Origin of the sequence: Fictibacillus phosphorivorans, assembly GCF_001619875.1 — a bacterium.
Taxonomy (GTDB): domain Bacteria; phylum Bacillota; class Bacilli; order Bacillales; family Fictibacillaceae; genus Fictibacillus; species Fictibacillus phosphorivorans_B.
Window position 1 is genome coordinate 519,044 of record NZ_LRFC01000038.1, and the last position, 57,671, is coordinate 576,714.

The 57,671-nt window shown below is 42.8% G+C and carries 43 protein-coding genes (1 of these 43 cut by a window edge); 33 read left to right on the top strand and 10 right to left on the bottom strand.

Annotated elements, in window-relative coordinates; translation table 11 throughout:
* Nucleotides 1-87 precede the first annotated feature (87 nt).
* The gene (locus AWM68_RS18500; protein ID WP_066245194.1) at nt 88-993 is read right to left on the bottom strand and encodes a C39 family peptidase; all 906 of its coding nucleotides are present in this window, start codon (nt 991-993) and stop codon (nt 88-90) included.
* Between the two features lie 266 nt (nt 994-1,259).
* On the opposite strand from AWM68_RS18500, the gene AWM68_RS18505 reads away from it, so the two are divergent.
* The 3 genes from AWM68_RS18505 to AWM68_RS18515 all read left to right on the top strand — a co-directional run bounded on the left by AWM68_RS18505 (nt 1,260) and on the right by AWM68_RS18515 (nt 6,056).
* Nucleotides 1,260-2,027 (top strand): LamB/YcsF family protein, encoded by a 768-nt coding sequence (locus AWM68_RS18505; RefSeq protein ID WP_066245197.1) that lies wholly within the window; start codon nt 1,260-1,262, stop codon nt 2,025-2,027.
* A gap of 401 nt (nt 2,028-2,428) precedes the next feature.
* Complete coding sequence (locus AWM68_RS18510) at nt 2,429-5,188, top strand: CHASE3 domain-containing protein (RefSeq protein WP_066245199.1); 2,760 nt, start codon at nt 2,429-2,431, stop codon at nt 5,186-5,188.
* Nucleotides 5,189-5,201: 13 nt separating this feature from the next.
* A complete protein-coding gene (locus AWM68_RS18515; RefSeq protein WP_066245201.1) occupies nt 5,202-6,056 on the top strand; it encodes a CheR family methyltransferase in 855 nt (284 codons plus the stop codon).
* Nucleotides 6,057-6,099: 43 nt separating this feature from the next.
* Here AWM68_RS18515 and AWM68_RS18520 read toward each other — a convergent pair whose 3' ends face one another.
* Nucleotides 6,100-7,230, bottom strand: coding sequence for a SpoIIE family protein phosphatase (locus AWM68_RS18520; RefSeq protein WP_066245202.1), 1,131 nt, complete (start codon nt 7,228-7,230; stop codon nt 6,100-6,102).
* 472 nt (nt 7,231-7,702) lie between these two features.
* Here AWM68_RS18520 and AWM68_RS18525 point away from each other — a divergent pair, with 472 nt between their 5' ends.
* The 4 genes from AWM68_RS18525 (at nt 7,703) to AWM68_RS18540 (ending at nt 12,311) form a co-directional block, all read left to right on the top strand.
* Nucleotides 7,703-8,473: a DeoR/GlpR family DNA-binding transcription regulator gene (locus AWM68_RS18525; protein ID WP_066245205.1), complete on the top strand. Its 771-nt coding sequence runs from the start codon at nt 7,703-7,705 to the stop codon at nt 8,471-8,473.
* Entirely contained in the window at nt 8,470-9,777 is a 1,308-nt protein-coding gene (locus AWM68_RS18530) for a four-carbon acid sugar kinase family protein (RefSeq protein WP_066245206.1), read from the top strand. Before AWM68_RS18525 ends, AWM68_RS18530 begins: the two co-directional genes overlap by 4 nt.
* Nucleotides 9,778-9,811: 34 nt before the next feature.
* A complete protein-coding gene (gene pdxA, locus AWM68_RS18535) occupies nt 9,812-10,846 on the top strand; it encodes a 4-hydroxythreonine-4-phosphate dehydrogenase PdxA (protein WP_066245208.1) in 1,035 nt (344 codons plus the stop codon).
* 91 nt (nt 10,847-10,937) lie between these two features.
* Nucleotides 10,938-12,311 (top strand): GntP family permease, encoded by a 1,374-nt coding sequence (locus tag AWM68_RS18540; RefSeq protein ID WP_066245211.1) that lies wholly within the window; start codon nt 10,938-10,940, stop codon nt 12,309-12,311.
* A gap of 260 nt (nt 12,312-12,571) precedes the next feature.
* Here AWM68_RS18540 and AWM68_RS18545 read toward each other — a convergent pair whose 3' ends face one another.
* Nucleotides 12,572-14,137, bottom strand: coding sequence for an ATP-binding protein (locus AWM68_RS18545; RefSeq protein ID WP_066245213.1), 1,566 nt, complete (start codon nt 14,135-14,137; stop codon nt 12,572-12,574).
* Between the two features lie 138 nt (nt 14,138-14,275).
* Here AWM68_RS18545 and AWM68_RS18550 point away from each other — a divergent pair, with 138 nt between their 5' ends.
* Nucleotides 14,276-14,791, top strand: coding sequence for a DUF3189 family protein (locus AWM68_RS18550; RefSeq protein WP_066245215.1), 516 nt, complete (start codon nt 14,276-14,278; stop codon nt 14,789-14,791).
* A 38-nt stretch (nt 14,792-14,829) separates the two neighbouring features.
* Here the strand turns inward: AWM68_RS18550 and AWM68_RS18555 are convergent, their stop codons facing one another.
* Entirely contained in the window at nt 14,830-15,282 is a 453-nt protein-coding gene (locus AWM68_RS18555) for a hypothetical protein (protein ID WP_066245218.1), read from the bottom strand.
* Between the two features lie 163 nt (nt 15,283-15,445).
* Nucleotides 15,446-16,849, bottom strand: a complete 1,404-nt coding sequence (locus tag AWM68_RS18560) for an MDR family MFS transporter (RefSeq protein WP_066245219.1) — start codon at nt 16,847-16,849, stop codon at nt 15,446-15,448.
* A 591-nt stretch (nt 16,850-17,440) separates the two neighbouring features.
* Between AWM68_RS18560 and AWM68_RS18565 the strand changes: the two genes are divergently transcribed.
* On the top strand, nt 17,441-18,253 hold the full coding sequence (locus AWM68_RS18565) for a YihY/virulence factor BrkB family protein (protein ID WP_066245221.1): 813 nt from the start codon (nt 17,441-17,443) through the stop codon (nt 18,251-18,253).
* A gap of 330 nt (nt 18,254-18,583) precedes the next feature.
* On the opposite strand, the gene AWM68_RS18570 is transcribed toward AWM68_RS18565, so the two are convergent.
* Genes AWM68_RS18570 through pxpB form a run of 4 tightly spaced genes read right to left on the bottom strand, consistent with a single transcriptional unit; the run spans nt 18,584 to nt 22,317 of the window.
* Nucleotides 18,584-19,375, bottom strand: coding sequence for a putative hydro-lyase (locus tag AWM68_RS18570; RefSeq protein WP_066245223.1), 792 nt, complete (start codon nt 19,373-19,375; stop codon nt 18,584-18,586).
* 24 nt (nt 19,376-19,399) lie between these two features.
* Nucleotides 19,400-20,590, bottom strand: coding sequence for an NRAMP family divalent metal transporter (locus AWM68_RS18575; RefSeq protein WP_066245225.1), 1,191 nt, complete (start codon nt 20,588-20,590; stop codon nt 19,400-19,402).
* A 15-nt stretch (nt 20,591-20,605) separates the two neighbouring features.
* On the bottom strand, nt 20,606-21,619 hold the full coding sequence (locus AWM68_RS18580; protein ID WP_066245226.1) for a biotin-dependent carboxyltransferase family protein: 1,014 nt from the start codon (nt 21,617-21,619) through the stop codon (nt 20,606-20,608).
* On the bottom strand, nt 21,616-22,317 hold the full coding sequence (pxpB, locus tag AWM68_RS18585; RefSeq protein WP_066245228.1) for a 5-oxoprolinase subunit PxpB: 702 nt from the start codon (nt 22,315-22,317) through the stop codon (nt 21,616-21,618). The genes AWM68_RS18580 and pxpB overlap by 4 nt, the downstream gene beginning before the upstream one ends.
* A gap of 216 nt (nt 22,318-22,533) precedes the next feature.
* Here pxpB and manA point away from each other — a divergent pair, with 216 nt between their 5' ends.
* Both manA and AWM68_RS18595 read left to right on the top strand, forming a co-directional pair.
* The gene (manA, locus tag AWM68_RS18590; RefSeq protein WP_066245230.1) at nt 22,534-23,499 is read left to right on the top strand and encodes a mannose-6-phosphate isomerase, class I; all 966 of its coding nucleotides are present in this window, start codon (nt 22,534-22,536) and stop codon (nt 23,497-23,499) included.
* A gap of 55 nt (nt 23,500-23,554) precedes the next feature.
* Complete coding sequence (locus AWM68_RS18595; protein WP_156488457.1) at nt 23,555-23,857, top strand: hypothetical protein; 303 nt, start codon at nt 23,555-23,557, stop codon at nt 23,855-23,857.
* A 10-nt stretch (nt 23,858-23,867) separates the two neighbouring features.
* Here the strand turns inward: AWM68_RS18595 and AWM68_RS18600 are convergent, their stop codons facing one another.
* Nucleotides 23,868-24,836: a nuclease-related domain-containing protein gene (locus AWM68_RS18600; RefSeq protein WP_066245233.1), complete on the bottom strand. Its 969-nt coding sequence runs from the start codon at nt 24,834-24,836 to the stop codon at nt 23,868-23,870.
* 401 nt (nt 24,837-25,237) lie between these two features.
* On the opposite strand from AWM68_RS18600, the gene AWM68_RS18605 reads away from it, so the two are divergent.
* The 22 genes from AWM68_RS18605 to AWM68_RS18710 form a co-directional block, all read left to right on the top strand.
* The gene (locus AWM68_RS18605; RefSeq protein WP_066245235.1) at nt 25,238-25,918 is read left to right on the top strand and encodes an N-acetylmannosamine-6-phosphate 2-epimerase; all 681 of its coding nucleotides are present in this window, start codon (nt 25,238-25,240) and stop codon (nt 25,916-25,918) included.
* A 15-nt stretch (nt 25,919-25,933) separates the two neighbouring features.
* Nucleotides 25,934-26,731, top strand: a complete 798-nt coding sequence (locus AWM68_RS18610; RefSeq protein ID WP_066245239.1) for a MurR/RpiR family transcriptional regulator — start codon at nt 25,934-25,936, stop codon at nt 26,729-26,731.
* 20 nt (nt 26,732-26,751) lie between these two features.
* The gene (gene nagA, locus AWM68_RS18615) at nt 26,752-27,936 is read left to right on the top strand and encodes an N-acetylglucosamine-6-phosphate deacetylase (protein WP_066245241.1); all 1,185 of its coding nucleotides are present in this window, start codon (nt 26,752-26,754) and stop codon (nt 27,934-27,936) included.
* A complete protein-coding gene (gene nagB / locus AWM68_RS18620) occupies nt 27,933-28,670 on the top strand; it encodes a glucosamine-6-phosphate deaminase (protein WP_066245243.1) in 738 nt (245 codons plus the stop codon). Before nagA ends, nagB begins: the two co-directional genes overlap by 4 nt.
* Nucleotides 28,671-28,862: 192 nt before the next feature.
* Nucleotides 28,863-31,232 (top strand): glycoside hydrolase family 10 protein, encoded by a 2,370-nt coding sequence (locus AWM68_RS18625; protein WP_066245244.1) that lies wholly within the window; start codon nt 28,863-28,865, stop codon nt 31,230-31,232.
* A 220-nt stretch (nt 31,233-31,452) separates the two neighbouring features.
* Nucleotides 31,453-31,680, top strand: a complete 228-nt coding sequence (locus tag AWM68_RS18630; protein ID WP_066245246.1) for a hypothetical protein — start codon at nt 31,453-31,455, stop codon at nt 31,678-31,680.
* A gap of 347 nt (nt 31,681-32,027) precedes the next feature.
* Nucleotides 32,028-33,356, top strand: a complete 1,329-nt coding sequence (locus tag AWM68_RS18635) for an ABC transporter substrate-binding protein (RefSeq protein WP_066245247.1) — start codon at nt 32,028-32,030, stop codon at nt 33,354-33,356.
* A 67-nt stretch (nt 33,357-33,423) separates the two neighbouring features.
* Nucleotides 33,424-34,365, top strand: coding sequence for a carbohydrate ABC transporter permease (locus AWM68_RS18640; protein WP_066245248.1), 942 nt, complete (start codon nt 33,424-33,426; stop codon nt 34,363-34,365).
* Nucleotides 34,366-34,382: 17 nt separating this feature from the next.
* Nucleotides 34,383-35,204 (top strand): carbohydrate ABC transporter permease, encoded by an 822-nt coding sequence (locus AWM68_RS18645; protein WP_066245249.1) that lies wholly within the window; start codon nt 34,383-34,385, stop codon nt 35,202-35,204.
* 27 nt (nt 35,205-35,231) lie between these two features.
* Nucleotides 35,232-36,587: an FAD-dependent oxidoreductase gene (locus tag AWM68_RS18650; protein WP_066245251.1), complete on the top strand. Its 1,356-nt coding sequence runs from the start codon at nt 35,232-35,234 to the stop codon at nt 36,585-36,587.
* Nucleotides 36,588-39,137, top strand: a complete 2,550-nt coding sequence (locus AWM68_RS18655) for a glycoside hydrolase family 38 C-terminal domain-containing protein (protein ID WP_066245254.1) — start codon at nt 36,588-36,590, stop codon at nt 39,135-39,137.
* Nucleotides 39,138-39,182: 45 nt separating this feature from the next.
* Entirely contained in the window at nt 39,183-40,868 is a 1,686-nt protein-coding gene (locus AWM68_RS21150) for an ROK family protein (protein ID WP_082820782.1), read from the top strand.
* Nucleotides 40,869-41,281: 413 nt separating this feature from the next.
* Entirely contained in the window at nt 41,282-42,262 is a 981-nt protein-coding gene (locus tag AWM68_RS18665; protein WP_066245256.1) for an acetylxylan esterase, read from the top strand.
* Entirely contained in the window at nt 42,259-43,791 is a 1,533-nt protein-coding gene (locus AWM68_RS18670) for a DUF4127 family protein (RefSeq protein WP_066245257.1), read from the top strand. Before AWM68_RS18665 ends, AWM68_RS18670 begins: the two co-directional genes overlap by 4 nt.
* The gene (locus AWM68_RS18675; RefSeq protein ID WP_066245259.1) at nt 43,788-44,654 is read left to right on the top strand and encodes an ROK family protein; all 867 of its coding nucleotides are present in this window, start codon (nt 43,788-43,790) and stop codon (nt 44,652-44,654) included. The genes AWM68_RS18670 and AWM68_RS18675 overlap by 4 nt, the downstream gene beginning before the upstream one ends.
* Before the next feature lie 641 nt (nt 44,655-45,295).
* Complete coding sequence (locus AWM68_RS18680; RefSeq protein ID WP_066245261.1) at nt 45,296-47,686, top strand: beta-galactosidase; 2,391 nt, start codon at nt 45,296-45,298, stop codon at nt 47,684-47,686.
* A gap of 364 nt (nt 47,687-48,050) precedes the next feature.
* Nucleotides 48,051-49,421 (top strand): ABC transporter substrate-binding protein, encoded by a 1,371-nt coding sequence (locus AWM68_RS18685; protein WP_066245262.1) that lies wholly within the window; start codon nt 48,051-48,053, stop codon nt 49,419-49,421.
* A gap of 30 nt (nt 49,422-49,451) precedes the next feature.
* A complete protein-coding gene (locus AWM68_RS18690) occupies nt 49,452-52,409 on the top strand; it encodes an extracellular solute-binding protein (RefSeq protein WP_066245266.1) in 2,958 nt (985 codons plus the stop codon).
* Nucleotides 52,390-53,286, top strand: coding sequence for a carbohydrate ABC transporter permease (locus AWM68_RS18695; protein WP_156488458.1), 897 nt, complete (start codon nt 52,390-52,392; stop codon nt 53,284-53,286). Before AWM68_RS18690 ends, AWM68_RS18695 begins: the two co-directional genes overlap by 20 nt.
* A gap of 19 nt (nt 53,287-53,305) precedes the next feature.
* Complete coding sequence (locus tag AWM68_RS18700; RefSeq protein ID WP_066245270.1) at nt 53,306-54,184, top strand: carbohydrate ABC transporter permease; 879 nt, start codon at nt 53,306-53,308, stop codon at nt 54,182-54,184.
* A gap of 20 nt (nt 54,185-54,204) precedes the next feature.
* Nucleotides 54,205-56,220, top strand: coding sequence for a YIP1 family protein (locus AWM68_RS18705; RefSeq protein WP_066245272.1), 2,016 nt, complete (start codon nt 54,205-54,207; stop codon nt 56,218-56,220).
* On the top strand, nt 56,213-57,671 hold the 5' portion of the coding sequence (locus AWM68_RS18710) for a DUF5696 domain-containing protein (RefSeq protein WP_066245274.1). The gene runs 821 nt beyond the window's last position; the window shows 1,459 of its 2,280 coding nt (coding positions 1-1,459); its start codon is at nt 56,213-56,215; the stop codon falls past the right edge of the window. Before AWM68_RS18705 ends, AWM68_RS18710 begins: the two co-directional genes overlap by 8 nt.

The window sequence follows — 57,671 nt, forward strand, 5'->3', positions numbered from 1 at the left end:
GTGGAACAAAGAAAGAACACGTAACCTAAATAGGTCTCAAAAAATGAAGAGGCATGAAATCATCATGCCTCTTTCTTATACCCTTATCTAGTTGTAGCTGATCGCCTGTTTGCCCATCTGTTCCCAGGCAGCGACGAAGTTTGTTCGATTGATTTTGCGGTTTTTCTCGTTTGTCAAAGGATCATTGAAGTATATGTATTGGCTGTCATAGCCAGTAACAAGTACCGAGTGCTCCCTATAAGTGATTTTAACAGGCCCTTGATTTGTGTAAAAGTATTGAAATTGAGTAGATGGAAGTTTTGTGAACCACGAGTTTGCGATTATCCAAACAGGTTTCTTTTTGTCTAGTTGATTCGTAACACTTGTGAAAGGCTTTCCGGTTAGGTTCACAACACGACTTCCTAGATATTTCCTAGTTAGCGCCTCAATTGGTTTATGATATACCCCATAACCAGGTTTGCTCTTGTCGTACATATCACCTACAAATCCTATGTTTGGATTTCCAAAATAAACTTTGTCATCTACTTTACGGTAAGGTGTGGGATCTTTTGCTACTTGTTTAGCAAGTGTCATTTTATCTGCTTTTATACCAGCATAATTAAGAAGCATAGCAAGACTCGTAACTTCACATCCCCTTGGAAGTTCAGGGAGTTGAGAAATTAGTGGTGCACTTAATAGAACTTTCTGGGGCAGGGATGTTTTCACGACCCAGCTCGCAATCCAGCCTTTTCGTTGATCAGGCAGTGTAATGCGATACCAGAGTTCATTCTTGGAGTTAGTAAACTGCTCAAAAGCTACCAGCTTTGTTCCGTTCTTTAGCTGGGCGACTACTTTATAGTCAGTGCTTGCACCTGAACGAATATTTGCGACATCGACATTTACATAAATCGTTTTGTTCACTATCGTTGCAGCTGAAACATTCATTCCTGAGAAATAAGAGATAATACCAAATAGCATGCAAATAATCAGACTACCCTTAACTATTCCCCTCATTCATAAACCTCCGTCATTTATTTTATGCACTCTTAAACCTTATAAAACGACAGGATTTTCAGCAATGGGCATTCATCTTTATTTTTTTAACATAATAACCATAACTCGGAAAAAACACGGGATATACGACCTGTACCATATTATGTATATGTTACGAAATCCCCTTGGGCACCAGTGTTCCAATAGCTAATCAATTTACAAGCTTTATAAGTTGTCGTACAGTTGGGGTAAATTAAACATGTGTTTAAAAAGTGGGAGGTTTTTTCATGAGTGTAATCGATATCAATTGCGACATGGGTGAGAGTTTTGGCGCTTATCGACTGGGAACGGATGAGGAAATTTTAAAATATGTGACATCTGCTAATATTGCATGCGGTTTTCACGCGGGTGATCCTGCAACGATGAGGAAAACGGTCAAAATGGCATTGCAGCATGAAGTCGGAATCGGTGTTCATCCCGGTTTGCCTGACCTTGCTGGATTCGGCCGCCGCAATATCGACATCTCCCCTCAAGAAGCGTATGAGATGGTCGTTTATCAGATCGGTTCGTTGTGGGGATTCGTAAAAGCTGAAGGAGGAGCGATTCAGCACGTGAAACCGCATGGTGCGCTTTATAACATGGCGGCCGTGAATCAGGAGCTGTCTGAAGCGATTGCAGAAGCGGTTTATAAAGTGAACCCTGAGTTGATTTTGTTCGGACTTGCCGGGAGTGAATTGGTGAAGGCGGGCGAGCGTGCGGGGCTTCGCACAGCTTCAGAAGTTTTCGCCGACCGCACTTATCAAGAAAATCGTACGTTAACTTCCCGAAAGCTTCCTAATGCTGTGATCACAGATGACGATGCAGCGGTCGCACAAGTCATCCGGATGGCGAAAGAGGGAAAAGTGATGACTCAGCAAGAAGTTGATGTTGAAATTAAAGCAGATACCGTGTGTATTCACGGCGATGGAGCACATGCGCTAAGTTTTGCTGAAAAGATCAGGAAAACACTCGAGGAATCAGGGATTTCTGTTCGGAAAATTGGAGAAAGTCTATAAAGTAGTCTTTTGACTGGGCTTAAAGGTGTGTTTCTAGGCACAACTTTAGGTCTTTTTTTATGGTTTGAGCGAAACGAGGTGCCTTGTGAGCGAAAATGATACATTTGTGAGCGAAAAACAAAGGTGTTTGAGCGAAAACGCCCTTCGATTGAGCGAAACTTACCACTCATTGAGCGAACGTGTAACAAATATAAAAACACGTACCGTAAACAAGCATCACCTATGACCAAATCATAAAACTGGGTTGCTGACAAAGTGAAGGCAAGAAGAAAAAGCTAAGTGGAGATCTAGTTTTTATATTCCCAGCACATTCCAAACGTCTTCTAACTACCTAAATCCGACATAAAGCATTATAATTAGTGATAAAAACATATATTGTAAAAAGGCAGGAATACATGGGGATGAATAATTTTAGGTTCGGGATCCGCCAGAAAATCATTACTGGCTATATTGTGATTATTATTTGTTTAATGGCTGCTATTTTTGCAGTGACCCATCAGCTGAATTCGATGAAAAGTGAGCGAAACTTCATCATTCAGCATGATATTGCGGTCAGAGATCTAACGAGTCAGATTGAAAAAGATCTGCTCAAGATGGAAACGAACAAAAGGGGCTATCTCATAACAGGAGATGAAAGCTATCTGCAGCTTTATAACGAAGCCCGCTCTCAATGGACAAATGATTTTAGTGAGCTGAACGACCTGCTTTCTGATAATTCTAATCAGCAAAAAGAAATAGCTGCTATAAATGAGAACATCAAAGAATGGATTGCGGTTGCTGGTAATCCGCCTATTAAGATGAAGCAGCAAAACGACACAGAAGGTATTTCGGAATTTTTTAAACAAGATCCTGGAAAAGAAAAGACAGAGGAAGTTCTTCAGCAGTTTGATTCATTCCGCAACAAGGAAAAAGCACTTACTGAACAGCGTGCAGACAGCTTGAACAACCAGAATAGATACTTGGAGTTTGGTCTTTATGGTTTGCTCGCGTTCGTCATTATCACATCAATCGTTCTTGCCTGGGTGATTTCGGGTTCTATTATAAAAACAATTAGCGAGGTAGTGGCGACAATTCGCGCGATGACAACTGGCGGAAATCTGAGCAGCCGAATTCGTGTGAAGTCGAACGATGAGATTCGTGATCTCGGAGATGCGACGAACGAACTGCTGAATTCTTTTGAAGAGCGCGACTGGCTGCAAAGAAGTGTGACAGAAGTTGTGAGCAAGAATCAAGGAATCTCTTCTTTAGAGAGCTTAGCGGAAATCTTTCTTTCTGCGACGGCTCAAATTACAGAATCCTCTTATGGTGCTTTTTATATAAAAGAGGGCAAAAAAGAGAACATTCGCTTTGTTAAAAAAGGGGCTTTTGCAGATTCTGCTGCTGGTGATGTTGGTCGTAACAGCTTTAAACTTGGACAAGGTTTGATCGGACAGTGTGCATTAGAAAAACGTGTTCAAGTGATCAACAGAATCGATGCTGATTACACGCTCATTTCTTCTGGCCTCGGAGAGACAAAACCAACTAGCATCCTGATTGCTCCGATCGTTCATGAAGACGAAATCGTTGCAGTGATCGAGCTTGCGAGCCTCAAGGAGTACCGCGAGCAGCACATTGCTTTTATTGAGAAAGTATTAGAAACGTTCGGTCTGACGATCAACCGTGTGATCGATCGTATGGAAATTGCACGCTTATTGACTGAATCACAGGCGATGACAGAAGAACTTCAAGCGCAATCCGAAGAACTTCAAACACAGTCTGAAGAGCTGCAGATGCAATCCGAAGAACTGCAGATGATCAATGAACAGCTGGAATCCCGTTCACAAGACGCGGAAGAAAAGTCAAAAGCGTTAGAGATCGCGAAGAAAGAGCTAGAAGAAAAGGCCGTACAGCTTGAATCCGGCTCGAAGTACAAATCAGAGTTCCTGGCTAACATGTCACATGAGCTGCGCACACCACTGAACAGCATTCTGATCTTATCGGAGATGCTAGCTGAAAACAGCTCCAAATCCCTTTCAGAAGAAGAACTCGAGTTTGCGAAAGTGATTCATTCATCAGGTCAAGATCTGTTGAATCTTATTAATGACATTTTAGATCTATCCAAAGTGGAAGCAGGGAAACTGGAGATTATGCTGAGTGAAGTAAATCTAAGCGAGTTCCCGTCTAACTTGGAAAGAAACTTTACACATATTGCAGATCAAAAGGGCTTAAACTTTACGATTAATGTGGCGCCAAACGTACCAACCCTTCTGCAGACGGACGAGAAACGATTCCAGCAGATTGTGAAAAATCTGTTATCGAATGCGTTTAAGTTCACGGAAAAAGGTTCCGTTTCGGTCAGCGTGAAAAAAGTGCAGACAGATGTAATCTATAAAGGTGTTGATTATTGGCTCGAAGTCGCCATAAAAGATACTGGAATCGGCATCCCGAAAGAGAAGCATGAACTGATTTTCCAAGCGTTTCAGCAAGGGGATGGTGCGACGATCCGCAAATACGGCGGTACGGGTCTTGGACTGTCAATCAGCAGTGAGTTTGCGAAGCTTTTAGGCGGCAGACTTCAGCTTCAAAGTGAAGAAGGAAAAGGAAGTACGTTTAAACTTCTGATTCCGAGTATTTCTGATGAAACGGTTTCCGTTCAAACGTTCCTCGGTGCCTCAGCCGAGGTAGCAACAGCACTTGAGCAATCCGGCGAAGTTTCAGTTGTTGCAGAAACACCGATCACTGCAAAAATGGTGACTGCTGAACCGGAGGCAGAAAAGCCATCAATCTCAACTGATGAAGAGAACGTATTCTACGGTAAGACAGTCCTCATCACAGATGACGATAATCGTAATATCTTTGCACTGAAAACCGCCCTTGAACAAAAAGGGATGAACATCCTGATTGCGAACAACGGGATGGAATGTCTTGATGTATTAGATTCCAACAAAAAGATTGACCTCATTCTGATGGATATTATGATGCCTGAGATGGATGGGTATGAAACGATGCAGCGTATACGCGGAAATGGTGGGTATAGTGACCTTCCAATTATTGCGCTTACGGCAAAAGCCATGAAGAACGACCGTGAAAAGTGTCTTGAAGCAGGGGCTTCTGATTATATCAGCAAGCCATTGAAACTGGAGCAGCTCTTTTCCGTTATGCATGTTTGGATGACAAAGTGAGGATAGACCTTCGATGAAAGATTTCATTTGGAACAACGATGACAATCAGGAAAGTAATATGACAGAAGCGATTGAGATGGATTTGTTGCTAGACGGGTTGTACCGCGTATCTGGTTTTGATTTTCGCCAGTATATGCGCTCCTCAATTCATCGGCGCGTTCATAATCGCATGCAGATCGAACAGATCCCAACGATAACCGCTGTATTGGAAAAAGTGATGCATGATCCGTCCTTTATGACGAAGCTGCTTAATGATCTATCCATTAACGTAACAGAGATGTACCGCAATCCAGAATTCTTTCGAGCATTCCGCGAAAAGGTGGTTCCCGAGTTACGGGAGCTGCCCGAAATTCGCATTTGGCACGCAGGATGTGCGACAGGGGAAGAAGTGTATTCGGTGGCGATCCTGATGGAAGAAGAAGGACTCAGCCATAAGACGAAATTTTACGCGACTGACATGAATGAACCTGTGCTGAACAAGGCGCGTTCAGGCATTCTGCCGCTTAGTAAAATGAAGACGTACACGAAGAATTATATGGCTGCGGGAGGTAAAGAGGCCTTTTCTGAGTACTACACAACAGACGGCCACTTTGCTTACTTGAACACTTCGCTATTAAGGCAGATCAGCTTTGCTCAGCATAACCTTGTGACAGATCAATCTTTTAACGAATTTCATGTGATTTTTTGCCGTAACGTATTGATTTATTTTACAGCAGCTCTGCAAAACCAAGTGCATGAACTGTTTTATGACAGCCTTAGTCCTAATGGGTTTCTCGGTCTTGGTGATAAAGAATCGATTCAGTTTGCGGACTGTGCAGAAAAATATGCTGATTTTGCAGAACAAGTGAAGATTTATCGGAAAAAATAAAAGCAGGATGAAGGAATGTAAGAAATCTCTTCTTCCTGCTTTTTTAGTTCGCTTGAATCATCATAATACACATATCATCGCTCTGCTCGTTTTGCTGCTCTTCTGGTATCACAAGGTGGATCGGTGAGCGGATGTTGCTCCACTTTTCTGAAGCGACGTATTTTAACTTTTCGAGCATCAACTCTTCGTCATCCCCCGCTTCTAGAACGCCATCTGTAAAGAGCAGCATCTGAATGGTGTCCTCGTATTGAATGACTGACTTTTTTACCTTAATCTGTTCAAAAAAGCCAACCGCATAACAGCACCTTTCGATTGGGTGAAGCGCATTGTCAACAAGTGCATATCCTTCAGGGTGCCCGGCGTTCACATATTCGACCGTCTTTTTCTCCGTATCAATCAAAAGATAGATGCCTGTGAAATAGTAGTTATAATCGTTCTTCGGATTGTGAAGCAGAGTCATATAACGGTTTAGTTCTTTGATGACGAGTTCAGGATCTCTTAGTTCTTTAATCGTATCCCTCATTACAGAAGAGATGAACATGCAGACAAGGGAGGATGAAATGCCGTGTCCCATCATGTCGAGAAGGATGATGCCATAACGGTGCTCATCGAACTTATGCCAATAATACATATCTCCAGCGAGCTTGAATGAAGGAAGATGAGATACATTAATCGTGATGTTGTCCTCTTTTATCGGCGGGTTTAAAAGTCCTTTTTGAACTTGCATGGCGAGATCGAGCTCATTTTGAATCTTTTGCTCCTGCTCGGCATGCCAGTCTTTTTCGTACTTTAAGCGAAGGGCCACTCGTATTCTCGCGAGCAATTCTACTTTATTGATTGGCTTTGTCACATAATCCATTCCACCACAGTCGAGCGCTTCTGCCAGTTTGCTAGAATCTTCAAGAGCAGTAATGAAAATGATCGGAATGTCCTTAAAGCGTTCGTCCTGCTGCAGACGATGGCACGCCTCGATTCCGTCAATCTCTGGCATCATGATATCGAGAAGAATGAGGTCGACCTGCTTTTTATTCAGCTGATTTTCGTTCTGCTCCAAATAATCAAACAGCTGATGAGCCGATGATAGAGAGGTACAGTCTTCATATCCTGCGTTTTTTAATATTTTTTCAATTACAAATAGATTTACGCTATTGTCATCAACGATCAGAATGGACATTCTTAAATTCTTCCCCTTATGTACCATGTATTGTGTGTTTTTATAAGATCATTCAATTCTATACAACTAGTATACAAGTAAATGTTAAAAGCGACTATTATTAGATACATTAAGTTTAAAAACGGTGCGTGCTAGATGATTATGTAGTGATGGCATGATGAGATTTTTTGTAGTGTGTTTTTGAGCGGGAACTTTCATAATTCTGTCCACCTCAAACAGACACAAACAATAATTACGAGGTAAAGCAAATGATATCCGTAGATAACCTCAATAATTACGTACATAGACCAGATAATTACGCATATAAAAGAATTTATCCGATTTTCGGCACATTTCGACATAAATGAAAAAGTCATTCGCCAACATCAAAAACAATTTTGTTCATTTTAAACAAAATTCATTGACATATTTGTTCGTTTGTAACATTATATAAAGTATAAAGTGTTTGAAATTAACAAAGGTGATGAAGAAGATGCCTAAAGAACGCAGAGAACAAATTCTCAAACAATTAAATACGAACGGAAAAATAGATATTGAAGACCTAGTAAGTGAACTGAATGTTTCGGCAATGACGATTCGTCGTGATCTTGCTTACCTCGAAGAAAACAACCAGATCATCAGAACCCATGGCGGTGCGATTCTAAACAAACCGCTAGTGATAGAATCTTCATTCCGAACAAAGGAAGGCAAGTTCAACGATCGCAAAAAAATGATCGCGAAAAAAGCTGTTGAGTTTATTCAAGATCATGCAACAATTCTTTTAGATTCAGGAACGACAACGCTTGAGATCGCGAAATTACTAAAAGACAAAAAGACGATCACTGTTGTTACAAATGACATCAAAATTGCGGCCGAGCTTACGGATACTGACGTGAAAGTCATCGTTACCGGCGGAGAGCTTCAAAATAATGTTGGTACTTTATTCGGTCCACTTACTGAACAGATGTTAAGAAACATTCATGTAGATCTATTCTTCTTAGGAGCACATGCCATTGATTTTAAAGCGGGTGTTACGGCACCAACTTTTGAAAAGGCTTCCATTAAGAAACTCATGATAGAAGCATCTGAGAAAACATGGCTAGTTGCAGACTCTAGCAAGTTTGAACAAAAATCCCTTACAAAAGTATGCGATCTCACACAGATTCACGGTGTGATCACAGATTCGAGCTTGTCAGCACAAACAGAAGAAAAGCTGAATGAATATTTGGATGTTGTAACGGTTGAAGGTGGTGAGCAGGAATGAAAGTTGGCGTTATTGCGGATGATCTGACAGGTGCTAATGCAACGGGAGTAAAGCTTATTAAACAAGGATTTGAAGCAGCGACAATGGTCTATTACGATCAGGAACCTGCTTCAGGAAGCTACAATGCCGTTTGTATCGACACGGACAGCAGGTATGCACGAAAAGAAGTTTCTGAAATGAGAATTAAAACTGCATTAAACAATCTTCAGCGCTGGGGAGCAGACGTTATCTGCAAAAGGATAGACAGTACGGTAAGAGGAAACATCGGTATTGAGATTGATAACGTTTTGCAAGAACTGGGGAATCAGGCGATAGCGATAGTTGTAGCTTCGTTTCCAGAATCAGGCCGCATCACATCAGGCGGATACTTACTCGTAAATGGTGTACCCGTGCAAGCGACAGATGTGGCCAAAGACCCGGTTACACCACTGACCGAATCGTATGTTCCTTCTATTATAAGGAAACAAAGTGAATATCCTGTTGCTCATATCGGTCTCGAAACCGTATTGCAAGGGAAAGAGACTATTTTACAAGATTTAAAGAAAAGCATACAAGAAGGCAATCGCATTCTCGTATTAGATGCAGTGACAGATGAAGAGATCGAAGACATTGCACATGCGATGGCACTGATCGAGGACTTCCGACTTGTTCCTGTTGATCCAGGTCCACTAACCGCTTATTACGCAAAAGCATACACGAGCCAGCACACACAAAGCAAAAAGATTATTGTTACGGTTGGCAGCGTAACGTCATTAAGTGCTCAACAATTGACTTACCTGATCGATAAAACGAATGCCAATCCAGTCTATGTGGATGCAGAAAAATTAGCGAGTCTATCCGACAGCTGGGAAACAGAGATCGAGCGTGTGGTGAAGGTGGCTTTAGAAGAGATACATCAGCAAGATATCCTGATCATCACAACGAATTCGCCATCTGCCAAGCAATTAGACTTGAAACATTTAGCAAAAGAGCAAGGTGTCAGCCAGGATCAGTTAGCGAAACGAATCGCGGATGGGTTAGGAAAGATTACGCGAATCGTCATTCAGTCTTCAAACTACGAGATCGGCGGATGCTTCTCGAGCGGAGGAGATGTTACAGCTTCTCTCTGTTCTGTTGGAAGAGCGGAAGGAATCAAGCTAAAAGACGAAGTGCTCCCTCTAGTGGCTTATGGACAGTTTATCGGAGGATACTTTGATGGCATACCACTCGCTACGAAAGGCGGGATGGTTGGTGACAAAAAAGCAATTCACACCATTGTTAAACATCTTTTAGCGAATCAAACGTCTACAAAACAAGTTCAATAAGAATACTCTATACATTCCAAGGAGGAACAAAAACATGACAACAGCAACGAAAACGACAACCACTGAAAGAGCCATTATTGCCATTCCTATGGGTGACCCAGCAGGTATTGGACCAGAGATCACAATGAAATCTCTTGCGAAACAAGAAATTTACGACGTATGTAAACCACTTGTGATCGGGGATGCCGCTGTACTTGAAAAAGCGATCAAGATCGTTGGAGCAGACCTTTCGATCAACGAAGTAAACACACCAGCAGAAGGAAAGTACGAACTCGGTACAGTTGATGTGATCAACTTAAACAACATCGATATCAATCAGCTTCAGTATGGTGAAGTTTCAGCTCAAGGTGGACAGGGAGCTTTTGAATACATCAAAAAAGCCGTAGAACTTGCGACTGTAGGAGAAGTTAAAGCACTTGCAACAACGCCGATCAACAAAGAATCTTTAAAAGCTGCAAACGTTCCATATATCGGCCACACGGAAATGCTTGAAGCACTTGCCGGTTCAAACGATCCTTTAACGATGTTTGAAGTAAAAGGGATGAGAATCTTCTTCTTAACACGTCACTTATCTTTGAAAGATGCCATTGCGGCGATGACGAAAGAGCGCGTACATGACTACTTGATCCGTTGTGATCGAGCGCTCGCTCGCCTAGGGGTTGAAAACAGAAGATGGGCTGTTGCTGGTTTAAATCCGCATAGCGGTGAAGGCGGTCTTTTTGGCTGGGAAGAAGTAGAGCAAATCAAGCCAGGTATTGAGTTGGCAGTAGCAGATGGAATCAATGCGGTAGGTCCTGTTCCGGCAGACTCTGTATTCTTCCAAGCATTAAACGGAAAATACGACGCTGTACTCTCTCTTTATCATGACCAAGGGCATATCGCGGCAAAAATGACAGATTTCCATAGAACGATCTCGATCACCAATGGTCTGCCATTCTTAAGAACGTCTGTAGACCATGGAACAGCATTCGATATTGCGGGTAAGAACATTGCAGAAAGCACAAGTATGGAAGAGTGCATTAAGCTTGCGGCTCAATACGCTCCAAAGTTTACAGCAAACAGCTTGTAAAAAGCGGTTGGTCTCATAAGGTGAAGGGTGTAAAGCCCTTCACTATTATTCCAATAAAATAAAAGCGCTTACATTAAAGGGGGTTAATGAAATGGAAGTTTCAGGAGCACAAATGGTAGCTGGGTTAGTTCTTGGGGTTATTGCATTAATTTTTCTCGTTTTAAAAACAAAGGTTCACGCTTTCTTAGCTTTACTTATTGCAGCATCTATTGCCGGTCTTGTGGGTGGAATGGAACCTGGAAAAGTGGCAGATACGATTTCAGCCGGTTTCGGGAGTACGTTAGCATCTATTGGTATCGTAATTGGTCTCGGTGTTATGATCGGACGAATTCTAGAAGTGTCGGGAGCAGCGGAAACATTAGCTTACTCTCTGATTAAGGCAGTAGGCAGGAAAAAAGAAGAATGGGCGATGGCGATCGCGGGTTACGTTGTTTCCATTCCAATCTTTGTAGACTCAGCATTTGTTATTTTAAATCCACTTGTAAAAGCACTATCAAAGAAAACAGGAAAGTCAGTCGTCTCATTAGGTGTTGCGCTAGCAGTCGGACTCGTCATCACGCACTCCTTAGTACCGCCAACTCCTGGTCCGTTAGGTGTAGCAGGAATCTTTGGAGTCGATATTGGTCTTATGATCGGGCTTGGTCTATTGTTTGCTATACCGACGATGATTGCAGGCGTGCTGTACGCAAAATGGTTAGGCAAAAGAATCTATCAAGTGCCAGATGATTCAGAGTTAGGTTTCACACGACCAAATAAACAAGCAGCTTACCAAGAATTCATCGAATTAGCGAGCGCGAGAGAACACGATCTTCCATCACTTGGCCGCTCATTATTACCAATCGTTCTGCCCATTCTACTAATCTTTTTAAACACAACTTTAGCGGCGCTCGAATTAACATCTGGATTCTACGGTGTTCTGATTTTCTTAGGTAAACCGATTATCGCAGTCAGCATTGGGTTACTTGTAGCAATCTACGCTCTAGCAGGAAACTTGAGCCGTTCTGAATCACTTGACCGAATGGAAGAGGGCATTCAAACGGCAGGGATCATCCTTTTAGTAACAGGTGCAGGTGGTGCGCTTGGAAATGTTCTTCGTGAAAGCGGAGCCGGTAACTATATAGCCGAAAGTATTGCAGGCCTTGCATTGCCAGCAATCTTGATTCCTTTCTTTGTAGCCACGATCGTACGTTTAGTACAAGGAAGCGGTACGGTTGCGATGATTACGGCTGCATCCATTTCCGCACCAATCCTTTCACAGCTTGATGTCAACATGGCATTGGCTGCCCAAGCTGCTGCAATGGGATCCATGGTATTCTCGTATTTTAACGATAGCCTTTTCTGGGTGGTTAACAGAATGCTAGGGATCAAAGATGTAAAAGAGCAGATCATGGTTTGGTCCGTCCCAACCACAATCTGTTGGTTCGTCGGATTAGTCTCCCTTTTAGTAGCAAATATGATTTTTTAAACAAACGTTTAAAAAGATGCTCAGGATTTTCGTGTCCTTGAGCATCTTTTTTGTGTTAAAAACCAGCAGACCAGTGGGAAAAATATGTATGGAGAAATATGTGTGTGTTTCAGGAAAACACATTCCTTTATTGTTAGTTCTAAATAGACAAGGGAAAATATATTCACATTAAATCAAATATATTCACATTAATCTTAATCATTTCACGTTAATTTCAATAATTTCACGTTAAATCAAATATATTCACGATAGCAAAAATTTCATCTAAGTTCATTTAAGCTATCCACTTTCATAGGTTCAATATTCGGAGTAGAATGCAAAGGCAGTGTAATCCTAAAGGTTGTCCCTTCATTCAACAAGCTCTCCACCTCGATCGTGCCCCGGTGATTTTGAATGATCTTGAAGCAAATCATGAGTCCGAGGCCTGTGCCGTTGAACTTGGTCGTATAAAACGGTTCACCCAACCTCTTTTTTTGTTCTTCAGTCATGCCTACACCATCATCTTTTATCGAGAGTACGATGTTGTCATCAGATGATGTGGCCGATAGCTGTATCGTTCCGCCGTTCGGCAGGGCTTCCATCGCATTTTTGATCATATTGATGATCACTTGAGTGAGTTGATTCTTCTCACCATAAACGAGTGGAATACGTTCTTGTTTTTCAAATAAAATAACGACGTTTCTTAAGTTTGCTTCAGGCTGCATGAGATCAATGACGTTTTGAATGCTCTCAGTGATGTTGAACCAGCTGAAGTAGACGGCGTGCGGTTTTGCAAGGACCATCAGTTCACTTACGATAAAGTTGATGCGATTGATCTCAGTCAGGATAATCTCTTTATAAAAATCGTTCTTTTCTGGATCTGATTCATTGAAAAGCTGAACGAGGCCACTGATTGATGTAAGCGGATTGCGGATTTCATGTGCGATTCCAGCCGCCAAGTCGCCGATTAATGAGACTTTTTCTGACTTTAGCAAAATTTCTTCTGTTTTCTTCTTTTCCGTTATATCATACTGAATGGAGATGTGCTGATAAGCAACTCCTTCACGGTCAAGAAACGGAATGATCGTTGTATCGACCCAATAAAGAGAGCCGTCTTTCGCTTTATTGCAGATTTCACCGTTCCACACTCTGCCTGCCTTTATTTCGTGTACAATATGTTCAAGATACTCGTCAGAATGAACACCAGAGACGAAGATTTTGCCGTGATCCTGACCGATCAGCTCGTCCCGATTATATTTTGTTAGTTTGCAAAAGTGATCATTCACTTGAATAATTCGATTATCTTTATCAGTTATTGAGAAAATCGTAGCTTCAAAAAGTGCTGTTCGAATGTTATTCAACTCAGCAATCGATATGTCCAAATTCCGATTCGTGTGCTGAAGTGCTTTTTTCGTGTTATGCATAAATGTGGTGTAGTGCGTGACAATGGAACGAGCTGCACGGTCGATCTGTAAATGAATGCTGCTGCACATTTTTATTACAGAATCAGCGGAAATAGTATGTTTGATGGCCTCTTCTTCTAAAAAACCACAAATCACCACGCGCGTTTCAAAGATAAAGTGAAGGGCGTGATCGAGCGGTATATCACTTTCAGACGAGCGCTGTCCGAATGCATCAGCCCACCTTTGAATCTTTTTTTCAACGAGTGAAGAGTCTTTCTCCATAAGCGATTCTCCTAAATAGGAAAATAACGTTTCCATCCAATAAGGCAGCTTGAATAAAAAATTCGTATATTTCGCGTCTAAGTTCTCGATTGGGGATAATCGGTCCACAAGTTGCTTGCTGTGATCCATAATTTTTGTTCCAAGATCTCTACAACCTTCCATAAGTGTGCCTCCTCAAACAGGGTTCGGATGTTTATGAAGAACTCTTCGACATTTCGACAAATATCCCTTCTATGAAAGGTATCTTCCTACTAGAAACGGAGATAATGATAGATGAAATAACGATAGGAGCTGTATGGAATGATTTTTATCTATAACGATTACGGTGGTACACATACGACATCGCTTGCTGCGGCATTTCATCTTAAAAAACTGCCTCAACATGTGGAACTATCAAAGGAACAGATACTTAACGTAGAATACTTTAATAAACTAAAAACGTCAGATATGGGGACGATCATCTTTCACGGGATCGATGAGGACGGTCATTCCGTTTATTCGGTAGGGCGGGGCAGATCTAAAATTTTTGTTCCAGGTCTAAAAAATTTATATGAACTTTTAGAGAAGAGAAACAACACAGGTGAAAGAATCATCTTTTCTAACACATCACCGACAGTTCCGCTGGCCATGACGTTTGGCGGATTGTTTTCGAGAAGACTTGGCATTGATTTTATCGGTGTGCCGCTTTTAGTGAAAGGGGCAAAACAAGCTGCAGCACAAATTGCTTATCTTGTTGAACAAACGAAGCAAATCGCAAAAGAATCTGAACACCAGGTTGTTATATTAGAAAACAAAAAAGATTTTTTGTACCCATAAAAAAGACACTTGATCATTGTGATTAAGTGTCTTTTCGCTTATATCGCCTGCAAGATACTCTCCATATAGGTTTCCATAAAGCATTGAAAGGAGAGATCAAGCATCTGATTCATATCTTGTACGAGCGAAATGGTTTCTTTTAACGTGTATCCCTCTTCTTCAGATAGTCGAGCGATCACGTTAATAAGTTCTGACCGGATAAATTGATTTGGCTGCATAGCAATATCAAGTGACTGACCATATTGAAGTGCAAACTGAGCCGTAGTGATGGCCACCTCTTTCAGCCTTTCCTCCCTAACGCTTGGAGACAGCAGAAGGGAGCTTCCGCATAGCTGAATAAATTTTGTGATGTAATCCTTAGAAGACTGATAATCGAACAATTGCTTCTCTTTTACGGGATATTTCTCAAAGCGTCGGCTAATAATTTGTTCAGCGAGAGAAGAAGATTCGTTCACAATGATTTCAGCTAATTTTTGTTGGATCGTTTTCAAATAAAAGCCTCCTGTAAAAAATATATGACAAATACATATAAATCATTTAACACACTAGTAGGGTAAAGTTTATATATATCTTCAGTATTACTTATAACACTTGGAATGTCACTAAATATTACGTAAGATTACAATAATTTAACATAAAAAAAGGCAGCTGTACTCAGCTGCCTTCTGCTTCTGTTTGTTTTTCTTTTATGAAGAAAGAGATAATCAGTCCGATCAAGGAAAGAACAGAAACGACGATAAAAGCCATATTCGCACCATACATATCTGGATGTGCGATCTCTGGATTTCCTCCAGCGTTCGAGGCTGTTGTTGTCATAACGGTAACCAAAATGGCGGTACCGACTGAAGCGGCAATCATCTTCATCGTGTTATCCATTGCAGCACCATGCGGAATCAGCCGTTTCGGCAAGCGGTTTAATCCTGCAGTTGCAACAGGCATCATAACCATCGCGAGTCCAAACATCCGCACACTATACATAACTGTGATGAAGGTAAATGAAGTAGTTGGACTTAAAGTAGCGAACGCGAACGATGATCCCGTAATGATAATTAACCCGGTAAATGCGAGCCAGCGTGCGCCAAACTTATCAAAAAGCCTCCCCGTGATCGGTGACAGAAGACCGGTAATAAGTGCGCCCGGTAAAAGAGCGAGTCCGGCTTCAAACGCCGAAAAATCTCTCATGTTTTGCATGAAAAGCGGAATAATCGTCTCAGCTCCGATCAATCCCATAAACGTGATCATCCCAATAATGACCGTGAGCGGAAAGATGGAATTAGCAAAAACTCTAAATTCAAGCATCGGATGCTGTAATCGCAGTTGTCTAGTAATAAAGAGCACAAGAGCGATGACGCCAATTGCGAGCCAGAGCAATGTTGGTGTTGCTGTCCACCCAAGATTTCCAGCGCATGTAAACCCGTATAGCAAGCCTCCGAAACCAAACGAAGACAGAATGATCGATAAAACATCCACTTTTGTTTTGGTTGTTTCTGTTACATTTTTCAGGGCGAAGAAAGCGATGATGATATCAATAATCGCAATCGGGAGGATGATAAAAAACAGCACACGCCATGAATAATGAGACGTCACCCATCCAGATAAGGCGGGTCCGATCGCTGGCGCGAACGAGATCACGAGCCCGACTAACCCCATCGCTGATCCCCGTTTGTTCACCGGAAAGATCATAAGAAACACCGTTTGCATAAGCGGAAGCATAACGCCCGCACCGCTTGATTGAATCACTCTTCCAAGCAGCAGCATCTCAAAGTTAGGCGCGAGTCCTGCCACAAGTGTACCGAACGCGAATACACTCATCGCGGTAATAAAAAGCTGCCTTGTCGTAAAGCGCTCGAGCAGAAACGCGCTGACTGGAATCATAATCCCATTAACAAGCATAAAAACAGTCGTCAGCCACTGAGCACTGTTCGCAGTTATGTTCATCTCGTTCATAATTGGCGGAATTGCCGTAATCATCAGCGTTTGATTAAGAATTGCAATAAACGTACCTGCAAGAAGCAAGGTAACGATCGTAGAATGTTTATAGCTCTGTGTCGTTTCCATATGTAGTGTCATTCCCATCTGACAAAAGTATTGTTTACAGCTTACAGGATTTTGGATTAGAAAGACATTAACTTGCTTAAGGAGAAAGTGGGGGGAATGTAGTTAGATGCTAGCAATGAGAGGTGAAAGTGCAACAAGAATTTAGCTTATAAAAGCTCTCGAGGTTGATTTCGTTCTGTTAAAGTGCAAGAAGGTGCAGTTTAGGGTACAGAAACTGACCATTTTATATACCCTGTGGGGCATCTCGTTCATGCAATCCAAAAGTTTTGGTCCAGAATCCAGAAATTTCAGTTGTTTATCCACGAGTTTTGGCTCTCAATCCAAAAGTTTTTGCCATTTATCCACGAGTCTACAATCCTCGACAAATATAGCGATCTCTACTACTTCATATACCCCGCATGACACTTAAGAGTGAAACGCCAAATGTGGCTCACCGCCTGCCCCGCGGAAAGCGAGCACCTGGAACGGAAATCAATCGCCCTCGAGTAGCATCAATAAATTACTTTCAAAAAAATGATCTGAAAGGACAACTTTTTGCGTATATATTATAGTTACGACTTTTAAGGACTGGCTTAGATGAGGTGTTGCAACATGAATATCGTTGAAGTCCTAAATAAATTAAGCGACCGATTTTTCCAATTAAGGGTCTACGATCTGTCTGCGCAGATGGCGTATTACTTCCTGATGTCAGTGTTTCCGTTTTTGTTGGTGATCTATTCGCTGCTGACCTATTTGCCGCTGCGCGAAGAAAATATTTTAGAGCTTATTCAGCCGTATGCCCCAGACAGCACTTACGCATTAATCGAAAAAACATTATCGTACACCGTCATGAGGCAAGAGGGTAATCTATTGTCGTTCAGTTTAATCATAACGCTTTGGCTATCATCCATGGGTTTTCAGTGTATGAAGCGCATATTGAATGACGCGTATGAAGTGAGAAATGATGAGTACATGCTGAAGTCGATTGCAGAAAGTTTGCTCTTAACCATTGGATTCATGATCGCCGTCCTTTTTTCCGTGTTTGTCCCGATCTTTGAAAAGGTGCTGCGTGTCTATTTGGAAGGTGCTTTTTTGATTGTACCGTTTCATAAGCTATGGATCATCGTACAATGGGGAATGGGAACCGTATTTCTGCTGATTTTCTTTATCGTGCTGTATTCATTTGCGCCGAGCATCTCATTAGGTTTCCGAAAGGTGCTTCCTGGCGCATTTTTTGCAACGATCGGCTGGCAGCTCGTTTCAATGGGCTTTGCCTCCTACGTGAGCGGAAATAATTATTCCGCGTTGTACGGGCAAGTGGCAGGGCTCGTTGTGTTGATGCTGTGGTTTTATCTGTCTGCGATGATGATTATAATTGGAGGGCTGCTGAACACGGTGGTGCATCCGAAAAATAATAACGATTGAATGATAGAACTGATTCAAAGGATCGAATCGGTTCTTTTTTGAGCAGTTTTACGGTACGTGTTTTTTTATCTGTTACACGTTCGCGCAGAACCAGGTTCGTTTCACTCAAACCACCTCTGTTTTCGCTCAATCCACACTCTGTTTCGCTCAATACACCCTATGTTTCGCTCAATACACCCTCTGTTTTCGCTCACAGACTTATTTTTCCAAGATCCACAAGCTTTAGATAGCCACATCAAACAAAAAAACTGATTCAAAGCACCTAAAGTGGCACATATTGAATCAGTTTTCTCTCTTTATTTAAAAAAACGTGTCATTTATGGCCTTATTTTATAAGACCCCATACTTCTCATCTCGAATATCAGTAATAAACATGTGCCCGGGTGCATGTGTGATCATAATCTCTGGCTTCACATGCATCGCTACGGCTTGAGGTGTTACACCGCATGCCCAGAACACGGGTACTTCTCCTTCATGAATTTGAACAGGATCACCGAAATCTGGCTGATACAGATCATGGATACCGATCGATTCAGGATTTCCGATATGAACCGGTGCACCATGAACAGAAGGGAAGCGGCTCGTCACCTGAACAGCTCGAACGACATCTTTTTCAGGGATCGGACGCATGCTTACAACCATCGGACCTTCAAATCGTCCAGCCTTCACACATTGAATGTTCGTTTTAAACATCGGAACATTCCAGCCCCGCTCGATGTGACGAACGGGAATTCCGTTATTCATTAACGCGTGCTCAAACGTAAAGCTGCAGCCAAGCAAAAAGCCGACCATATCTTCATTCCAGAGTTCCTTTATGTCCGTTCGTTCTTCAGTCATTTCGCCCCCACGGTAAACGCGGTACTTCGGAATGTCCACGGAGAGATCGGCATTCGGCGCAACAAGCGCTGGAACAGCGGACCCGGGTTCTGTTACATCAAGAACGGGACAAGGCTTCGGGTTTCGCTGACAAAATAAAAGAAACTCAAACGCCAGCTCTTTTGGCAGCACAACAAGATTACCTTGCGTGTATCCGTTTGCGAGTCCGCTCGTCGGCTTCTCCCATTCACCGCGCCGGATTAAATCACGGGCTTCAGCTGGACTCAATCTGTCTAGTTCGTTCATAAAAGCTCCCCCTTTTACCTGGATTTATGCGAATAGCTTCGGAATTTCTGTATACAGCATATACACACTCATAGCTGCCATGATGACCACAATCACGACCCCGAAAATCGTCATCCACACGGGGTGTTTATAATCACCAACAATCTTCTCTCTGTGTGCTGCAACTAGCATAACACCAAGTGCGATCGGTAAAATAAGGCCATTTAAAGCACCCACTAAGATTAGGATGGCAACTGGTTTTCCAACCAGCGCAAATACGATGGTTGAAACAGCGATAAATCCGATAATGATCCATTTATGATATTTTTCTAATGTTTGATTGAACGTTCGGATGAACGAAACGGACGTATACGCTGCACCAACAACAGATGTAATGGCTGCGGCCCACATTACGACACCAAACATTTTATAACCGACGTTTCCAGCGGCTAACTTAAAAACAGATGCTGGAGGGTTGTTAGGATCCAGCTGCAAGCCTTGCGCTACGATCCCAAGAGCGGCTAGGAACAAGAAGATACGCATGATGGAAGCAATCCCGATCGCTGAGATAGACCCGCGCGTAACCTCTCTTAAATTTTCTTTTCCTTTAATGCCTGCATCAAGCAATCGGTGAGCACCGGCAAACGTAATATAACCACCTACCGTTCCACCAACTAGCGTTACGATCGCAAGGATATCAATCGTGTCCGGGACGAACGTTTTTACAACAGCTTCGCCAACAGGAGGCTGTGCGGTAAACATCACATAGATCGTTAGTGCGATCATGACAAAACCAGCCACTTGTGTAAAACGGTCCATCGCTTTTCCTGCTTCGCGCACAACGAATACTAAAATGGCAATCACACCACTTAGCACCGCACCCATCTCAGGGGAGACACCGAATAATACATTTAATCCTAATCCTGCTCCTGCAACGTTTCCAATATTGAAGGCCAGACCACCAATCACAATCAAGGCGGCCAAGAAGAAGCCTAGACCCGGAAGCACGTCATTTGCGATATCTTGTGCTCTTTTTTCAGATACGGCAATAATTCGCCAAATGTTCATCTGAGCACCAATATCAATAATGATAGAAGTTAAAATAACAAAACCAAAACTTGCTGCGAGAATGGATGTGAAATGGGTCGTTTGTGTTAAAAATCCTGGTCCGATCGCTGATGTGGCCATTAAAAACGCGGCACCCAGCAGAATACTTGCTTTTGACTCTTTCTTCATACTGTTCCTCCTTCATTACTTCGTTTTTTGTCGTATTTTAAGTGCGATTCCTTGTTTCAGCTGGTGTAACTTCTTTTCTCGATCTAAGTAGAGTTGTTGTGCCACTTCGTGCGAGACTTCGACGAACTGTACTTTGTCGCCAGGCTTCAGCTGCGCCATGATTGATAAGTCGACTGTCGCGATCTGACCGATTTTCGGATAACCGCCTGTTGTTTGACGGTCGGCGAGAAGAACGATCGGATTTCCTTCAGATGGCACTTGAATGGTTCCAAAACTCACGGCTTCAGAAAGCATTTCCTGTTTGTTTTCGAGTGAGAGTTCTGGCCCTTTTAAGCGGTAGCCCATACGGTCAGACTGTGATGTTACTTCAAAGTGTTCTGTAAAAAGCTTCATCTGGCTGTCCGTTGTGAACCAGTCATATTGTCTGCCTCTCATCACGCGTACATGTGGTTTAGAAACGGAAGAAACGGTAAAGTCTGATGAAATGGTCCATTTCATTTCCGAGAACGCCTTATCTTTTCGTTCTTCTGCTAAAATTTCAGAAATCTGGCGGGAAAGTTCACTGGGTTTCCCAATGGAAAGCTCATCATCGTTTTGAAGTGCTTTTCCGTTATGACCGCCAATCCCGGCACGTATGTATGTTGATTTGCTGTCCATCACTTCTGGTACATCAAAACCGCCAGCTACCGCGAGATAAGCTCGGCATCCGGTTTTGCATCCGCCAAACTTCAGCTTGCTGCCGGCTTTCACAAGCACAGAACGCCATAGTTTTACCGGCTTACCATTAATAGAAGGAGACAGATTACCGCCGCAGATCGAAATCAGCGTATCATCACGAAACTCCATATCAGGACCGAGAAGTGTAAGCTCTAACGTAGCTTCATTCTCATCATTTCCAACAAGCAGATTTGCTATCCGATGTGCTGTCGTGTCCATCACACCGCTCGTGATGACCCCGTATTTTTGATAACCGTAACGACCTAAATCTTGAACACTCGTTAGGAGGCCAGGTTTTGTAATCTTGATCATTTTTCGTCCTCCTCTATTCTTTGAAACTCTTCGATTGAGATCGGCACAAATTTAATTTGATCTCCTGCTTGTAAAAGAGAAGGGGTTTCGCCTTCCGGAAGAAACAGTTTTCGCGGCGTTTTTCCGATCAGCTGCCAGCCGCCAGGCGTTTCAATCGGATACACACCTGTTTGTTTTCCTGCAATTCCAACAGATCCTGCGGGTATCTTAAGCCGCGGATTGCTTCTTCTTGGAGCCGCAATTTTTTCACTCATCCCGCCAATATACGGAAATCCTGGAGCAAATCCGATCATATAAACGATATATTCACCGTTCGCATGGATATCGATCACTTCTTCAGTCGAAAGTCCGTTATGGCTTGCGACTTCCTCTAGATCTGGTCCGAACTCTCCGCCATAACAAACCGGAATCTCCACAATACGGGGTCTCGAATCTTCCTCAACCTCTAATTTTTCTAAGTGCAGTTTTAACTCTTCACATACACTTTCATAGGGCAGCGTGTCACTTTGTATTTTTAATGGATCGTAAAATACAGCAACCGTCGTAAAACCAGGAACGGTCTCAATGACCCAGTCAAATGTTTTCTCTTCAAAGAATGAGGAGACTTTTTTGACTTTTTGCTGGATTTCGCGGCTGATATCAAGCCCGAGTTCAATGATCAAACTGTTATCGCCAAGCGGCGCAATTGTAAATTTCATCGCTCAAAATCTCCTGTCTTTTTATGTAAAATTAATCAGAATATTTGTATATTTATAAAGCTCTAGTATATATGAAACCGCTCTAAAATCAAACCTACTTACATAGATTCCCGATAGTAATAATTTCTAGTCTATAAAATCCAGCCTTTAGTGGTTTAATTTTAAACAAACGTTTAGAATGGTAGGAAGAAAACCCATATAGGGAGTTGTGACATTGTGTATAAAGAGCCTATTTTTCTCAAACCTGTCTTTAAAGACCGAATCTGGGGCGGTACGAAATTACGTCAAGAGTTCGGCTATGATATTCCGACTGAAACCACTGGTGAGTGCTGGGGAATTTCCGCTCATTCACATGGACCAAGTGTAGTAGAAAACGGCCCGTTAAAAGGCAAGACGCTGGATCAGGTGTGGGATGAACATCGCGAACTTTTTGCTGATCAAGACGGAGAAGATTTTCCGCTGCTCGTAAAAATTTTAGATGCGAAAACAGACCTTTCTGTGCAAGTACATCCGGATGATTCGTATGCGCGTGAAGTAGAAGGAGAAGCTTTCGGTAAAACGGAATGCTGGTACGTGATCGACTGTGAGCCAGATGCAGAACTCGTGTATGGTCACCATGCAAGTTCGAAGCTTCAGTTTGAACAGATGGTTGCCGAAAACCGCTGGGACGAGCTGCTTCGAAAAGTGGCGATCAAGCCAGGTGACTTCGTGTATGTACCGAACGGAACGATCCATGCGATCGGTGCGGGGACGATGATCCTTGAAACGCAGCAAAGTTCAGATGTTACGTATCGTGTATATGACTACGACCGCCGCGATGATGAAGGCAACACGCGTGAACTTCACATTGAGAAATCGATTGAAGTTGCGATGATCCCGCATGAGGATGCAAATTTTGAGCCTGTTTTATCAGGAAATGATGATCTAAGGATTAAAAAATTGGTGAAGGAAAGTTATTTCACCGTATACCATTGGAACCTGTCAGGAGCGGTTGCCGAAGTGAAAAATCCTTCGTATCTTCTCGTCAGCGTACTGGATGGCGAGGGAGAACTGAAAGTTGATGAGGGTGCGGGAACCTCTTCCTCCTTTAAAAAGGGTGACCATTTTATTGTCCCATCAACTGTAAAAAGCTTTGGAATGAAAGGTGATGCGCGGTTTATCGTGTCGCATCCAACACTATAGAGAAGATGAAGCAACCGGAATGAGGGCATTCCGGTTGTTTTTTTGTGTATGGGGGGTGAGAGCGAAACAAGGTGCAGTTGGGGTGAAATGGACGGGGTTTGTGAGAGAAACTAGTGTAGTGGGTGCGAAACAAAGGGTGTTTGTGAGCAAAACTGGTGTTGTGTGGCGAAATGAGGTGCAAATGGAGCAAGAAGAGCTCTTCACTGAGCGAAACAAAAGGTTGATTGAGCGAAAACAGTACTCGATTGAGCGAAAACAACGTTCCATTGAGCAAAACCAATGCTCCATTGAGCGAAAACAGCTCCCCACTGAGCGAACGTGTAATAAATATAAGAACACGTACCGTGAAATTTTCTGAAATACTTCACTTATAAGAGGTTTTCAAGATGATAGATATTATGTCTACCTGCTGGCGTGATTGGAAGTTTAATGGCATTCAGGAGGTGTTTTACAACATGGCGAGAGGATATCTGAAAGAAATCGCAGCATTCATGAACTGTAATAGCAGGGCCGTTTAATAAAGCAAAATCCTTCAAAGCGTGAATGTGTGCTAATTTGTCATAATGGCCACATTTAAGGCAAAACCATTTTCGGCTTGATCGAATCATTGATAATGTAAAGCATTTTGTACAGGCGACGCCTTTTATGAGGTCGTCTTGGGTGATTGAAAACTGTTGAAAAAGATCTTGATTGGATTGACTATGGCGTTTTAGTAAAATGCGAGAGAGTTTCTTAATGTCTTTTTTTGAAATGAATTCACTTTTTCTCATGTGTTGATAATCGTGGAACTTTGCCAGCAAATTTGTGCTATGAGTAACTTTCTGTGAAATTTTTATGCTCTGAGGAACGTATTTAATACGTGTATGAGGATTGCTTATAACAACAAGTGATTCTACTGGAACTTCGGGGAATTTATGGTGCTTCAGCCATTCTTTCAGCAAGTGAGTCTGACGGTAGACTTGGGAGATCGGATCAGAAAATACATCTTCTTTGTCATTGGAAATCCTTATGAGCTGGTGAAATTCTTGGTCAAATATTAAGGTACCAGCCATGTTTTTTACTTCGAGTATCAGAAAAAAAGTAGTCGTTAAAATGAGAATGTCGATTTGAAAGTGATTTGAGCCAAAAGGCAGGCGAAGATCGTGGAAGATGAAAGTTTCATCATCAGGAAGTAGATTCATGTGAAAGTCGAGGGACTTTTCACCATTGTACCCGGTAACGCTTTTTAGCAATTCGACCTCAATTTCATGACGAACCGGATGATGTGGCGGAAATCGCTTTAAAATAAGCTTTAATTTTCTAATTTTAATAGACTCTGCTGCTTCTTTTACAATCATTGCATCACTCCTTACACGTTTTATCATAAATTTCTACTTTTTTTGACAAAATCCTGCTCAAATTAGATGTGTTTTGGTTGGGGAAAGTAGGTGGAAAAACGCTGTGAGCGAAACGAGTGCTTCACTGAGCGAAAGACTGGTTCATTGAGCGAAACTAGCGCTCCATTGAGCGAAACGGGCTTCCTACTGAGCGAAAACAGCTCCCCACTGAGCGAACGTGTAATAAATATAAGAACACGTACCGTAAAAGAGTGCCTCACCAAGAATTCCATCATCCAATTCACAATTTCCTCTACTACATGCTCTTCAAATATGTTATTTTAACTATATAGAAAATAATTACCTAAAACATACACATTATGACGAATATTTTCACAAAAATTAAACGGCAGGGGAAATCTATGTTAAATCAAATTAAAAAAGGTTTAGTTGTATCATGCCAAGCTTTAGAAAATGAACCGTTGCATAGTTCATTCATTATGTCCAAACTTGCTCTTGCTGCTAGAGAGGGCGGAGCATCTGGTATCCGTGCGAACTCCAAAGAAGACATACTCGCGATCAAGCAGGAAGTGGATCTGCCGGTTATCGGGATCGTGAAAAGAGATTATGACGACAGTGAAATCTATATAACTGCAACAAAAAAAGAAATAGATGAATTAATCGAGAGCGGCTGTGAAATGATTGCAATAGACGCAACGTTACGAGAAAGGCCGAATGAGCTCACGCTAGAAAACCTCGTTTCATACACGCGCGAGATGAATCCCAACGTTCAGCTCATGGCTGACATCTCCTCGAAAGAAGAAGCTAAAAAGGCTGAAGAACTGGGTTTTGATTGTGTTTCTACGACTCTTTACGGCTACACGGAGGAATCCAAGGAACACAAACTGTATGAAAATGATTTTCAATTTTTAAAAGAGGTATTAAAAGAAGTATCCATTCCAGTCATTGCAGAAGGCAACATTATGACGCCTGAGATGGTGAGGGATGTACTCGAAATCGGTGCTTATTCTGTTGTTGTAGGCGGTGCGATCACGCGTCCGCAACAGATCACCGCTCGTTTTGTTGCTCAAATTCCGAAATAAAAAAGGATGTTGCACATGGCATCATTATTAAAAGAAATACAAAGCGTTTTCTCTACGCTATCAGATAAGGAAAAGAAAATAGCGAATTACATTTTGGCCAATCCTGAAAAAGCTTCACGAAGCCATATTCAAGAGCTTGCAGAAACAATAGGTGTATCGATCAGTTCGATCACTCGTTTTACGAAAAAAATATCTTGCCGTAATTTTGTAGAGATGAAGGTAAGGCTTGCGGGAGTGGCTGAGTTAAAAGAAGAAGAAGGAATCGAACAGCAGCTTGCCTCTTCTTATCGAGATATGCTGACAGATGTGCAGGATTTAGGAGACGCTGAACAGCTCCAAAGTGTTCTAAACTATATCACGAAAGCAAATCGGATTTTTATTTATGGACTCGGAAGCTCTGGATTAGCAGCACAAGAATTAAACTATCGTTTAAGCCGAATGGGTTTTGTGTGTGAAGCGATTACAGATCCGCATTTAATGATCATCCGAAGCACATTGCTGACGAGCGGTGACGTTATCCTCGCTTTTTCACGTTCAGGACAAACAGCCGACCTGCTTCAATCTGTTACAAAAGGGAAGGAAAAAGGAGCAGTGGTTGTTGCATTTACGGCATTTGGTGAAACACCTTTAACTAAACTCTCAGATGTGATCTTATGGACAGTCCACCCGCTGCGCAATCACTACCTGTTAACTGGACTAGACTTAAGCACGCTGTATTTGATCGACAGAATCAGTCTGCATTTTTTATCGGAAAAGAAACGAGAAGCAACCTATTTGGAAACAGTAGATGCGATTAAAACAAGAGAAACGTAGAGGACTTAGGAGGCAGAGTTATGGAGAGAAGACCAATCATATTAAAAAACGCTTCCATTTACGGAGAAAAACAAATCATTGAAAAAGGTTCAATTGCCATGCAAGACGGGAAAATAAGCGGTTTTGACGTGGACTTTCATTTTGGTGATGATGCAGAAATTATCGAACTGCCAGAAACGTATCATATCGTTCCTGGGATGATCGATGTTCATATTCATGGTGCTGGTGGAGCTGACACGATGGATGCAACCTTTGAAGCGCTCGAAACCATTGCGAGCGTTCTGCCGAGAGAAGGGACAACGAGTTTTCTCGCAACGACGATGACGCAAGAGCAGAACAAAATCGAAAAAGCATTGGAAAACGCAGGGTTGTTTATAGAAGCGGGCCAAGTGGAAGGGAACGCTGAAACGCTCGGCATCCACCTTGAAGGCCCTTTTATTTCTGAGAAAAGAGCGGGTGCACAACCAGTCGGTGCGATCATCGAACCGAATTTAGAACTTTTTAAACAGTGGCAAGAGCTAGCGTCAGGGCACATAAAGCTTGTAACGATTGCGCCTGAGATCGAGGGAAGCCTCGAAGTAATCTCATACCTACATGAACAAAATGTCGTCGCCTCGATCGGACATTCTGATGCGACGTATGAAGAAGTGGTAAGCGGAATGAAGGCGGGTGCATCACATGTTACCCACCTTTACAACGGAATGCGCGGTCTTCATCATCGTGAGCCGGGAGTAGTCGGAGCGGCCCTTTTACACGATGAACTAACAACTGAACTCATCGCTGATGGCATCCACGTTCGGCCAGAACTTATCTCTTTAACTTACAGACAAAAAGGAAACGAGAAAGTCGTATTAGTGACGGATGCGATGCGGGCAAAATGTCTTGGTGATGGGCAGTACGATCTTGGCGGCCAAGAGGTAACCGTGCAGAATGAGACGGCGACTTTAAAAGATGGAACACTTGCTGGCAGCATCATCAAGATGAACACAGCAGCGAAGAACATGATGCAATTTACGGGCTGTACGCTGGAAGACATCATTCAGATGACGTCTGTTAACCCAGCTAAAGAACTAAACGTATATGATCGTAAAGGAAGTCTCGCCCCTGGAAAAGATGCCGACATCGTCGTTCTTGACGAAGATTATGAAGTGGTAATGACATTTTGTAAAGGCAATCTCAGCTTTAGAAGAGGTGATGAAACTTGAAAGTCTTAGAAGTGAAGAATTATGAAGAGATGAGTTCAATTGCTGCCAACATGATCATTGAACTCGTAAAATCTAAGCCAGATGCAAAACTAGGTCTTGCAACCGGTGGAACACCGATCGTGTTATATAAAGAATTGATTCAAGATTACAGAAAGAACGGAACATCCTATGAACAAGTGTGTACGTACAACCTAGATGAGTATGTTGGGATGGATCCGGAAGACTCTAACAGCTACCGTTACTTTATGGAGAAGAACCTGTTTGCCCATATTAACGTGCCTGAGTCCCATATCCATATTCCTGATGGAACAGCAGAGGATTTGAAAGCGGAATGCGAAAGGTATGAGGATGAGTTGATCCGTGGAGGAGGAATCGACATACAGATCCTCGGCATAGGAAGCAACGGTCATATCGGATTTAATGAGCCTGGTACTTCTTTTTCATCACATACCCATATTGTTAAGCTTGCTGAAACAACGCGCAAAGCAAATGCACGGTTTTTTCATAGTTTAGAAGAGGTGCCAACGGAAGCCATTACGATGGGAATCGCGTCGATTTTAAAAGCAAACCAGATTTTGCTCCTCGCCTCAGGGATCAATAAATCAGAGGTGATGAGGCGTTTGTTAACAACCGATGAAGTGGACGAACAGCTGCCAGCATCAGCGTTGAAAAAGCATCCGAACGTAACGATTCTTGCAGATGATAACGCTCTTTCGCTCGTTAGAAAAAAATGAATACGAAAGATAAGTAAAAAGACCCTTTTTTAACAGGGTCTTTTTTCGTGTTTCCTTACTTCAATCCCTTGTCCCTTCTAAAAAACTCAGAAAATGAAAATAAATTTCACAAATATAATTTTAGTGAAAATAATTTAGAAACGACTTATAATAATTTGAAAGCGCTATCAAACAAAAAAGGAGACTGAAATTATGAAGAAAAAAATGAATGTCTTAACCGGTTCCCTCCTTGCTACAAGTCTTATTTTCTCTGCTGTTGACTCGTCAGGTTCAGGAATAGTCAAAGCGCAGGAAAATGTACCTTACAACGTTCTTTCCGTAAAAGATGAGTCAGGCGATCAAATGGCGATCAACGGGAAGAATCAGCTCGCCAACGACAACAAATTGATTCTTTTTAACGATGAATTTAGTTATTACACGGAAACAAGAAAGGGCAGCAAAGAAGTTGTATTAGAAAAAACAGGTATCAATACATACCGTGTTCTAAAAGCAACCGATGGTGACACTGCCATTCCTGAAAATGGTTTGGTCTTATCAACCGGTACGATCTCAACACCTGCCATTACGAACTTCTTGAATCAGTTGGAAACGGGCGAGACCGTTACATTGACTGAGCCAACCGAAAAGCGTGAGCAGAAACAGTCACATGTAGTAGACCCAACAAGAGAATCAAACCCAGGTGGAGCGGTTTTTGATGGGTTCCGTGGACCGGATCAGCTGATCGTCTATACTCCGGCTTTCGGTGAATCTACAAAAACAAATCAGTATGGTTATGAGATTACGGTTGAGAACGGCTTTGTTACAAAGCTTGGAGGCGGAAACTCTAAAATTCCTAAAAACGGGTTTGTTGTGAGCGGTCATGGCGTTAATTCTAGCTGGATCTCTTCAAATTCCATCATTGGTGCAAAGGTTAAGGTAAGCGACAACGGTGTTGTAGAAATCGTACAAGACGTTGAAAGTTTTCAATACCAAAGTCAGCAAGCGATCGATCAAGCGAAGTCATCCATAGAAAAAGCAAAGTCAGAGTATTTAGATGTCGCGTTTACAGAAGCGGATGCTGCTATTCAAAAAGCGGAGTCGCTTTTAGCAGAAGCAGAGTCCATTAAAACGACGGATCCTGTAAGATCATTGGACCGAACAAGACAAGCTACGCAATCTGCTTATGATGCGTATTATTATTCGCTTGCTTCTCATAAAGCAGAGCAGCGTGCCATCTGGTACCGACCTGAGGAAACGACGTTAGCTGGTGTTAATCAAGTTCTAGATCGTATGGAGAAAGCAGGCTTCAACTCTGTCTATTTAGAAACAACGTTCTGGGGATACACGATCTATCCAAGTGAGGTTATGGAGAAATACGGTCTCCCGGCACAACACCCGCGTTTTGCGAATGCTGACTATGGGCAATATGGAAAGGATCTTCTTGACGCTTATGTAAAAGAAGGCAAAAAGCGCGGCATGACGATTCAAGCGTGGACAGATGGATTTATGATTGGGGAGAGCAGCATCGGTGTTCCGTCTCAATTTGCAAAATACCCAGAGTGGGCTGCCATCCAGCGCAGCAACACAACTGGAACATTCAAGCCAGACACGGCAAGCAAGTACTATTGGCTTGATATCGCACAGCCTGTTGTTCAAGACTTTATGTTAGATATTTACAAAGAGATGCAGGCTGATTATGACATCAAAGGTCTGAACATCGATTATATGCGTTATCCGCATCATAAGTTCGAAGAGAGCTACGGGTTCAGTGAAACAACGAAACAGCTTTATAAAGAGAAGACAGGAATCGATCCATACACGTTATCCCCGACATCTACACCAGCTGAATGGGAAAAATGGCTGGATTGGCTGCGCGAACGTGAGAATGATTTTGTAGACAAGCTTCACGTTCAATCAAAAGAGATGAATAAAAAGTTTATGCTGACGGCAACACCTGAGCCAGGACCAGAAGCCGTACAGATCAGTGATTGGAAAGATGACATTGATGGTGTTATTCCGCAAGCATATGGCCATGACTTTAACAGCATTCAAAAGACGGTAACAGACAGCAAAAAGCTAATGCCAGAAGGAACGATGTATTACACAGGTATCTACTCGTTCTATCATCACTTAAGTGAGATGGCGAGTGTAAGTGATGTAATGTCTGCCAAGTATGGCACATCTGGTGTAAACATGTTTGCGTTCGGCCAAGCGAGTGCACCGTCTGTGGATGCTCTCGGTAAAGGACCTTGGCGTGAAAAGGCAGTGAACCCTGGTGAAGAACCAATTCTAGCGACACAAACTGTACTAAAAGATATCGAAAAACAAATCATGAAAATCTATATCCCGCAAGGTGCAGTGAGCGAAGAGAACGGAATTGCTCTTAAACTAGCGATCAAGGAGCTAGATCAAGCAGTGAATAAAGATGCCGCGAACAGTGCTGGTGTATTTGATACAACAGTAGCGAAGGTTGAGCAGGCGGTTGCTGATGATAAGCTTGCAGCAGTTGTTGGACAGAGAATGAAAGCTGACCTTTTACAAGCTAAAACATGGGTGAATTACGCGTTGAATCATCAAAAATAAGAGATTTATAGAAAGAACAGATCAAATGATTAGGATCTGTTCTTTTTTCTAAGTTGTTTATTTGTGCAAATTAGCTAGTTGTGCGGTGAGTGCGATGTGGCGCGTGAAATTAATGTCAATTACGCATGTGATTTTGGCAGATGTGCGTGCGATTTCGTTGTTAGTGCGTGCAAATTGAGAAGGACTGCGGCGCGAGGTGTAATTTTTGGAGGTTGTTCGGTTGCATGCTGCTGGGCTTTCAGCGGGGTATGCCTTACAAGAAGCTTCTCATGGTACAAGCATGCACCTTACAGAAGTAGAAAATCCGTTTTCGCTCAAAGAGGGTGTCGTTCCGCTCAATCAAGCTTCGTTTTCGCTCAATAGGGCTTTAGTTTCGCTCAATTTAGTGCCCGTTTCGCTCAATTCTGCCCTTGATTCGCTCACAACAACTATTCAAGCCTCATATTAGGGCATGTTCAGACTAAAAAACATCATTAAAATTGGAAAAGTTGAATCAAACTGGCATTTTACGTCCTTTTTGATTCAGCTTTTGCCTGATTCTATCTCTATCCATGACAAAATTAAGTCGATTTTCCGTTTCAAATGCTCGTTTACCAGCCTGTTGCCGAAACCTCGCCACCTTGCAAAATGAAAACGTGCCAGCAAAAACCTAGTACACAAAAAAGAAATTAATTTTCAAAATTATAAAACTAACGAAAATTATTTTTAAAATGGATTGAAATCTCACAAACTAACTTTTATAATTGAGTTATTAAGAAAACGCTTACCAAATTGTTTCTGAGGGGGAAATGAAAAGTGAAGAAACGTACAAAAACTTGGGTTTCTGGTTCACTAGCAGCAGCGTTGTCATTAAGTTTGATCGCGTGCAGCAACGGAGAGGAAGAGAAGGCAAAAGGATCTTCTAAAGATGGAGAGCTTTCTGGAGAAGTTACGCTTTGGACGGCTTCCTTAGCAGGAGAGCCATTTGATACTTACTTCAAGAACATTGAAAAAGACTTTGAGAAACTTCACCCGAAACTTGATGTTGTGATTGAAGATGTTCCTCAAAACGAAATGGAACAAAAAGTTTTAACATCACTTACAGGGAATGACGTTCCTGATGTTGTAAACTTAAATCCTCACTACATGTCTAACATTGCAGCTCAGGGCGGACTACTCGACCTTACAGATGCGGTGAGCGACGAGACGAAGGACTCTTTTGTAGAAGGACCCTATCAGTCGGGAATGTATGATGACAAGCTTTATGCATTGCCCTGGTACTTAACAACTACAGTTTCTTGGTATAACAACGACGCTTTCTCAAAAGCGGGTGTTTCTGAACTGCCTACAGATACAAAGGGACTTTATGAAGCAGCGAAAAAAGTAAAAGAAGCAACAGGCAAGCCTTCTTACTTCCCAGTTATCAACGACGGTAACACGATCATGGAAAAAATGGTCTCGATCGCGAACGGAACACCAATCGTGGAAGATGGTAAAGCAAAGATTGAAGACAACAAAGATCTATTAGAATTCTTCGAGGCAACTCAGAAGATGTATAAAGAAGGAATCATTCCGCAAGAAGCGGCAGAAGGTTCGATCAAAACAGGTCAAGAGCTATACATGGCAGGAAACGTTTCTTTGCTTGAAGGCGGCGTAACTTTCCTTGGCCCGATTGAATCTGGCGCACCTGATGTGTACAAAGCTTCAAAAGCAGGACAGCCGTTAAACGCAGCTGAAGCACCAGTGAACGTTGCGGTTATGAACTTTGCCGTTCCAGCGAAAACAAAGAACGAAGCTGCTGCAGTAGCACTTGCTGAATTTGTTTCAAACGCTGAGAACCAACTAGAGTTTGCTAAAACAGCAGGCACGGTTCTTCCAGCTACAAAGAAATCTTTAGAAGATGACTACTTCAAGAATCCAGGAGATTCTCCAAAAGCGTTTGGTATGTTAGAAGCTTCTAAGTCTTTAAGCCGTGCAGAAGTACTTATTCCTCCAACGGAAAACAGTGCTGATCTGCGTACTGCAACAAAAAATATCTTCATCCAAAACTTACAAGGCAAATTATCTCCGAAAGAAGCTTTAAAAGAGCTAGCTTCTGAATGGAATAAAGCATTTGAAAAAACAGGTGAAAAAGTAACATTCTAATGTAACAGATGAAGAGACTAGCTTTTTAAAAAAGCCTAGTCTCTACTTTTTAAAGGGGGGTTCTAACATGAACAGAGAACCTGTTGTACTAGCAAATATAAAAACAAAGATCACAACAAAAAAGAAGAAATCGTTTAGCATGAAGTTTCTTACACCATGGCTGTTTTTACTGCCAGCTATCGTAATTTTAGCAACGTTTTTAGTGTATCCCATCCTAGAAGCGTTCAAATGGAGTTTGCTGGATTATAAAATCATTGCGGGTACTGGCGAATATGTTGGTCTAGCTAACTTTAAAGAGATGTTTGCAGATAAGTATTTCTGGGTTGCGTTAATGAACACGCTGACGTTTCTTGTGATCGTCCTGCCGTTAAACGTCTTTTTACCAATGATTTTAGCAGTCCTTGTAAACCAAAAAATAAAAGCTGCTGGTACGTTCCGCGTTCTTTACTATCTCCCAGTTATCACACCTATGGTTGTAGCTGCACTCATGTGGAAGATGCTTTATTCACAAAGCGGAATCATCTCAGAGTTTTTAGTAAAACTAGGCGTGTTTGATGGTCCTACGAATCTATTGGTTCAATCGTCAACAGCACTTACAGCCGTAGCTGCCATCACCGTATGGAAGGGTCTAGGCTATTATATGATCATCTATTTGGCTGGTCTGCAATCGATTCCAAAGGATGTTTATGAGTCTGCAAGTATTGACGGTGCATCTGTTTGGAAGCAGTTTACGAAGATTACGGTTCCGATGCTAACGCCTTCTATTACACTCGTATCCGTTATGACGATCATTGCCGGAATGAAAGTTTTTGAAGAGATCGCCTTAACAACGGGCGGTGGTCCTTCAGGTGCAACAACGACGCTCGTGATGTACATCTACAACAAATTTATGAGTCTTGATGTAAGTACGGCATCAGCTGCAGGTATCGTTCTGCTAGTCCTTGCTATTGCTGCATCACTTCTGCAAATGAAGCTAACAAGTAAACGCGAAGACGATCTGCGTGTTTAATCGATTGGGGGATAACCATGAAATCAAAACAAACCAGTAAAATCTGGCTTTATGCCGTTATGTTATTGATTACCGTGCTAACGGTCGGACCGTTTCTCATTACGCTATTTATGGCGATGAAATCTGGAGGTGAAGGCATCTACACAAGTCTTCTTCCAAAAGATCCAACACTTGCAAACTTTGTAACAGCTTTCGAAAAATCGAACTTTGGACTTTACTTTATGAACACGGCGATCATTACAGCGATTGCGATTCCATTAAACCTGCTGTTCTGCAGTTTAGCGGCCTATCCGCTCGCACGAATGGAATTTAGAGGCCGCAGTGTAGTGCTCGCACTCATCATCTCAACCATGATGGTTCCGTTTCAGCTCTACATGGCTCCACTTTTTCAGCTGGCAGGAGAACTTGGGCTGCGAAACACACATATTGGGCTTGTTGTGATGCAGGTTTCAACAGCGTTCGGAATCTTTTTAATGCGCCAAGCTTACCTTCGTATACCAAAAGAACTCGAAGAATCGGCTTACTTAGACGGTGCAAACCGCTTTAAAGTGTGGTATCTCGTCGTATTGCCGCTTGTAAAGCCGACGCTTGTAACGCTAGCCATCTTCACGTTCATGGGAACATGGGGAGATTACTTATGGCCGCTGCTTAACTCAACAGAAAGCAGCATGTATACGTTATCCATCGGTCTAGCGCAGCTTTCACAGAACTTTGACGGATCCAACTTAAAATTAATCTCTGCAGCATCCATCTTAACGACGATTCCAACACTACTAATCTTTATTTGGCTGCAAAAGTACTTTATTTCAGGAGCAACAGACGGAGCAGTCAAAGGTTAACCATATCTTTTTAAGAGGTGAATTCATTTGAGTACCTTAACATTTTGGGGAAGAGAAATACCTGTCATCCATGATGTGGATTGTGTTGTCGTCGGCGGCGGTACAGGTGGCGCTGCAACAGCAATTTCAGCATTAGAAGAAAATCTTTCCACCCTAGTTGTAGAAAAAACCATTTCACTTGGAGGAACTCAGACAAATTCCCTTGTTTCTCCTATGATGCCGACTCATGTAAAAACTCAGCGCATCAACGGGTTAATTACCGAGCGTCTAAATCAAGAAAATATAGAAACGAACGACGGAACAACTGCATGCAGCTGGTTTAACGTAGAGTCTTTAAGTTATGTGCTCGAACAACTCATTACAGAGCGCGGTGGCAGCATTCTGTATGATGCGAATTTTATCGATTGTGTGCTGGTTGATAGAAAGATTACGCATATTGTCGTAAACACATGCAATGGACTGATGGCCATAGCAGGCAAAACATTTGTTGATGCTACAGCAGATGCGGTTCTTTCTCGATCGGCAGGCGTGACTGTTGAAAGCGGAAATCAAGATGGGGAAAACCAGCAGATTTCTTTCCGTTTTGAAATGGGTGGTATTGATATCCCAGAATTGCGAACGTTTATTCTTTCAAAGAACGAGACGTTTTGTAAGATCGAGAATCCTGACTTTTTTGAGATCGCCATGGTTCCTGGTAAAGGGCATGTGCTGGAGCCTTATTTCAGGGAAGCACTTGCAAACGGTGATCTAATCGAGGAAGATCTGCGATATTTCCAAGCTTTTACCCAGCCGGGAAAACCAACAGTCATGTCATTCAACTGCCCGCACATTCCTGGGATCATGAAAACAACAGATCCAAAGCTTCGTTCAGAGGCTGTTATAAAAGGAAGACAAATGATTCGAAGGCTCGCACGCTTTTTACCAAAGTACATTCCGGGATTTCAAAACGCGTTTCTTTTAAAAGAAGCGAATCAGCTCGGTATCCGAGAATCATACCGCATCGTCGGCCAATATGTACTTACTGAACAGGATTATGTGGACCGCGCCAGATTTGAAGACGGAATTGCACGTGGTGATTGGTACATTGATGTTCACAGTGTTACAAAGGAATCGGTAAACGAAGCGAAATTTACTCGCGGAGAGTATTATGAGATTCCTTATCGTTCCTTAATCACGTATGAAGTGGAAAACTTGGTTGTTGTAGGTAGGCATATTTCTAGCACATTTCTGATGCAAGCGTCTCTTCGCATACAGCCGACCGTTCGCGATATGGGGCAAGCGGCAGGATTAGCTTGTGCGTATTCCATTAAAAACAAGACAGCATTAAACCAATTGAACGGTGCACATCTGAAACAGCAGCTTCAAATGGTGGAGGAGTTTTAAATGAAGAACATACAAACCGTAAACATATTGAACCATACACATTGGGACCGCGAATGGTATGAAACGTTTGAAGAGTTTCGCTTCAGACTTCGCAACGGACTCCGCTATACACAGAAACTGTTGAATGAAGGAAAAATAGATAACTTCTTTTTAGACGGACAGACGATTGTTCTGGATGACTACAAAGAGATCGTAAGTGATGAAGAATATGAACGCCTTCTTGCTTTTATACATGAAGGGAAAATAGAAGTTGGACCTTGGTATCTCTTAGCAGATGAGTTTCTCGTTTCAGGCGAGTCCATGATTAAGAATCTAGAGATCGGAACAACCGCTGCAAAAAAACTCGGTTCACCATACAACATCGGTTATCTGCCAGATACGTTCGGACACATCAGCCAGATGCCGCAAATCCTGCAGAATTACGGAATCCATGCAGCTCTTATTTTCCGTGGCGCTGTATCCGACCGTTTTGAGAACATGTGGGAAGGTGCGGACGGTACAAAGGTGTTTACGATCGTTCTGCCGCTATTTGAAGGGTATTATCAAACATTCCTTAAGTCTAAAGATTTTGTGGAAAAGACGAAATCTTATTTAGATGGCAATGCTCCTTATTTAACTTCTGGCCATGCACTCATCATGAACGGAGCCGATCATACCTTTACGAGTTCTGATGTGGATGAAAGAGTAAAGAAATTGAGTGAAGAGATGCCTGAAATTACGTTTAAGCAAACGTTGATGTCTGAATATGTGAAAATGTTCGCTGGAATGGAACCAGAGTCAACCATCTCAGGGGAGCAACGCGATCCATCAAAGATCTTTATACTTCCAGGCGTTTATTCCACAAGATCTTATTTGAAAAATCAAAACCAAATGTGTGAAGACCAAGCCGTTGGAATCATGGAATCACTGAATGTTTGGACAAATGGTTCTTCAGATTCTGCAAAATTTATGGAATATGTGTGGAAGCTGATCTTACAGAATCAGCCACATGACAGCATCTGCGGATGCAGTGTGGACGCCGTTCACGATGAGATGGAAACACGAACGCAAAAAGTATTGAGCGCGATCAGTCAGTTTTCAAAAGATATTCTTCACGATGAATTTCCGTTTGAGTACTTGGCCGATTCAGTCGAAAACAGCTATCTATATGTGATTAACAACACACCTGTTGCGTCACAGTATCCTGTTACAGCAACAATCCGCATTCCGGCGGTAACCGATAAAGGTTCTATCAAATTGTTTCATAACGAAGAGGAAATTGTGTTTGACGTGTTGAAAAGAGAACGTCGGGAAGAGTTTATCCACCATATTTTAGCTGAGCCTCACTATGGGGATTATGTGATCTATGATGTTTGTTTCCTGCTGCCTTTTGATGGAGCGGAAATCAAGAAGCTTCGTATTGCTGCGGTGGAGGATGAATCGGTAGTTGTTAGCAGCAGTGAACTTCAGTCGATTCAAAATGAATTTTATAAAATAGAGTGGCACGAAGATAGTTTATCCATCACTGACTTAGAAACGGGCGCGACATATAAGGATCAGCACCATTTCACCTCGTCTCTAGATGCTGGAGATACGTATAACTATTCTCCGCCATTGAACGAAAACATGAGTAAAGCGGTTATTTCAGGGGTATCTGATATCATAAAAGGCGAGACGTTTCAGTCCGTCACAGTAGATTATGAGATGAAATTGCCTGCTTCACTGAACGAAGACCGAACAGGTCCGAATGACGCGGAAACGACAAATACGATGAAAACAATGATTACCCTTCATAAAGGGAAAAGGTTCATCTATTTTAAAACGAAGATAAACAATACGGCGAAAGATCAAAAGTTAAAAGTTGGATTCTCTACATCAAAAGCCGATATAAGCTATGCAGATACAGCGTTTGACCTGATCCAACGGGAAACGCTTCGAGATAAGAAATATGATATGCCGAAAAATAAAGAAGCCACCATGAACCAATATCCAACTCAATCTACAGTGATCGTAAATGAACATCAGCTTCTTCACCGCGGTTTGCAAGAATACGAGGTTGATGAATTCGAAGGAAATGACCACATTTTCTTGACGATGATCCGAAGTGTTGGCTGGTTATCGAGACGTGATCTTCGTACGCGCGGAAATGGGGCTGGACCTGGCTTTGAAACACCTGGTGCACAATGTATCGGTGAGTACGAATTTGAGTACGGGTTGGTTCTAGGCAAGAAAAACATGAGTTTGAACAAAGGGAAATTTTTGCGACAGCATGTGCTGACTCAGCAATCATATGTAAAAAAAGAGGATCAAAAGCTATTTAAACTTTCATCAGCAGAGGTTGCTTTCTCCTCATTCATGCTGAAGGAAAAAAATACATTTGATATTCGTCTGTTCAATCCTTCTGATGAGGATGTGAACACAGAGTTATTTCTTGGTTTTGATCCTGAAGAGCTGTATGAAGTTAATTTTGCAGGGGAAATCCTGTCGAGGGTAACTGCCGCAAAACAGACAGCCATTACGTTTGGCCCTAAACAAATCAAAACCATTCGTGTAAAAAGGAAAGGCCGGTAATGAAGGGATCAAATACTCCGTCCTTAGAAAATGAAGGTGATCAAGATGAGAAAGTTTGTAGCATTTGACATAGGCGGGACATTAATTAAATACGGTGTTATTTCAGAAGATGGGACGTTTATTGAAAAATATGAAGTGCCAACAGAGGCGCAGCTTGGTGGCCCCGCGATCGTCCAAAAAGTGAAGCAGTGTGGAGAGCAGCTGATTGAGAAGCATGACATAAGCGGGATCTGTATCAGCACCGCGGGTCAAGTAGATTCCAAAGAAGGTGTCATCCTGTTCGCTTCATCGCTGATTCCGAACTACACCGGAACTAAGTTGAAGCAGGAACTAGAGGAACATTTTAACTTGCCTGTAGAAGTAGAAAACGATGTGAACTGTGCCGGACTTGCGGAGTCTTGGATTGGAACAGGAAAAGATTCAAAGAGCTTGTTCTGTCTGACGATTGGTACAGGAATTGGCGGCAGCTACATTTTAGACAACAAGCTTCATACCGGTCACAGCTTTAGCGGTGGTGAGATTGGTTACATTCCGATCGAAGGCGGTCAGTTTGAAGAGCTCGCTTCAACTCGTGTTCTGATTAAAAATGTAGCGAGGCGAAAAGAAGCAGCTGAAACGGAGTTTGATGGCAAGAAGATTTTCGAGTTGGCGCAAAAAGGTGACGAAATATGCATCGAGGAAATCGAGCGCCTTGTGTACTACTTATCAAAAGGTATCGCTACAATCGCCTACATGATGAATCCAGAGACGATTATTATCGGCGGAGGCATCACAGCTCAAAAGGATTACCTTCTGCCGTTAATCATGAAACAGCTCGAGATCGATGTGATTCCAGCGATTTTAGCGAAGACGAAGATCGAGATCGCCCGCAACTTAAACAATGCAGGCATGGTCGGAGCTTTACGTCATTTCCTGCTGCAAGAATCTTTGCAGCCTCTAAAGAGTATCACTACAATGATCGAATCGCATCGTCATAAGCTGACGAAACGAGAGCAGATGATCGCAAAATACATTATCACGAATCTAGAGTCATTCCCGAACAGAACCATCTCAGAGCTGTCGCGTCAGATCGACGTATCAGAAGCAACGATAACACGTTTCTGCCAAAAGCTCGAGTTTGGCTCCTACAATAAGCTTCGTTTGATGGCAAAAGAAGCTTCAGTCAGCACAAGACTTTTTGAACCATCTGAAAGTCAACATTTAACAGGTGTGAAAGAGACGTATGTAAATATGCTCAAAAAATTTGATACGCTTTATGAGATGAAAGATGTAGAAAAAGTTAAGCATCAAGTAGCGAACGCAGAACAAATCTACTTGTATGGCGGAAACAAACTCTCTTTTATCGCGGATCAAATGAAATATAAACTGATGAAACTAGGTAAGAGAGCAGACACATTCTCGTCTCCTTATGAGATGGAACTTTCGTCATATACAATAAACCAAGACACCTTGGTGATCGGGCTCAGTGCTTCTGGTTATGATTCAGAAGTGGTTAGTATGTTGAGACAGGCGAAGAAGTTAGGGTGTGAAACGATCGGCGTGACGAGTCAGCAAGATTCTCCGTTATCTGAGGTTTCGAATACGCGTTTACTCATTCCAGCGACAGACGATATCGCGGGTGATGATAACTCCATTTGCGAGGTATCCGCTTTTTATTTAATGGATGTCATCTTAAAAGAACTGCGCAATGACTATAACGCTGCTGGAAATCATCAAAAAGAGATTATTTAAACGTGTGTTTTGCTCAGTATGGATCATTCTGACGCTGATTGGCCGGTTGGGCAGGATTTAGAGCTGTAAAAGAGGGATGAAGTTTGTAATTTGGGGTGTTGTGAGCGAAAAGAGGGCTTCACTGAGCGAAAAGCTGGTCAGATTGAGCGAAAAGAGGGATCCACTGAGCGAAACGGCTGATGTATTGAGCGAAAAGCGACCTTGATTGAGCGAACGTGTAATAAATATAAGAACACGTACCGTAAAACTTAGGAAAACATACAGGACCGATGGCGCGCAGAACGAAGCTCAAGGGCCACTGGCACGCTTGCACCCCGCACCTGCACGCCACAAAAAAACGAACTTAAAAAGAAAGGAGAAAATATGAGATCACACAATATTTTCTCCTTTTTACGTATGAAGGGTGAACGGTCATGAATCCGTACGATGAAGAACAAGATAAACGGCTAAATGAAAAGCCAAAGCAAACGAAACAAGCTGATTTTGATGCGTTCTGGGAAGGTTTGAAATCCGAAAATGAGAAGTATCCGCTTAATGTTGAAATGAAGAAGAGGGCATACAGCGTTCCAGGCGTGAACGTCTATGACGTAGCTTTTGACGGGTTTCGCAATTCCCGCATTTACGGTGTATACGTTACACCTGAAGTGGTGAAGAACGATGCACCAGCTGCCGTCATCTTTCATGGCTACAACTGGAACACGTTGCAGCCACATTATACGTTTAAGCATGTGATCCAAGGAGTACCTGTTTTATTAGTAGATGTGCGAGGGCAGAGTATAAAATCGGCGGATCAGAACACCTACGAAAATGGTGGAGCGGCCGGTTGGGTCACTCAGGGGATATTTGACCGTAACGCGTATTATTACAGTCATGTTTATATGGACTGTTACCGAAGTGTTGATGTTGTTCGGGAGCTTTCTGGAAAAAGCGGGGTTTATTTAGAAGGAGGCAGCCAAGGGGGAGGATTAGCCATTGCGACGGCTGCACTTCAAGACAGCATTCTCTTAACGTTATGTGACATTCCGTTTATGACAGACTTCGAACGCTCGGTCAGACTTGCTGCAGAAGGGCCTTACACAGAGATTGCGCATTATTTTAAAGTTCATGACCCGCTTCATCAGACATCTGCTAAAATTTTTGAAACACTTAGTTATGTGGATGCCATGAATCTGGCAAGCTCTGTAACGTGTCCGGTCCTTTTATCTGTAGGGATGATGGACCCCGTTTGCCCGCCGAGTAGTGCCTTTGCGTTATATCATCATTTAAGCGGACCAAAGGAAATGAGAACATACCGAGAATACGGCCATGAAGTTCCTATGCTTCATGAAGAAGAGAAGCTTACATTTATGCACTCTTATCTAAAAAGTACGAGCGAAAGAAGGCAAAATTCATGAAGATTGCTTATTTACCAATAGATGAACGTCCGTGCAACACGACCTATGTAGAAATGATTGTGAAGTCTTCACATGATGTTGAACTGTTTATGCCAGAACCCGAACTTTTAGGTTATAAAAAGAAGGCGGCAAATACAGAAGGATTATGGAACTGGGTAAAGACTGCTGCAGGCAAAGTGGACACTCTCATCCTAAGTATCGATATGCTGATTTATGGCGGACTTCTTCCCTCTAGACTTCATTATTTAACTGAAAAAGAGAGTGCTGTATGGATGGAACGCTTACGCTCACTGCGCCAGGAACATCCGAATCTCGGAATCTATGCGTCAAACTTGATCATGCGCACACCCAAATACAGTTCGAGTGACGAGGAACCAGATTATTATGAACACTGGGGCCGAGAGTTGTTTTTACGTGCCTATTTACTAGATAAAGAACAGCGCGAAAACTTAACAGAAGATGAGGCGAAACAGCTTAGTGAGATAAAGGATAAGCTGCCACAAGAACACATTGAAGACTATGAGACGAGACGTGCTTTCAATTCAAACATGAATGTTCAAATGCTGGATTTGGTTAAGGAAGGAGTGCTGACGTTTTTGTCCATTCCGCAAGATGACAGTTCCGAATTCGGATATACGGCGATTGATCAAAGCGCAGTGGTTACAAAACGAGAACAGCTTCGTTTATATAAAAACGTTCAAATGTACCCTGGTGCTGATGAGGTGGGTGCGACTTTATTAGCCCGGGTTTATAATGATTTGAAAGGGCAGAAACCTAAAATTTTTCCGATATGGAGCAGTACACTCGGCCCTCAGCTTGTGCCGATGTATGAAGACCGTCCTTTTGCAGAAAGCTTAAAAGCACACATATTAGCAGCAGGGTGTCAGCTGGTAGATCGTGCAGAGGATGCCGATCTGGTACTCGCTTATAATACGCCAGGCCGCGCGATGCAAGAATCGTGGGAACAGCATGCAAAAGATATTACGTACACGAGTTTTAGAAATATGCTGACGTTTGTGGATCAGATCAAGCACTTTATTGATTCAGGAAAAAATGTCATTGTAGCGGATTCGGCATATGCCAATGGCGGTGACGCCGAGCTGATAACTCTTTTAGATGAAGAGGGTATTCTTGATCAGCTATTGTCGTACAAAGGCTGGAACACGAACTGCAATACGCTTGGTACAACGATCTGCCAAGGTGCATTAGGTGCTGATGGGATACAGAAGCAGATTAAAGAAAACTTGATCTACCACCTTTTTGATGATTATTTTTATCAAGCAGAGGTTCGTATGAAAATGAACGAGGATTTCTTGCCACAGTATGGTTTGAATTATTTTGATCTAAAAGACGCTGCGGACGCTGTGAACGAAGAGCGCGATCAGCGAATGCTATCAAGGTTCAATGAGGTAATTCTAAATAGTTTTCTAGCTTATGAGGTAGAGAATTTGAAGACATTCGCACCATGGAACCGAATGTTTGAATGCGGATTATCGTTTAAGTTGAAAGAAAGAAGTGAATCAAAATGAGACTAGGTGCGATTGAAGCAGGTGGCACGAAGTTTGTTTGCGGAATTGGTACGGAACAGGGAGAAGTCATTGAAAGAATCTCTATTCCAACCACAACGCCAGAAGAGACTCTGGAGCAGGTGATCGGCTTTTTTAAAACGAGAGAAGTTGATGCGCTAGGTGTGGGCTCATTCGGACCAGTTGATCTTGATCACGCGAGTCCAACGTACGGCTATATTACGAGCACACCAAAAAGACATTGGAACTCATTCAATCTTGTTGGAGAACTAAAAAAACGTTTTTCTGTTCCTATTGGTTTTGATACGGATGTGAATGCGGCAGCACTAGGTGAGTCCGTTTGGGGTGCGGCAAAAGGACTCGACAGCTGTTTGTATATGACGGTTGGAACAGGTATCGGCGTTGGTGCTGTTTCAGAAGGAAAGTTGGTTCACGGCATGCTTCACCCAGAGATGGGCCACATTTTAGTGAGGCGGCATGAAGAAGATCCGTTTCGTGGAAGCTGCCCGTTTCATGGTGACTGTTTAGAAGGAATGGCGGCTGGTCCAGCGATTGAAGCACGCTGGGGAACAAAAGGTGTGGAACTTGCAGGAGATTCTAAAGTGTGGGAACTTGAAGCATATTATCTCGCACAAGCGCTCGTGAATTATATACTGATTCTCTCGCCTAAGAAGATTATCATTGGGGGCGGCGTGATGAAGCAGGAGCAGCTTTTCCCGCTAGTCCGAGAACAGACGGTTAAGTTGTTGAACGGGTATATTCAGCATGACAATCTATTGAAAACTATCGATCAGTACATCGTTCCCCCTGGTTTGGGTGACAATGCTGGGTTATGTGGGGCGCTGGCGTTAGCTAAAGGACTATAGATGATTGATTTTATGGAGCTGATTCCAGGCTGTTTAGGAGTCAGCTTTTTGTATTTGGCTGAAAACGTTGGTGTTAGAGGTAGAAAATAGACATAAATATTGGTGTTTATTTAATCATCATTCGAATATTAAGCTTTTAAGCCATTTTATAGAGAAAAAACTGTTAAATTTTATGCGGATAATCAATAATCTAGGCGTCATTGAGCGAAAACAGAGGTTCACTGAGCGAAACGTAAGGTCTATTGAGCGAAAACAGGGGGTCACTGAGCGAAACGGAGGGTCTATTGAGCGAAAAGCGACCACGACTGAGCGAACGTGTAATACCATATAAGAACACGTACCGTAAAATCCCATCATAAACCCTTAATTGGAGTGGCTCTCTGTTATTAACTAACTCATCTACATAAGAGCTACCATTCATAATTTTTAGAAAATTTTATTGTAACCGTTTACAAGTTGTTTTATAATATGTAAAAGCGAAACGTTTCTATTAGTAAAATGAGGGTTTTTCTCTCTTCAATAGATTTGAAACGTTTATATTTTTCGAAAAACCTATTTTTTTACCCAATATCGAAACGTTTCGATAAAACGTAACGCAGCCCATTTTACAAAAACCGGGTCTCCGGATAAAGAGGTGATGTATGAAAAGCGTAACGATAAAAGATGAGAAGGTAATCGTAGAGGGAAAGGAAGTCTTTCTGTTTGGCGGTGAGCTCCATTACTTTCGTATCCCAAAACAAGATTGGAGGACGCGCATCCAACAGGTAAAAGAAGCCGGAGCGAATATGATCAGTACATATGTACCTTGGATCTTTCATGAGTATGAAGAAGGCGTGACAGATCTCAAGGGCAATTCACGCCCAGAGCGCGATCTGCAAACTTTTCTCCAGCTCGTAAAAGAAGAAGGAATGTATTGCCTAGTGCGGCCCGGTCCTTATGTGATGGCGGAAATCATCGACCATGGTGTTCCAACGTGGTTCATTGAAAACTACCCAGAAGCGGTAGCGAAAACAAACGCAGGCGATATTCATCCAACCCGCGTTGTCAGTTATAGTCATCCGACATTTTTACAAAAAACGGAGCTCTGGTATAAAGAGGCTTGCGCGGTCATCAAACCTTTTCTCGTAACAAACGGCGGTCCGGTCATCCTATTCCAGCTGGATAACGAAGTCGGGATGTTCCATTGGGTGACGAACCAGCCAGATTATAACGAGTCTACCCTTCAAGAGTTTCAGGAGCATTTAAAAACCAACTACACGGAGCAATCGTTTCAAGATACATTCCGTATTCCGTTTGGTGACATCCAGTCATTTGCGGAAAACATGACAAAAAAGCCTGAGGCAATCTTCGCTCACGCATTGCGAAATGAATATGGTCTCTTTTTACGTCAGCACTACAAACGGTTCATTGAGCACCTCAAGCAATCTGCAGAAAAAAAGGGCATTGACGTTCCATTTGTCGTGAACATTCATGGGTTTCATGGTATCGACCTTTTGAAGCGCGGAACCATGTACCCGATTGGGATCTCGCAGCTGCTTGAGACAGCCAAGATCGAGAATACGCTCATGGCTGGCGACTATTACATCGGCAACATTGAGTATGACAGCTACGTCGACATCGTGCTGGCTAACGCGTTTACTAAAGCGATTCAGTGGAAAGAGCAGCCGCTGTTCTCCGCTGAGTTTCAAGGTGGAAGCATCCACGACAAGCCGAAGCTCCAACCGACGACATTTGATCTAACGACACGTTTATGTATCGCAGACGGAATGAATGGTGTGAATTATTACATGTTTGGTGCTGGTGAGAACTATGAAAACATCGGCTTGTTCGGAAGACGCCACGATTGGCAGGCGCCGCTCACTAAGACGGGCAAAAAAAATCCGCACTATCCTGTGATCCAGCATATCGGAAAGATGCTGCAGACTTTTGAGAAGTCACTGCTTCAAACGAAGCCAGTGGTTGACACACATCTCGGTTTTTATCCGGATTATTACATGACTGAGTTTCATGATGAGCATACGAAAGCAATGGTTGACCAGATTCAGCATGATCGTGAAACGTATATGGCGAACGGCATCGCGAAGGCACTAAGACTGAACAACATCATCTATGATGCCATCAACGTGCAGGATGAAGCTGAGATCGACCCAAGTAAAGTAACTTCTCTTTGGATGTTTACCACAGAATGGATGGATGAAAATATTCAGCAAAAACTCGTCACTTACTTAGAAAACGGTGGCAAGCTCATCCTGTTCCCGACCATTCCGACGAAAACACTGAAAAACGTGCCATGTACGATATTAAAAGATTACATTGGCGTTTCGGTAAAAGGTAGAGAGAATCGTGTGTTTGGTCAGATTGGTCAGAAGGACAACGTGTTGATCGACCGTGCTGAAATCTATGAGAAGACAGATGGAGCGTTCGCGCATATCGAAGACAAGCCTCATCAAGTGATCGCTTTTGAAAAACAGCTTGGAAAAGGTCAGCTTTACATGTTTGGCGCAGGAATGGATCACGGCTTTCATTATCAGAACGAGATAATCGTGGAGCTTGCAAAACGAGCGGGTATCGAGAGTCGCTTCAGCCTTGATGAAGAGCTAGATATCACTGTTCGATCTCACCCGCAAAAAGGAGATTTTTTCTTCCTACAAAACTTTGACGAGTACAAGAAAACGACGAAGATTACGTACGAGGGAACGACACTTTTCGGTGGGAAAGAAATCTCAATTCCAATGAGAAGCGGACTCATGCTTCCGGTCAACATCCCATTAAGTGAGGACTTGTTCATCACATATGGCACAGGCGAGATCTTCGAAACAGAGCTACACCAAGAAGAGATCTCACTCACAGTAAAAGTGGTCCAAAAAGAAGAAGTGTTCATTTTCCGTTCTTCTACGTGGAAACCTGTAGACAGCAATGAAATCACCATTGAAGAAGTCGAGGAGCACACATATAAAGTGCTGATCCAGACGACGGAAGACATAGCATCCATTCGGTTTCAACCAGCGTTCGCGAACGCTATTCAACGATAAAAACAAGGCTATTTTCTAGTTACTGCTAATGTTTTTTATTCATTCTCTTCCTTGAAAAAGTTGATTGAAGTGAAAGGTGCGAGACTCTCGGCTAGGACAAGCGGTCAGTCTGAAATGTGAAAGTGGCTCGTTCAGCCCCGACAAGCAAAAGGTGAATGGGTTGGAAGGCGCACTTTGCCTTCTGAACCATTTAACTTTTGACCTCGAGGGGCTAGACACTGGAACTAGACAGGTGAGACCCTTAATGGCGCAAAGCGGTAGGGGCTCACCGCACGCCCCGCGGAAAGCGAAGTACCCGAAACGGAAATCAACCCCTTACAGGAGAAACATAGCAACACCAAAAAAAATTCAGGAGTTGATAAGCATGAAGAAAGTTTTATCCCTTCTTATGATCATTGCTTTGTTATTTTCAGTAGCCGCATGTAGCTCAGATGAAAAAGCAAGCTCTGATGGTGACAGCAAGAAAGAAAACGTGACAATCTCTTATGCGAGCTGGTCACTTGGCACTGAAAAAGAACAAAACCTTGAGCGCCTTATGATCAAAGCGTTTGAAGAAAAGTACCCAAATATCAAAGTGAAGATTGATGAATCCATAAACCCGACAGACTGGAACGGAACACTCGCTGCTGCAGCAAGTGCAGGTAAGATGCCAGACGTTTTTGCTTTGCCACAAATTCCAACTTCCCTTTCAAACGACTGGCTGATGGACCTGACGAAAATGACGGAAAATGACAAAGACTTTGCAAATATTCCTGAAGCGGTACGCGAATCTGCAACATACAACGATAAAGTGTATGCGGTTCCATTTGCACAGCATTTCTTAGGCTACCTAGTCAACAAAGACCTATTTAACGAAGCAAACCTTGATTATCCAGAGTTTGGTTTTTCAGTAGAAGAATATACAAAATCGATTAAAGAAGTAACAAACATCAACAAAGGTGTAGCTGGAACGAACCATGCGTTCTCGGTAGCAGACTGGTATCCGGCTGCGGTTAACCCTGATATGGGCTGGTACACATTGAAAGACGGACAATATGCATTAGACTCAAAAGAGTTTATCGCTGGGGCTAACCTTGCAAAAGAAATTACGACTAACAACTATGCATACGAATCTCTTCCAGATGACCTAAAAGCTAACTTTAAGGGTGAGAACCCAGAGGAAGTGTGGATGAACGGACAAGTTGCTGTGAAATGGGACGGCACTTGGGGTGTTCCTGCACTTGTTGAAAAAGGAACGTTCGACTTTGATTTCATCGGTCTTCCTGGCGGGAGAACAGGTGTAACGAACGACTTTGTAGGTATTTCTAAAACAAGTAAGCACGCTGAAGAAGCATTCCTTTTCTCGAAATGGATGTCATTTGGAAAAGAAGGATTCATGAAGCGTATGGCTATCGCTGAAAAGGAAGGAAAAGCACTAAACACACTTCCGGTTAACGCAGATCCTGAAATCTTAGATGAATACTTCGCGATCAATGAAGTTCCTGGAATCAAGACAGCTTACGACAACTTAGACAACGCCATCGTTGAGCCGGTTAAAACGGTTCCTGGTTATGTCGATGCACGCTGGGAAGCACCGACAGGCGTGAAGATTGGAGAAGAAGCGAACGCAAAAATTGCATTGCTTTTAGATAACGTTATTAAAGGCAACGTGAAGATTGAAGACTATGCAAAACAGCTTGATCAACTAGCAGATCAAAAGAGCAAAGAAGCAAATGAGGCTTTAAAAGATAAATAGAAGCCGGAAGTTTAAGGGGAGGTTGATAGTATGAAGTTTAAAAGATTTCTTTGGTTAGGTTTAATGCTGTGTCTCATTTTTCCACAACAATATGCATCTGCAAAAGGCAACAGTAAGGTTAAACCTGCCGAACAAGTCGTGGAGGAAAACTATCATACCGTCCTTAAAAGCTGGGAGAAGAATGGGACAAAGGACGCTTCAGAGTTTGAAGCGTCTGTCTCTCCTTCTGATTTTAAGATCAATGACAAAAAGAACTTGCTGCCGAAATCCGAGAGTAAGGGTTACAAAGATCGTGTTTTCTATTGGCATAACCGAGAGTCCGTTTCGTATGAAGTTGATGTGAAGGAAGCGGGGCTTTATGAACTAGCATTCGACTATTTTCCATTAAGCAACGAGGTTGTTCCAATAGAGGGCGCCATTCAGGTGAACGGTAACTATCCTTTTTATGAAAGCCGAAGAATCGTGTTTCCGGCCGACTGGAAAAACCAGAAAAACACTTTCGAGAAAGATCGGTTCGACAACGACATGATCCCAAAGCAAGAACGGATCGAGCGCTGGAACACGTTAACAGCAGAAGATGCGAGCCAGCTGCAAGCTAAACCTTTGCGCTACGAACTGAAAAAAGGGAAGAATACGATCCAGCTTACAAATCTATCAGGTGAGATGCTGCTAGGAAAGGCGTACGTCACATCACCTAGCAAACTCCCAAGCTATAAAGAATACGTACAAAAGCATGAAGCGGCAAAAGTGGTTGAAACAATCATCACACAAGAAGCTGAAAAGGACTACGAAAAGAATAGCTCATACATCCGCCCATTTGCAGCAGACGATACATCAGCTGTACCGAGTTCTCCAAAGAACCTTCTGCTGAACACGCTGGGTTCTGAATCGTGGAAAGACTCCGGACAGACCGTGAACTGGAACATTAACGTAAAAAAAGACGGCTTCTATAAGCTGACGTTCAAAGTGCTGCAGAACAAAGAAACGAGTGGTCCAGTATTCCGAAAGCTATTGATTGACGGTGAAGTTCCATTTCAAGAAGCGGCACCTGTTACGTTTTCTTTTAATAAAAACTGGGCGAACGTCACGCTAAAGAATAGAGATGGAAAAGCGTTTCTGTTTTATCTATCAAAAGGTGAACATCGAATCGGCTTAGAAGCGGATGCTTCCCCTGTTGAACCCGTACTTCATACGACTAACAAAGTCATGCGGGAGATGGAAGAGCTGACACTTGAGATCAGAAAGCTTACGGGGAACCAGACAGATACTTCTCGTGGCTGGAAGATCAGCGAATACATTCCAGGCATCGATAAAAAACTGGATGGCTGGGCTGACGAGTTAGAGAAAGAACTAAAATACCTGAGAACACTTGATGAAACAAAAGAAGATTCAAAAGATATGGTTTCGCTTGAGATGGCCGTTCAAAAGCTAAGAGCGCTTAGCAAAAAACCTGATCAGATTCCAAGCCGCTTAACAGAGTTGTCAGAAGGGTCTTCTTCAGCGGCACAGTTATTAGGAAACATGCTCGTAACATTGCCAGAACAGCCGTTAACGATAGACCGCTTCTACGTGCATGGTGACAACCAAGAACTGCCTGATGCAGAAGCCGGTTTTTGGGAAAAGCTGATCGACTCCGTTCAACGCTTCTTCTTATCGTTCTTCTCGGAGAACTACTCAGCGAGTGAAGCGGAAGAGGATACGTTGGAGGTTTGGGTAAACCGGCCACGCCAATACGTAGAGCTCCTTCAAAATCTATCCGATCAGAACTTTACACCAGAGACGGGTATCAAAGTAAAGTTCTCCATCATGCCAGAAGAACAGAAGCTGATTCTCGCGAGTGCGTCGAACAAACAGCCAGATGTTGCGCTTGGCATTAGTACGTGGCTGCCATATGAGCTATCCATTCGTGGTGTAGCCGTTGATCTGCATCAGTTTGATGACTTTGAAAAATTTAGCAAGCAGTTTTCACCAGGAGCTTTTCTTCCGCTCATGATCGGTGATTCTGTCTATGCGATGCCAGAGACACAAGACTTTTATGTTCAATTTTATAGAAAAGATATCTTGCAGGCGCTAGGTCTTCCTGTTCCAGATACGTGGGACGATGTGAAGAGCATCTTGCCTGAGCTTCAGCGTTTTGGAATGAACTATTATTCTCATATTGCAGGTGCTACAGGGTTTAAGCCGTTTCAAGCAACAGCACCTTTCGTGTATCAATTTGACGGTGACCTGTACGGAAAAGATGGAATGAAAACGGCAATCGGAACAGAGGAATCGTTAAAAGGCATACAGTTCATGGCAGAGCTGAACACGATCTATAGCATGCCCTTACAAGTGCCAAACTTTTATAACCATTTCCGCTATTCAACGCTTCCGATCGGGATCGCAAACTTTACAACATATACGCAGCTGACTGCTGCCGCTCCTGAGATTGCAGGCTGGTGGGATATCGCTCCACATCCAGGTGTGAAAAAAGAGGACGGAACGGTTGAACGCTGGGCAACAGGTTCAGGTCAGTCTGCGATGATCTTTAAAGGGACAAAGAGCAAGGATGATTCGTGGGAACTTTTAAAATGGTGGCTGTCAGAAGATACGCAGACCGAATTCGCGACTAATCTTCAAATGCTGTACGGACCAGAATACATGTGGAACACGTCGAACCTAGAAGCGTTTAAGAACCTTCCTTGGCCTGAGGAGCATAAGAAAACGATCCTGGAGCAATGGGAGTATTTATATGAGGTACCAAAAAATCCAGGTTCCTACATGATCGAGCGTGAGCTTTCAAACATTTGGAACCGCATCGTGTTTGATGGTGTGAACCCAAGATCTGCAGTCGATGACTCTGTCGTTGCGATCGACAGGGAGATCAAGAGAAAGATGGAAGAGTTCGGATATGTGAAGGATGGCAAGATGGTCAAGCCGTATCCGATTCCTACGATAGAACAAGTGAAAAGTTGGGCAGGCGATGAGAATGAAAACGAAAACAAATAAACGAGATTATTCACCTTGGCTATTTCTTGCTCCGTATATCATCTTTTTTACAACGTTTATCATCATACCTGTTGCAGCGGCAATCCTTTTGTCATTCACGTATTTTAATGCGATTGAAACACCGACGTTCATCGGATTAAGCAACTACGTTGGTCTGATCACGCAGGATGAAGTGTTCATGCAGAAAATCCTGCCGAACACGTTAACGTTCGCACTGATCGTCGGCCCAGGCGGGTATATCTTATCGTTCATACTCGCATGGGCACTCGCTCAAGTACCGAAACGCATGCGAACGGTGCTTGCACTCGTCATCTACTCGCCGTCTATGACGGCAGGTGTAGCGATGGCGGTCGTTTGGACGATCATCTTCAGTGGAGATGAGACCGGTTATCTAAACAGCTTGCTTCTAACGATGGGTGTCTTATTAGAGCCAATTCAGTGGCTGCAGTCGCCAGAATATCTGATGAAAATCATGATTTTCGTAACATTATGGGGCTCTATGGGTGTTGGGTTTCTCGCGATGTTATCAGGTGTTTTGAACATCAACACCGAGATCTATGAAGCTGGATACATCGACGGAATCAACAACCGTTTTCAAGAGATCATCTATATTACGATTCCATCCATGAAGCCGCAGATGCTTTTCGGCGCTGTTATGGCAGTCGTTGGTACGTTTCAGGCTGGGGCGATTGGTGTTGCTTTATCTGGTGCAAACCCGACACCGCAATATGCCGGTCAGCTTATGGTCAATCACTTAGAAGATTATGGTTTTATCCGTTATGAGATGGGTTATGCCGCAGCGATCTCGGTCGTGCTGCTTATCGTTGTATATCTGTTCTCAAAGGTAGCCTGGAGGCTGTTTGGTGAGAAGGACTAGTATTTAGGGAGTGATAAATATGTCGGCCTTTCAAGGGACAAGAATGAACCCGTCAAAGTTTCATAAAAGCCAGCTGAAGTTCCTTGCATTTCTTATACCACTGGCTATCTTTATGGCTTTGCCGATCGTCTATATATTCTTTCATGCATTCAAACCGATCGATGAACTGTTCGCGTATCCACCTCGCTTTTTTGTAGATAACCCGACACTTCAGAATTTTGTAGATCTGTTCACGAAAACAAACGATACCGGTGTTCCTATGTCGCGCTTTTTGTTCAATAGTGTTGTTGTCACACTTATCGTTGTTGTTCTGACTGTAATCATCAGCACGATGGCAGGCTACGCGTTGTCTAAGAAAAATTTTAAGATGAAAAAAGCGATCTTTGAGATCAACACGTTAGCGCTCATGTTCGTACCAGCAGCGGTAATGATTCCGCGTTATCTGTTGATCGACGAGCTAGGACTGATCAATACGTTTTTGGTCCATATCCTGCCGTTACTCGCGATGCCGATCGGTCTATTTCTAGTCAAACAGTTTATCGACCAAATCCCGGATGAGTTGCTTGAAGCAGCTAGGCTTGACGGAGCGTCTGATTTTCAGATCTTCGTACGGATCATCATTCCGCTCGTCAAACCTGCGATTGCAACGATCGCCATTCTATCTTTCCAGCTCGTTTGGAACAGCGTTGAAAGTTCATCGCTCTATGTAAACGATGAAGGATTGAAGACGTTCTCGTTCTACATGTCGACTTTAACTTCGACGGTTGCTGGGAACAACGTAGCAGGACAAGGACTCGCAGCAGCGGCATCTCTGATCATGTTCGTACCAAATTTAATTATCTTTATCATTCTGCAGAGCCAGGTGATGAACACGATGGCCCATTCAGGAATCAAGTAAGAAAGTAGGAGGGGGGAGAAATGAAGCGCATTGCCCAATTTGTAGCATTATTGGTATTCTTGCTTGTTCCAATCTCGACTATCGCTTCTGCTTCTGTCCCTTATAAGACAGAAACGTTATCAGCCGATGGCCAGACGATTGAAACACAGACAGCCTACACACCAGTCGGCACATTGTTGCCAAACTTTGAGATCATGAACCCGGAAGATATCTTTGCTGATGCAAAAGGAAACCTTTATGTGGTCGATTCTGGTGCGAAAAAGGTTGTGATGGCTGACAAAAACGGTAATTTTGTCCGTGAGATCGGCAAAGGTGTTCTCAATTCACCAACAGGCGTCTATGTGGACGAAAACGAAAAGATTTACGTAGCCGATTATGGAGAAGAAAAGGTGTTCCGGTTTTCAAAAGACGGCAAAGTAGAAGCAGAATTCGGAAAGCCGGATTCACCGCTTTTCGGTAAAAGTTCTTCTTTTAAACCGCAAAAAGTAGCGGTTGACCGTCGCGGCAGCATCTATGTAATCAGTGAAGGGTCAACGAACGGAATCGTTCAGCTGAGTAAAGATGGAGATTTTCTGGGGTATTACGGTGTAAACAGCACCGAAGCATCGTTCGGATCCTTTCTACAACAGCTTCTTACGTCTGAAAGCAAAAAAGCAAGGATGTTCATGAAGACACCACCCGCACCAGATAATATTGCACTCGATGAACAAGGTCTCGTCTATTCTGTGACAGAAGGAACGACGAATGAAGTGATTAAAAAACTGAATGTAGCCGGAAAGAACATGCTGTTTCCGGATATTTCAGAAGAGAAATCACTTCAGGATATTGCAATAGACAAAAAAGGTAACATGTTCGTCGTATCAAGCACCGGTGAGATCTATGAATATGACAGCTTCGGAAATCTACTATTTATCTTCGGCGGAAAAGACGACGGAACGAACCGTCTCGGATTGTTCAAACAGCCGACAGGCATCACGATTGATTCAGACGGCAGACTATACGTTACAGATAAAGAACGCGGCATGATACAAGTCTTTGAATCTACTGCTTTTTCCAAACAAGTGCATGAAGGCATCGCCCTTTTTAAAGAAGGCCGTTATGTAGAGAGTCAGAAGTACTGGGAAGAAGTGCTGAAGATGAACTCCTCGTTCGGTCTCGCGCATTCAGCGATGGGTTCTGCTTACTACAAGCAGCAAGACTATGATAAGGCGTTAGAAGAATATCAGTTTGCAAATGACGTGTACGGTTATTCCGACTCGTTCTGGGAAGTCCGACATGCGTGGATGCAGGAAAACTTAGAATCCGTCTTGTTTACAGTGATTTTCTTAGCCATTCTGTATTATGTCTTGAAAGCGGTTGATAAAAAGAAAGGCATTTTGGATCAGCCAAAGAGAAGCATCGGAACATTCAAGAATAAGAGATTGATAGGAGAGCTGCTCTTTTTGTTCAAGTTCTTCCGTCATCCGATCGACAGCTTTTATTACTTGAAGAAGAAAAGATATGCTTCTGTGTTATCTGCGACCATTTTGTATGTCCTTTTAATCGTGGAATATATCTACAGCCGATTTTATACCGGGTTTATCTTTAACACGGTGAGCAGTGACGCAAACCTATTTGGCGAGCTTCTCTTACTGCTCGTGCCTCTTGCGCTGTTTATTGTGGTGAATTATCTCGTTAGTACGATCAACGACGGTGAAGGAAGGCTTAAGGACATTTATATCGGAACGATCTATTCACTCGCTCCGTTTCTCGTGTTCAGTCCAATTCTTACCCTTTTGTCAAACGTGCTGACCTACAATGAAGCGTTTGTTTATATTTTCTCAATTCGAATCATCTATGCATGGTGTCTCATCATCCTTTTCATCATGCTTAAAGAGATCCACAACTACACGTTCTCAGACACAATCAGAAACATCTTCGTCACGCTGTTCGGTATGGTGATCATGCTTCTTGTCGTGTTCATCGTGTTCGTGTTGATCGATCAAGTGTACGATTTTGTTTATTCCATCATAAAGGAGGCTGTTCTACGTGTATAAAAAGATATCGATCATCCTTCTTGCTTTGCTCGTGCCAATCTCTGTATTCGCGGCAAAAGATGATAAGAAAAGTACGGAGCAGCCTCCCGTACCAACTGAAACGAGTCAAAATGTGATGAAGTATACGTCTTCATCTTTCACGAAGCCTGAGAAAGCGAATGCGAAACCCGTAAAACAGAAAAACTCGTTTAAAGGCTTTGAAAAAGCAGCTGAAAATGAAGATCTAGTACTTTATGTGAACGAAGAAACGCTCGCAATCAAAGTTCAGAACAAGAAAACTCAGTATGTTTGGAACTCAGGACTAGATCAGCCAGATCAGTACCGACTGAACAAAACGTGGGAACAGATGGCGCAATCGGCCATTACCGTTGAATACATGGATCGGCGCGGAAAAGTAAAAACCGAGAGCATCACGACAAACGATTCGCGGCCGCGTGTGAAGATGACCGATAAAGGCTTTACGGCATCTCTTTATATGAACCAATCGAAGCTAGAATTCGAAGTGATCGTTGAGCTCCAAGGAAGTGATCTTGTTGTTTCGATACCCGAGAGTGAGATCAAAGAAAACAAGTACACGAAGCTGATCTCAATGCGCGTGTATCCGTTTTTTGGAGCTGTAAACAAGAACGACATCAACGGTTACATGTTCATACCGGATGGCAGCGGTGCGCTGATTCGGTATGAGGAGAGTGGAAGTAAAGCAGATGCACCATTTACGGGATCTGTTTACGGTGAAGACGAAGCATTCAAAAAAACAGAAGGAAAGAAGGACGGAAAGGTAACACCGGTTGAACAGATCAAGATGCCTGTGTTTGGCGCTGTTCATGGTGTGAAGCAGAACGCTTTTCTAGCTGTGATTGAAGATGGCTACACTTATGGTGATATCCTAGCCTATCCATCAGGTGTTTCGACCGACTTTAACTGGATCTCTTCAGAGTTTCATTTTAGAAAAGAATATTATCAGCCGACGAGTAAGAACATGAAGGGCTTAAACGTTTATCAAAAATCAAAGAACCCATTCGGCGTCAAGCTGAGATACATGTTCTTACAGAAAGATGAAGCGGATTATGTGGGGATGGCAAAAGCGTATCAGCACCATCTCACAGATACAAAACAGCTTAAGAAGATCGATGACAAAACAGGTGTGAGACTCGAATTCTTAGGCGGTGAAGTGAAGGAAGGTCTATTATGGGACTCTGTTCTGCCTATGACGAGAGTCGCAGACATCCCGAGCATGACGTCAACGCTAAAAAAAGACATCGATAATCTGTTTGTTGTTTATAAAGGCTGGTCTGAAGGCGGGTTAACCGGAACACTGCCGAAAAAGTTTCCGTTTGAAAGCGAGCTTGGAAACAGTGACGACGTTAAGAACACGATCGATAGACTTAGAAAAGATAACATTCCGCTCTATTTTTATAGCGATTACACAAAAGCGTATGACGGGGCATCCG

What these genes read in the sequence shown, in the direction of transcription:
- AWM68_RS18500 (WP_066245194.1), bottom strand. Translation starts at nt 993, where the DNA reads ATGAGGGGAATAGTTAAGGGTAGTCTGATTATTTGCATGCTATTTGGT.
- AWM68_RS18505 (WP_066245197.1), top strand. Translation starts at nt 1,260, where the DNA reads ATGAGTGTAATCGATATCAATTGCGACATGGGTGAGAGTTTTGGCGCT.
- AWM68_RS18510 (WP_066245199.1), top strand. Translation starts at nt 2,429, where the DNA reads ATGAATAATTTTAGGTTCGGGATCCGCCAGAAAATCATTACTGGCTAT.
- AWM68_RS18515 (WP_066245201.1), top strand. Translation starts at nt 5,202, where the DNA reads ATGAAAGATTTCATTTGGAACAACGATGACAATCAGGAAAGTAATATG.
- AWM68_RS18520 (WP_066245202.1), bottom strand. Translation starts at nt 7,230, where the DNA reads ATGTCCATTCTGATCGTTGATGACAATAGCGTAAATCTATTTGTAATT.
- AWM68_RS18525 (WP_066245205.1), top strand. Translation starts at nt 7,703, where the DNA reads ATGCCTAAAGAACGCAGAGAACAAATTCTCAAACAATTAAATACGAAC.
- AWM68_RS18530 (WP_066245206.1), top strand. Translation starts at nt 8,470, where the DNA reads ATGAAAGTTGGCGTTATTGCGGATGATCTGACAGGTGCTAATGCAACG.
- pdxA (WP_066245208.1), top strand. Translation starts at nt 9,812, where the DNA reads ATGACAACAGCAACGAAAACGACAACCACTGAAAGAGCCATTATTGCC.
- AWM68_RS18540 (WP_066245211.1), top strand. Translation starts at nt 10,938, where the DNA reads ATGGAAGTTTCAGGAGCACAAATGGTAGCTGGGTTAGTTCTTGGGGTT.
- AWM68_RS18545 (WP_066245213.1), bottom strand. Translation starts at nt 14,137, where the DNA reads ATGGAAGGTTGTAGAGATCTTGGAACAAAAATTATGGATCACAGCAAG.
- AWM68_RS18550 (WP_066245215.1), top strand. Translation starts at nt 14,276, where the DNA reads ATGATTTTTATCTATAACGATTACGGTGGTACACATACGACATCGCTT.
- AWM68_RS18560 (WP_066245219.1), bottom strand. Translation starts at nt 16,849, where the DNA reads ATGGAAACGACACAGAGCTATAAACATTCTACGATCGTTACCTTGCTT.
- AWM68_RS18565 (WP_066245221.1), top strand. Translation starts at nt 17,441, where the DNA reads ATGAATATCGTTGAAGTCCTAAATAAATTAAGCGACCGATTTTTCCAA.
- AWM68_RS18570 (WP_066245223.1), bottom strand. Translation starts at nt 19,375, where the DNA reads ATGAACGAACTAGACAGATTGAGTCCAGCTGAAGCCCGTGATTTAATC.
- AWM68_RS18575 (WP_066245225.1), bottom strand. Translation starts at nt 20,590, where the DNA reads ATGAAGAAAGAGTCAAAAGCAAGTATTCTGCTGGGTGCCGCGTTTTTA.
- AWM68_RS18580 (WP_066245226.1), bottom strand. Translation starts at nt 21,619, where the DNA reads ATGATCAAGATTACAAAACCTGGCCTCCTAACGAGTGTTCAAGATTTA.
- pxpB (WP_066245228.1), bottom strand. Translation starts at nt 22,317, where the DNA reads ATGAAATTTACAATTGCGCCGCTTGGCGATAACAGTTTGATCATTGAA.
- AWM68_RS18600 (WP_066245233.1), bottom strand. Translation starts at nt 24,836, where the DNA reads ATGATTGTAAAAGAAGCAGCAGAGTCTATTAAAATTAGAAAATTAAAG.
- AWM68_RS18605 (WP_066245235.1), top strand. Translation starts at nt 25,238, where the DNA reads ATGTTAAATCAAATTAAAAAAGGTTTAGTTGTATCATGCCAAGCTTTA.
- AWM68_RS18610 (WP_066245239.1), top strand. Translation starts at nt 25,934, where the DNA reads ATGGCATCATTATTAAAAGAAATACAAAGCGTTTTCTCTACGCTATCA.
- nagA (WP_066245241.1), top strand. Translation starts at nt 26,752, where the DNA reads ATGGAGAGAAGACCAATCATATTAAAAAACGCTTCCATTTACGGAGAA.
- AWM68_RS18625 (WP_066245244.1), top strand. Translation starts at nt 28,863, where the DNA reads ATGAAGAAAAAAATGAATGTCTTAACCGGTTCCCTCCTTGCTACAAGT.
- AWM68_RS18640 (WP_066245248.1), top strand. Translation starts at nt 33,424, where the DNA reads ATGAACAGAGAACCTGTTGTACTAGCAAATATAAAAACAAAGATCACA.
- AWM68_RS18645 (WP_066245249.1), top strand. Translation starts at nt 34,383, where the DNA reads ATGAAATCAAAACAAACCAGTAAAATCTGGCTTTATGCCGTTATGTTA.
- AWM68_RS18655 (WP_066245254.1), top strand. Translation starts at nt 36,588, where the DNA reads ATGAAGAACATACAAACCGTAAACATATTGAACCATACACATTGGGAC.
- AWM68_RS21150 (WP_082820782.1), top strand. Translation starts at nt 39,183, where the DNA reads ATGAGAAAGTTTGTAGCATTTGACATAGGCGGGACATTAATTAAATAC.
- AWM68_RS18665 (WP_066245256.1), top strand. Translation starts at nt 41,282, where the DNA reads ATGAATCCGTACGATGAAGAACAAGATAAACGGCTAAATGAAAAGCCA.
- AWM68_RS18670 (WP_066245257.1), top strand. Translation starts at nt 42,259, where the DNA reads ATGAAGATTGCTTATTTACCAATAGATGAACGTCCGTGCAACACGACC.
- AWM68_RS18675 (WP_066245259.1), top strand. Translation starts at nt 43,788, where the DNA reads ATGAGACTAGGTGCGATTGAAGCAGGTGGCACGAAGTTTGTTTGCGGA.
- AWM68_RS18680 (WP_066245261.1), top strand. Translation starts at nt 45,296, where the DNA reads ATGAAAAGCGTAACGATAAAAGATGAGAAGGTAATCGTAGAGGGAAAG.
- AWM68_RS18685 (WP_066245262.1), top strand. Translation starts at nt 48,051, where the DNA reads ATGAAGAAAGTTTTATCCCTTCTTATGATCATTGCTTTGTTATTTTCA.
- AWM68_RS18690 (WP_066245266.1), top strand. Translation starts at nt 49,452, where the DNA reads ATGAAGTTTAAAAGATTTCTTTGGTTAGGTTTAATGCTGTGTCTCATT.
- AWM68_RS18695 (WP_156488458.1), top strand. Translation starts at nt 52,390, where the DNA reads ATGAAAACGAAAACAAATAAACGAGATTATTCACCTTGGCTATTTCTT.
- AWM68_RS18700 (WP_066245270.1), top strand. Translation starts at nt 53,306, where the DNA reads ATGTCGGCCTTTCAAGGGACAAGAATGAACCCGTCAAAGTTTCATAAA.
- AWM68_RS18705 (WP_066245272.1), top strand. Translation starts at nt 54,205, where the DNA reads ATGAAGCGCATTGCCCAATTTGTAGCATTATTGGTATTCTTGCTTGTT.